The sequence below is a fragment of the Aliivibrio sp. SR45-2 genome, from assembly GCF_963890165.1.
In the GTDB taxonomy this organism is placed as follows: Bacteria; Pseudomonadota; Gammaproteobacteria; order Enterobacterales; family Vibrionaceae; genus Aliivibrio; species Aliivibrio salmonicida.
This window is the reverse complement of the sequence record NZ_CAWPRC010000150.1, coordinates 184741-242411: the sequence shown is the minus strand read 5'-3', so window position 1 is coordinate 242411 and position 57671 is coordinate 184741. Positions and strand designations below refer to the sequence as shown.

The 57671-nt window shown below is 40.9% G+C and carries 51 protein-coding genes and 6 tRNA genes (1 of these 57 running past the window's edge); 25 read left to right on the top strand and 32 right to left on the bottom strand.

The features are described from left to right. The 8 genes from dusB to AACV33_RS10005 all read right to left on the bottom strand — a co-directional run. Window positions 1-326 carry the 5' portion of a tRNA dihydrouridine synthase DusB gene (gene dusB / locus AACV33_RS10040; protein ID WP_012551269.1) on the bottom strand. It extends 643 nt beyond the left edge of the window, so only the first 326 of its 969 coding nucleotides appear in the window; its start codon is at window positions 324-326; the stop codon falls past the left edge of the window. Between the two features lie 195 nt (window positions 327-521). Continuing rightward, window positions 522-1406, bottom strand: a complete 885-nt coding sequence (gene prmA / locus AACV33_RS10035) for a 50S ribosomal protein L11 methyltransferase (protein WP_065609285.1) — start codon at window positions 1404-1406, stop codon at window positions 522-524. Window positions 1407-1522: 116 nt separating this feature from the next. Continuing rightward, on the bottom strand, window positions 1523-2866 hold the full coding sequence (gene accC / locus AACV33_RS10030) for an acetyl-CoA carboxylase biotin carboxylase subunit (RefSeq protein WP_017023492.1): 1344 nt from the start codon (window positions 2864-2866) through the stop codon (window positions 1523-1525). A gap of 12 nt (window positions 2867-2878) precedes the next feature. Next, complete coding sequence (gene accB, locus AACV33_RS10025; RefSeq protein WP_012551266.1) at window positions 2879-3334, bottom strand: acetyl-CoA carboxylase biotin carboxyl carrier protein; 456 nt, start codon at window positions 3332-3334, stop codon at window positions 2879-2881. Between the two features lie 30 nt (window positions 3335-3364). Further along, on the bottom strand, window positions 3365-3814 hold the full coding sequence (gene aroQ / locus AACV33_RS10020; RefSeq protein ID WP_012551265.1) for a type II 3-dehydroquinate dehydratase: 450 nt from the start codon (window positions 3812-3814) through the stop codon (window positions 3365-3367). A gap of 458 nt (window positions 3815-4272) precedes the next feature. Beyond that, entirely contained in the window at window positions 4273-6222 is a 1950-nt protein-coding gene (gene acs, locus AACV33_RS10015) for an acetate--CoA ligase (RefSeq protein ID WP_023604481.1), read from the bottom strand. 205 nt (window positions 6223-6427) lie between these two features. Further along, entirely contained in the window at window positions 6428-7060 is a 633-nt protein-coding gene (locus tag AACV33_RS10010; RefSeq protein WP_017022876.1) for a 3'-5' exonuclease, read from the bottom strand. 1 nt (window position 7061) lies between these two features. Continuing rightward, entirely contained in the window at window positions 7062-8894 is a 1833-nt protein-coding gene (locus AACV33_RS10005; RefSeq protein ID WP_065609287.1) for a DUF294 nucleotidyltransferase-like domain-containing protein, read from the bottom strand. A gap of 205 nt (window positions 8895-9099) precedes the next feature. Between AACV33_RS10005 and AACV33_RS10000 the strand changes: the two genes are divergently transcribed. Beyond that, a complete protein-coding gene (locus AACV33_RS10000) occupies window positions 9100-10245 on the top strand; it encodes a 3-phenylpropionate MFS transporter (protein WP_065609321.1) in 1146 nt (381 codons plus the stop codon). Window positions 10246-10378: 133 nt separating this feature from the next. Further along, window positions 10379-13825 (top strand): PAS domain-containing hybrid sensor histidine kinase/response regulator, encoded by a 3447-nt coding sequence (locus tag AACV33_RS09995; RefSeq protein ID WP_065609289.1) that lies wholly within the window; start codon window positions 10379-10381, stop codon window positions 13823-13825. 104 nt (window positions 13826-13929) lie between these two features. On the opposite strand, the gene AACV33_RS09990 is transcribed toward AACV33_RS09995, so the two are convergent. The 4 genes from AACV33_RS09990 to AACV33_RS09975 form a co-directional block, all read right to left on the bottom strand. Continuing rightward, window positions 13930-15633 (bottom strand): sodium:solute symporter family protein, encoded by a 1704-nt coding sequence (locus tag AACV33_RS09990; RefSeq protein WP_017022872.1) that lies wholly within the window; start codon window positions 15631-15633, stop codon window positions 13930-13932. Window positions 15634-15643: 10 nt separating this feature from the next. Continuing rightward, complete coding sequence (locus AACV33_RS09985) at window positions 15644-15910, bottom strand: DUF4212 domain-containing protein (protein ID WP_023604486.1); 267 nt, start codon at window positions 15908-15910, stop codon at window positions 15644-15646. Window positions 15911-16105: 195 nt separating this feature from the next. Next, window positions 16106-16729, bottom strand: coding sequence for a MarC family protein (locus AACV33_RS09980; protein WP_182699275.1), 624 nt, complete (start codon window positions 16727-16729; stop codon window positions 16106-16108). An 87-nt stretch (window positions 16730-16816) separates the two neighbouring features. Further along, window positions 16817-17446 (bottom strand): response regulator, encoded by a 630-nt coding sequence (locus tag AACV33_RS09975; RefSeq protein ID WP_017022870.1) that lies wholly within the window; start codon window positions 17444-17446, stop codon window positions 16817-16819. Between the two features lie 226 nt (window positions 17447-17672). Between AACV33_RS09975 and AACV33_RS09970 the strand changes: the two genes are divergently transcribed. Beyond that, entirely contained in the window at window positions 17673-18437 is a 765-nt protein-coding gene (locus tag AACV33_RS09970; protein WP_012551255.1) for a DeoR/GlpR family DNA-binding transcription regulator, read from the top strand. A 120-nt stretch (window positions 18438-18557) separates the two neighbouring features. After that, on the top strand, window positions 18558-20390 hold the full coding sequence (gene glmS, locus AACV33_RS09965) for a glutamine--fructose-6-phosphate transaminase (isomerizing) (protein WP_023604488.1): 1833 nt from the start codon (window positions 18558-18560) through the stop codon (window positions 20388-20390). A gap of 62 nt (window positions 20391-20452) precedes the next feature. Here the strand turns inward: glmS and AACV33_RS09960 are convergent, their stop codons facing one another. After that, window positions 20453-21439, bottom strand: coding sequence for a sensor domain-containing diguanylate cyclase (locus AACV33_RS09960; RefSeq protein ID WP_255458466.1), 987 nt, complete (start codon window positions 21437-21439; stop codon window positions 20453-20455). A gap of 256 nt (window positions 21440-21695) precedes the next feature. Between AACV33_RS09960 and AACV33_RS09955 the strand changes: the two genes are divergently transcribed. The 4 genes from AACV33_RS09955 (at window position 21696) to arsJ (ending at window position 24838) form a co-directional block, all read left to right on the top strand. Beyond that, window positions 21696-22025: a metalloregulator ArsR/SmtB family transcription factor gene (locus tag AACV33_RS09955; RefSeq protein ID WP_023604490.1), complete on the top strand. Its 330-nt coding sequence runs from the start codon at window positions 21696-21698 to the stop codon at window positions 22023-22025. Between the two features lie 16 nt (window positions 22026-22041). After that, a complete protein-coding gene (locus AACV33_RS09950) occupies window positions 22042-23043 on the top strand; it encodes an ArsJ-associated glyceraldehyde-3-phosphate dehydrogenase (RefSeq protein WP_023604491.1) in 1002 nt (333 codons plus the stop codon). A gap of 17 nt (window positions 23044-23060) precedes the next feature. Continuing rightward, the gene (locus AACV33_RS09945; RefSeq protein ID WP_023604492.1) at window positions 23061-23558 is read left to right on the top strand and encodes a phosphatase domain-containing putative toxin; all 498 of its coding nucleotides are present in this window, start codon (window positions 23061-23063) and stop codon (window positions 23556-23558) included. Window positions 23559-23629: 71 nt separating this feature from the next. Then, window positions 23630-24838, top strand: a complete 1209-nt coding sequence (arsJ, locus tag AACV33_RS09940) for an organoarsenical effux MFS transporter ArsJ (RefSeq protein WP_182699273.1) — start codon at window positions 23630-23632, stop codon at window positions 24836-24838. A gap of 20 nt (window positions 24839-24858) precedes the next feature. On the opposite strand, the gene AACV33_RS09935 is transcribed toward arsJ, so the two are convergent. The 7 genes from AACV33_RS09935 to aspA all read right to left on the bottom strand — a co-directional run bounded on the left by AACV33_RS09935 (window position 24859) and on the right by aspA (window position 35191). Beyond that, complete coding sequence (locus AACV33_RS09935) at window positions 24859-25389, bottom strand: MltR family transcriptional regulator (protein WP_017022862.1); 531 nt, start codon at window positions 25387-25389, stop codon at window positions 24859-24861. 49 nt (window positions 25390-25438) lie between these two features. Next, the gene (locus tag AACV33_RS09930) at window positions 25439-26587 is read right to left on the bottom strand and encodes a mannitol-1-phosphate 5-dehydrogenase (RefSeq protein WP_065609301.1); all 1149 of its coding nucleotides are present in this window, start codon (window positions 26585-26587) and stop codon (window positions 25439-25441) included. A 78-nt stretch (window positions 26588-26665) separates the two neighbouring features. After that, a complete protein-coding gene (locus AACV33_RS09925; RefSeq protein ID WP_065609303.1) occupies window positions 26666-28618 on the bottom strand; it encodes a PTS mannitol transporter subunit IICBA in 1953 nt (650 codons plus the stop codon). Window positions 28619-29307: 689 nt separating this feature from the next. After that, the gene (gene nagB, locus AACV33_RS09920; protein WP_012551244.1) at window positions 29308-30108 is read right to left on the bottom strand and encodes a glucosamine-6-phosphate deaminase; all 801 of its coding nucleotides are present in this window, start codon (window positions 30106-30108) and stop codon (window positions 29308-29310) included. A gap of 107 nt (window positions 30109-30215) precedes the next feature. Beyond that, window positions 30216-32084 (bottom strand): protein-disulfide reductase DsbD, encoded by a 1869-nt coding sequence (locus AACV33_RS09915; protein ID WP_017022859.1) that lies wholly within the window; start codon window positions 32082-32084, stop codon window positions 30216-30218. A gap of 191 nt (window positions 32085-32275) precedes the next feature. After that, window positions 32276-33577 carry an anaerobic C4-dicarboxylate transporter gene (locus AACV33_RS09910; protein ID WP_017022858.1) on the bottom strand — a complete coding sequence of 434 codons (1302 nt, stop codon included), beginning with the start codon at window positions 33575-33577 and terminating at the stop codon, window positions 32276-32278. Window positions 33578-33742: 165 nt separating this feature from the next. After that, entirely contained in the window at window positions 33743-35191 is a 1449-nt protein-coding gene (gene aspA / locus AACV33_RS09905; RefSeq protein WP_017022857.1) for an aspartate ammonia-lyase, read from the bottom strand. Window positions 35192-35605: 414 nt separating this feature from the next. Here aspA and AACV33_RS09900 point away from each other — a divergent pair, with 414 nt between their 5' ends. Beyond that, the gene (locus tag AACV33_RS09900) at window positions 35606-36109 is read left to right on the top strand and encodes an FxsA family protein (protein ID WP_017022856.1); all 504 of its coding nucleotides are present in this window, start codon (window positions 35606-35608) and stop codon (window positions 36107-36109) included. 88 nt (window positions 36110-36197) lie between these two features. Here AACV33_RS09900 and AACV33_RS09895 read toward each other — a convergent pair whose 3' ends face one another. Next, window positions 36198-37343: a murein hydrolase activator EnvC family protein gene (locus AACV33_RS09895; RefSeq protein ID WP_023604496.1), complete on the bottom strand. Its 1146-nt coding sequence runs from the start codon at window positions 37341-37343 to the stop codon at window positions 36198-36200. Between the two features lie 221 nt (window positions 37344-37564). Here AACV33_RS09895 and AACV33_RS09890 point away from each other — a divergent pair, with 221 nt between their 5' ends. The 4 genes from AACV33_RS09890 (at window position 37565) to cysE (ending at window position 40638) form a co-directional block, all read left to right on the top strand. After that, complete coding sequence (locus AACV33_RS09890) at window positions 37565-38002, top strand: rhodanese-like domain-containing protein (RefSeq protein WP_012551239.1); 438 nt, start codon at window positions 37565-37567, stop codon at window positions 38000-38002. A gap of 127 nt (window positions 38003-38129) precedes the next feature. Then, entirely contained in the window at window positions 38130-38600 is a 471-nt protein-coding gene (gene secB / locus AACV33_RS09885) for a protein-export chaperone SecB (protein WP_017022854.1), read from the top strand. A 166-nt stretch (window positions 38601-38766) separates the two neighbouring features. After that, on the top strand, window positions 38767-39798 hold the full coding sequence (gene gpsA, locus AACV33_RS09880) for an NAD(P)H-dependent glycerol-3-phosphate dehydrogenase (protein ID WP_065609326.1): 1032 nt from the start codon (window positions 38767-38769) through the stop codon (window positions 39796-39798). An 18-nt stretch (window positions 39799-39816) separates the two neighbouring features. Beyond that, a complete protein-coding gene (gene cysE, locus AACV33_RS09875) occupies window positions 39817-40638 on the top strand; it encodes a serine O-acetyltransferase (protein ID WP_012551236.1) in 822 nt (273 codons plus the stop codon). A gap of 100 nt (window positions 40639-40738) precedes the next feature. On the opposite strand, the gene AACV33_RS09870 is transcribed toward cysE, so the two are convergent. From AACV33_RS09870 to AACV33_RS09860, 3 genes are all read right to left on the bottom strand, one after another. Beyond that, entirely contained in the window at window positions 40739-41218 is a 480-nt protein-coding gene (locus tag AACV33_RS09870; protein ID WP_182699272.1) for a tRNA (cytidine(34)-2'-O)-methyltransferase, read from the bottom strand. Between the two features lie 95 nt (window positions 41219-41313). Continuing rightward, entirely contained in the window at window positions 41314-42702 is a 1389-nt protein-coding gene (gene cpxA, locus AACV33_RS09865) for an envelope stress sensor histidine kinase CpxA (RefSeq protein WP_065609311.1), read from the bottom strand. Between the two features lie 5 nt (window positions 42703-42707). After that, entirely contained in the window at window positions 42708-43391 is a 684-nt protein-coding gene (locus tag AACV33_RS09860) for a response regulator (protein ID WP_017022849.1), read from the bottom strand. Window positions 43392-43585: 194 nt separating this feature from the next. Between AACV33_RS09860 and AACV33_RS09855 the strand changes: the two genes are divergently transcribed. The 3 genes from AACV33_RS09855 (at window position 43586) to pfkA (ending at window position 46338) form a co-directional block, all read left to right on the top strand. After that, window positions 43586-44092, top strand: coding sequence for a CpxP family protein (locus tag AACV33_RS09855; RefSeq protein ID WP_017022848.1), 507 nt, complete (start codon window positions 43586-43588; stop codon window positions 44090-44092). A gap of 159 nt (window positions 44093-44251) precedes the next feature. Further along, window positions 44252-45157, top strand: coding sequence for a CDF family cation-efflux transporter FieF (fieF, locus tag AACV33_RS09850; RefSeq protein WP_182699271.1), 906 nt, complete (start codon window positions 44252-44254; stop codon window positions 45155-45157). Window positions 45158-45375: 218 nt separating this feature from the next. Beyond that, on the top strand, window positions 45376-46338 hold the full coding sequence (pfkA, locus tag AACV33_RS09845) for a 6-phosphofructokinase (protein ID WP_012551230.1): 963 nt from the start codon (window positions 45376-45378) through the stop codon (window positions 46336-46338). 87 nt (window positions 46339-46425) lie between these two features. On the opposite strand, the gene epmB is transcribed toward pfkA, so the two are convergent. Continuing rightward, complete coding sequence (gene epmB / locus AACV33_RS09840) at window positions 46426-47448, bottom strand: EF-P beta-lysylation protein EpmB (protein ID WP_182699270.1); 1023 nt, start codon at window positions 47446-47448, stop codon at window positions 46426-46428. Between the two features lie 32 nt (window positions 47449-47480). On the opposite strand from epmB, the gene efp reads away from it, so the two are divergent. Beyond that, window positions 47481-48047 (top strand): elongation factor P, encoded by a 567-nt coding sequence (gene efp / locus AACV33_RS09835; protein ID WP_012551228.1) that lies wholly within the window; start codon window positions 47481-47483, stop codon window positions 48045-48047. A 191-nt stretch (window positions 48048-48238) separates the two neighbouring features. On the opposite strand, the gene frdD is transcribed toward efp, so the two are convergent. From frdD to frdA, 4 genes are read right to left on the bottom strand one after another with little or no spacing between them, the layout of a single operon-like run. After that, window positions 48239-48601: a fumarate reductase subunit FrdD gene (gene frdD / locus AACV33_RS09830; protein ID WP_017022845.1), complete on the bottom strand. Its 363-nt coding sequence runs from the start codon at window positions 48599-48601 to the stop codon at window positions 48239-48241. A gap of 11 nt (window positions 48602-48612) precedes the next feature. Further along, window positions 48613-48996, bottom strand: a complete 384-nt coding sequence (gene frdC, locus AACV33_RS09825) for a fumarate reductase subunit FrdC (RefSeq protein WP_012551226.1) — start codon at window positions 48994-48996, stop codon at window positions 48613-48615. 2 nt (window positions 48997-48998) lie between these two features. Further along, window positions 48999-49742 carry a succinate dehydrogenase/fumarate reductase iron-sulfur subunit gene (locus tag AACV33_RS09820; RefSeq protein ID WP_012551225.1) on the bottom strand — a complete coding sequence of 248 codons (744 nt, stop codon included), beginning with the start codon at window positions 49740-49742 and terminating at the stop codon, window positions 48999-49001. Further along, window positions 49742-51553, bottom strand: a complete 1812-nt coding sequence (gene frdA, locus AACV33_RS09815) for a fumarate reductase (quinol) flavoprotein subunit (RefSeq protein WP_023604500.1) — start codon at window positions 51551-51553, stop codon at window positions 49742-49744. The genes AACV33_RS09820 and frdA overlap by 1 nt, the downstream gene beginning before the upstream one ends. Before the next feature lie 407 nt (window positions 51554-51960). Here frdA and epmA point away from each other — a divergent pair, with 407 nt between their 5' ends. After that, window positions 51961-52935 (top strand): elongation factor P--(R)-beta-lysine ligase, encoded by a 975-nt coding sequence (gene epmA / locus AACV33_RS09810; RefSeq protein ID WP_182699269.1) that lies wholly within the window; start codon window positions 51961-51963, stop codon window positions 52933-52935. A 72-nt stretch (window positions 52936-53007) separates the two neighbouring features. Here epmA and AACV33_RS09805 read toward each other — a convergent pair whose 3' ends face one another. From AACV33_RS09805 to rsgA, 3 genes are all read right to left on the bottom strand, one after another. After that, window positions 53008-53895 (bottom strand): DMT family transporter, encoded by an 888-nt coding sequence (locus AACV33_RS09805; protein ID WP_182699268.1) that lies wholly within the window; start codon window positions 53893-53895, stop codon window positions 53008-53010. A gap of 187 nt (window positions 53896-54082) precedes the next feature. After that, window positions 54083-54946: an archaetidylserine decarboxylase gene (gene asd, locus AACV33_RS09800; RefSeq protein ID WP_017022842.1), complete on the bottom strand. Its 864-nt coding sequence runs from the start codon at window positions 54944-54946 to the stop codon at window positions 54083-54085. A gap of 58 nt (window positions 54947-55004) precedes the next feature. Then, entirely contained in the window at window positions 55005-56060 is a 1056-nt protein-coding gene (rsgA, locus tag AACV33_RS09795) for a small ribosomal subunit biogenesis GTPase RsgA (protein WP_023604503.1), read from the bottom strand. 98 nt (window positions 56061-56158) lie between these two features. On the opposite strand from rsgA, the gene orn reads away from it, so the two are divergent. The 7 genes from orn (at window position 56159) to AACV33_RS09760 (ending at window position 57671) form a co-directional block, all read left to right on the top strand. Next, entirely contained in the window at window positions 56159-56704 is a 546-nt protein-coding gene (gene orn / locus AACV33_RS09790) for an oligoribonuclease (RefSeq protein ID WP_017022840.1), read from the top strand. A gap of 144 nt (window positions 56705-56848) precedes the next feature. Beyond that, window positions 56849-56924, top strand: a tRNA-Gly gene (locus AACV33_RS09785). Window positions 56925-56977: 53 nt separating this feature from the next. Continuing rightward, window positions 56978-57054, top strand: a tRNA-Met gene (locus tag AACV33_RS09780). A 157-nt stretch (window positions 57055-57211) separates the two neighbouring features. Further along, window positions 57212-57288, top strand: a tRNA-Met gene (locus AACV33_RS09775). A gap of 34 nt (window positions 57289-57322) precedes the next feature. Then, a tRNA-Gly gene (locus AACV33_RS09770) sits at window positions 57323-57398 on the top strand. Window positions 57399-57484: 86 nt separating this feature from the next. Continuing rightward, a tRNA-Met gene (locus AACV33_RS09765) sits at window positions 57485-57561 on the top strand. A gap of 34 nt (window positions 57562-57595) precedes the next feature. Beyond that, a tRNA-Gly gene (locus AACV33_RS09760) sits at window positions 57596-57671 on the top strand.

Genomic DNA, 57671 nt, shown 5'->3' with positions numbered 1-57671 from the left:
AGCTTCTTATTCACTTTCTTAGCAGGGCATCCCATATTGATATCGATGATTTGCGCACCAGTCTCAACACAGTATCGCGCTGCTTCCGCCATTAACTTAGGATCTGCCCCTGCAATTTGTACCGAGCGAATACCAGATTCACCTTCATGTACCATGCGATTTTGGGACTTAGATGTTTTCCACAGTTTTGGATTAGAAGACATCATCTCGCTCACAGCCATGCCTGCGCCGTAACGCATACATAACTCACGAAAAGGTTTATCAGTCACACCAGCCATAGGAGCAACGATAAGATTGTTCTTTAATGTATATTTACCTATCTGCAAAACATCCACGCACGTTTGTGTCAGCAAGGGCGCGCATTTTACGCATTTTTTCCTCGCCTGAAAAGACCAAATTTTGAGCATTTACAAATTGTTTGTGTAATTTGTTTATATTTCAGTCAATTAGATGGTTTTATGCCTCAAATTTAGTATTGAGGCATTGAAGTTTTTTCTATGAAGAGTAGGTCTTAGAGGCCGTTACTTCTTAATTCCTGAGATTCTGCACCATTCTTGTTGCTCTGCAATCGCATCAAGAGTGAAGTTGTCTGAGTAGTATGAAGCGACATTATTTGCCTGAGTATCGAGTACACCAGACATAGCTAGTGCGCCTCCAGGCTTCACATGAGCCGTAATAATACTTGAAAGTTCACGTAAAGGAGCGGCAAGAATATTAGCAACAACAACGTCAGCGACAAGGTTTTCTGGTTGGTCTTGAGGAAGGAAAAGCTCTAGTTGATCAGCAACACCATTGCGAGTTGCATTGTCTTTTGATGCTGTGATCGCTTGAGGATCTATATCGATCCCAACCACTTTCGCTGCACCTAGTTTGATAGCGGCGATCGCTAAGATGCCAGAACCACAACCGAAATCGATAACTGTTTTACCAGTAAGATCGATGCTTTCTAGCCATTCAAGACAAAGTGCGGTTGTTGCATGCGTTCCTGTGCCAAATGCAAGACCAGGATCAAGCATGACGTTAATCGCGTCTGGCTCTGGAATTTCACGCCAGCTTGGGCAAATCCACAAGCGCTCACCAAATTTCATTGGGTGGAAGTTATCCATCCATTCGCGTTCCCAGTCTTTATCTTCAAGTTGCTCTACTTTGTAGGCAAAATTGTCATCAAGTACGGTGCTTGCTTTCAATTGTGTAATGACTAAATCCATGTCGGTTTCTGCATCATAAAGAGCTACAATGTCCGTTTCACCCCATAAGCGAGTCTCTCCAGGAAGAGGTTCAAAGATAGGGGTATCTTTAGCATCTAAAAATGTAACAGAAAGAGCACCGGTCTCTTCTACTAGCATGTCGCTGATTAGTTCAGCATTTTCAGATGTTGCATTTAGTTTTACTTGAATCCAAGGCATGGGGATCACTTTATTTAGTTGAAAATATCGACGAATTTTATCATAGAAAAAGGCCATGAGTATAATCACTCATGGCCTTTATTTATGTCTTTAACTTAAAGAATGAAATTGGTGTCTTATTGAAGACCCAGTTTTTTCTCAAGATAGTGGATATTAGCGCCACCATGTTGGAAGTTTTCATCATTCATAATATCTAAGTGTAGAGTGATATTTGTATTGATGCCTTCAATGATCATTTCACTTAATGCATTTTTCATACGTGCGATAGCTACGTCACGGTTTTCACCGTAAGTAATTAGCTTACCAATCATTGAATCGTAGTGTGGCGGTACTGTGTAGCCAGTGTAAATGTGAGATTCCCAACGAACTCCCATACCACCTGGTGCATGAAAACGTTCAATCTTACCTGGAGAAGGTAGGAAACGAACAGGATCTTCAGCATTAATACGACACTCAATTGAGTGACCACGCAATTTGATATCATCTTGAGTGAATGAAAGAGGTTGACCTGCAGCAATGCGCAGTTGCTCTTTGATTAAGTCGATACCCGTTACCATTTCGGTAATTGTGTGTTCAACTTGAATACGAGTATTCATCTCAATGAAGTAGAATTCACCATTTTCATATAGGAATTCAAACGTACCGGCACCACGATAAGCGATATCAACACAAGCACGCGTACAACGCTCACCAATGTATTTACGCATTTCTTCGGTGATACCAGGAGCCGGAGCTTCTTCAACCACTTTTTGATGACGACGTTGCATAGAACAATCACGTTCGCCAAGATGAATCGCGTTACCTTGACCATCAGCAATGATTTGAACTTCAATGTGACGAGGGTTTTCAAGGAATTTTTCCATGTAAACCGTACCATCACCAAAACACGCTGTTGCTTCTGCACGTGTCATTGCAATCGCTTCAATAAGGTCTTTTTCTGCACGAACAACACGCATACCACGACCACCGCCACCGCTAGAGGCTTTGATGATAATTGGATAGCCGATACGTTTAGCAAATGATTTGTTTTTTGCTTCATCGTTATCTAACGGGCCGTCAGAACCCGGAACACAAGGTACACCGGCTTTTTTCATTGAACTGATCGCAGACACTTTGTCACCCATCATGCGAATAGTTTCCGCTTTAGGACCAACAAAAATAAAGCCTGAACGTTCAACTTGCTCTGCAAAGTCAGCATTTTCAGCTAAGAAACCGTAACCAGGGTGAACAGCAACTGCACCTGTTACTTCCGCCGCACTAATAATACGTGGGATGTTTAAGTAGCTGTCAGTACTGCGAGCAGGACCGATACAAATGGTTTCATCAGCAAGTAATACGTGTTTTAAATCACGGTCAGCAGTAGAGTGCACAGCAACCGTTTTGATGCCAAGCTCTTTACATGCTCGCAAGATACGCAGTGCAATTTCACCACGGTTTGCGATAACTAATTTATCTAACATAGTGACCTCTATTTATTCGATCACAACAAGTGGCTGGTCGAATTCAACCGGTTGGCCGTCTTCAGCTAGGATAGCAGTCACTACACCAGACTTATCTGCTTCGATTTGGTTCATCATTTTCATTGCTTCAACGATACATAATGTATCGCCAGCAGTAACTTGTTGGCCAACTTTAACAAATGGTTTTGCATCAGGGCTTGAAGCACCGTAGAAAGTACCAACCATTGGAGAACACACCTTATGACCAGCGGCTACGGCTACTGGAGCTTCAACTGCAGCTACCGGAGCGGCTACTGGTGCAGCCATAGGAGCAACTGGCGCTGGGTATGGTTGCATTGGTGTTAGTTGAGCCATAGGAGCTACAGCGCGACTGATACGTACAGATTCTTCACCTTCAGAAATCTCAAGTTCAGCAATGCCAGACTCTTCAACTAGTTCAATCAGTTTCTTAATTTTACGGATATCCATTGTGTAATCTCTTCTGTTTATATTCAGTGATCAATTTGAACGCAGACGTTTTACTGCCGCCTTCAAAGCAAATTCGTAGCCATCTGCGCCTAAACCGCAAATCACACCAACGGCCTTATCTGAAAGATAAGAGTGGTGGCGGAAAGGTTCGCGTGCATGGACATTAGATAAATGTACTTCAATAAAAGGAATATCAACCCCAAGCAGAGCATCACGTAAAGCGACACTGGTATGTGTAAACGCTGCTGGATTGATAATAATGAAATCAATACGTTGATAAGCATTATGGATCGCTTCAATCAACTCATATTCACGGTTAGATTGTAAATGCTCAAGTTCGACATTCAATGCAGTTGCTTGAATGGTCAGAGCGTTAACGATCTGTTCTAAATTTTGACTGCCGTAATGTGCCGGCTCTCGAAGTCCTAATAAATTAAGATTAGGGCCATTTAGTATTAAAATTCGCGATTGAGTAGACATTGTGATGCTAAATTCCTTGTTTTTACGGTTAAAGTAAAAAAAGCACACCTTTTATATTCGATTTGATGAGCTTTTGCAATTTTTGCCTTGCGAATGCTCATAAAAAGCAATTATAGACAATATCACAGCAAATCGCAGCAAAATACTGGTCTTATCAGCTCTAAGTTCTTATTTTATGTATCGAAGCTTGGGTGAATGTCATCTCTATTTATGAGATTAGAGCTTAGGTTAATGAGTTGGTTCAACCATTTTATGATTAGTTAACAAATACTTTCAATGTGTTGAACAATTATACAGTTTTGTATTTTGTTTATTTGGTTGAGTTAAATATCTCTCGTTATCAATATGTAAATTTGAGCTTGAAATCACAAGAAAAAAGTCGCTATTACGAATAATAGCGACTTTTTCATTCGGTTTGAGTTTTTGCTCTAGCCCGTTATGTTCTTAAATCTATTCAGTTAAGCAATTTTTCTTTGTTCTTCAATTAGTTTATCAACCACGCTAGGGTCGGCAAGTGTGGATGTATCGCCTAGATTTGAAGTATCCCCCGTCGCAATTTTACGAAGAATTCGACGCATTATTTTCCCTGAACGTGTTTTTGGTAATGAGTCGGTCCAATGCAAGAAATCAGGTGTTGCGATAGGGCCTATTTCTTTTCTTACCCAATCTTTGACTTCTTTATGGAGCTCAGCACTTGGGTATTCGCCCGAATTTAAGGTGATGTATGCGTAAATCGCTTGGCCTTTAATATCATGAGGAACACCGACAATGGCAGCCTCTGCAATTTTACTGAAAGAAACCAAGGCGGATTCAACTTCAGCGGTACCCATTCGGTGACCAGACACATTGAGCACATCATCGACACGGCCTGTTATCCAGTAATAACCATCTTCATCACGTCGAGCACCATCACTGGTAAAGTACATGCCTTTAAACGTTGAAAAATAAGTTTGTTCGAAACGGTCGTGATCGCCATAAATGGTGCGCATTTGACCCGGCCATGAATCGGTAATCACGAGGTTTCCATCGGCAGCACCTTCAATAAGGTTACCCATGTTATCAACCAAAGCAGGTTGAACACCAAAGAAAGGACGCGTTGCCGAGCCCGGTTTTAAAGCTGTTGCACCAGGAAGAGGAGAGATTAAAATCCCGCCCGTTTCGGTTTGCCACCACGTATCAACGATTGGACAGCGAGCGTCACCAATGGTGTTGTAATACCACTCCCATGCTTCAGGGTTGATCGGTTCGCCGACGGATCCCATCACGCGTAATGAGGATCTTGAGGTTCCTTCTACAGCATCATTACCGTGAGCCATGAGTGCTCGAATGGCTGTTGGCGCAGTATAAAGAATATTTACGTTGTGCTTATCTACCACTTCACTCATGCGGCTAGTGCTTGGGTAGTTTGGTACACCTTCAAACAGAATGGTTTTTGCGCCATTAGCGAGAGGTCCGTAGATTAAATAAGTATGGCCAGTGATCCAACCTACATCAGCGGTACACCAGAACACCTCACCTTCTTGGTAATCAAAGATGTATTTGAAGGTCATTGCTGCATAAACAAGGTAGCCGCCAGTGGTGTGTAATACGCCTTTGGGTTTACCTGTTGAGCCAGAGGTATAAAGAATAAAAAGAGGATCTTCAGCATTCATGGCTTCTGGTTCGCAATGTGCAGAAGCTACAGCGGTTGCTTCATGCCACCATACATCGCGTTCTTCATTCCAATCAATATCATTACCGGTACGTTGGAATACAACGACTTTTTCAATGGTTGTTACTTCAGGGTTATTTAATGCATCGTCGACGTTTTTCTTTAAAGGTACGGTACGACCGCCACGAACGCCTTCATCGGCGGTAATCACGACTTTCGCATCGGAATCAACGATTCGACCCGCCAATGCTTCTGGTGAGAACCCACCAAAAACAACAGTATGAACCGCACCAATGCGAGTACAAGCAAGCATTGCAACGGCTGCTTCTGCAACCATTGGCATGTAAATACACACGACATCGCCTTTGCGAACGCCTTGACTCTTAAGTGCGTTTGAGAATTTACACACTTGTTCGTGCAGCTCATTGAAGGTAATTGATGCATCATCTTGTGGATCGTCACCTTCCCAGATGATCGCGACTTCATCACCGCGAGCAGCAAGATGGCGATCGATACAGTTTGCAGAGACATTCAATTCACCATCTTCAAACCATTTGATGTCTACGTGACCAGTATCGAACGAGGTGTTTTTCACTTTAGTGTAAGGAGTCATCCAGTCGACTATTTGTCCGTGCTCACGCCAAAACCCTTCGGGATTGATGACGGATTGCTGATACATTTCACGGTATTTATCTTCATCGGCATGTGCATTTTTTGCGATGTCTTGATTGACTGGGTATACGTGAATGTCACTCATGTTGATTCTCCTTGTGAATACAGCAAATATCCAATTTATGACTGGATTTTATGGCAGCCCCTTCATTGGTTCTGCGCTTCGTTGATATTACTTTCTGCTAGAAATCGATTTTCAACAATTAGACTTTAGTCAGAGAAAGAGGAAATGACTGAGTTTGAGAGGAAAAGAGAAGAGCGTTTTGAGACTCAGATCAGTAAGTTGTGAATTAAAGCGCTCTTGGGGTAGGCAGTTCAGGGAAATCACCATAATGAAGGCGAACATAAATCAATGCTGCGGCAATGGCATCTTGCAAAGCATCATGGCGTTCGGCTTGTGGTAGATCTAAATGGGTAGAGATGGCCTCAATACTTAAATCGTAATACGCATTAGGTAATAGGCGCTCTAATTTATGGTGATAAATATGGCAGACTTCGATTAGCCTATTAGGAAAAGGGTGACCACAGTGACGTAAGCAACTGCGGTCTAAAATCTTTTTGTCGTAGTGAATGTGGTAACCGACAATCGGTCGATTACCAATAAATTGAAGTAATTGAATGATAGCGTCTTTTTCGGACAGTCCATGAGAGAGATCGTGATGCCTTAGTTGATGTATTTTGACTGATTCTGACGTTAGGTTGTGTGGTGGTCTTAATTTGAGGTGAATCGTTTGGCTTGTTAATACTCTGTTCTGTTTTATTTTTATGGCCGCGATCGACACTAATTCCGCATGATTAGGGTCAAGACTTGTTGTTTCGCAATCAATAGAAACCAATTCTTCGCCGTTGTAGCGTTCAAAAAGAAAGTGATTCGAGTGGTTTTGTAGTTTATAGCGCCACCACAGGCGTTGAAGTTGATTCATGTTAATCCCTAATTTGGTAATGATAACCAAGCCATTCTTTGAATTTTTTAACGATGTGTAAACTGTGACGAAGTAAATCACGTTCACTTCTATCTAATCGTTGAATGTGAATTTGATTACTGGGCATTGGGTTTACTTCTTCTAACTGGTGGCGTAAGCGTAATTTAAAAAATAGCTTTAGAGCTTCACTCAAATTTTCTGCTGTTGTGGATTCAAGGATGTTCTGTTGGCAAAGAAGTTCAATACGAGTAAATGTGTTTGTGTCGGTAATACCATGTTCTAAGCTGAGAGTTCGAATTCCGTGAACGATAGGGAAAATGCCGCCTTGTTTAATATCAATGCCTTCTTTTTTGTTTTTTACTTTTCCGAATAGAGTTAATGGCACAATAAATTGCAATGCAGGGCGAGCAAAGATACTGAGTGCGAGCTCATTTTCTTGCATCTTCTGAGTTAATAAATGTTTTAAAGGAGAAAGTAATTGATGATTTCCCGCAACGGCATGAGCATCCGATAAAATAGCAAGGTGCATCATGTTTTCACCGTTATATTCGGTGCTTAATTTGGTGATGTAATGTTGCCATTCACATTCAGTTTTTACCCAATGTGCATTGCTGACCATGATATTCCCTTTGCATAATGGATAGCCTAGCTGCAACAGGGTGTGAGTGAACTTCTTCATCAGTTCATGGCATTGATGCCACTCCAATCCTTCTTTAATGATTAAGGCATTGTCTTGATCGGTTTTAAGAATTTGTTCGCCTCTTCCTTCCGATCCCATCACGATCAAGCAGCAATGATCATGCAGAGCTTTAGGCACGGTGAGATTAAATGCTTTTTCTATAATTTGTTCATTAATGGTAGAAATCAATTCCATAATAAAACGGGTACGAATTCCATTGTTAAGAAGCGTTTCAACTAACTGTGCTTGGCTGTTGGCCGCCAAAGCGAGTTCATCAATGGTTTGTGCTCGAGCAATTCTCAATGTGAGTACATGGGAGTGGGTGGAAAATAAACTCAATATTTGAGTCATATCTAACATACCGATCAACTTATTTTCTTCAACAACTGCCACTCGTTTCACGTGGTGGCGGGTCATTAGTGTCATGGCATTAAACAGATAATCGTATTTTTTGATACTTACTATCGGGTAAGTGGTTATTGGACCTACCGGATGATTAGGAGAATAGCCTTCGAGCATAAGAGCGTGCAGTAAATCTGTTCGAGTAATTATCCCAATCGGTAAATGCGCAGTATTCGATTTATGGCGAGTATCGTATTGGTTTAGTTCAACAAATAATGCATCCACTGCATTGTCTTTTAATAATTGAGTGACTTGCTGTAATGAGGTATTCCAATCAACAACTAAACTGGGTTGAATGGTTTCGTTATCTATTTTGGTGAGAATAAACTCCGCTAAGTTTTGCTGTTGATGAGCTTGTGTCATTAACGCTTTTCGTGTGGCCAAACTGCTATTGAAATAAGCGGCGAACTCTGTGTTTTCATGATAAAGAGTAAGGAAAATGGCGGTAGGCAGCAGGTGGCACAAGGTATCTTCAATGGCTTGATAGGTATGTTTTACGGGTTGTTCGAGTTGAGATCGTACGTCAAAAATATCGTCATTCGTATAATGAGCGTAAATTTCTCCATTACTGCTGGATCGTTCTTCAACAATGCCCTTAATGATAATGAAAAGATGCTCAGAAGGCTGACCTTGATAAAGTAACGTGTCGCCATGCCGAAAATACGCAATATCAAGATGATTAATTAACGTCTTTTTCTGTCTGTCGTTTAATTTATTGAAGGGTGCAATGGTGAGATCAATATCGTTTGGCATAACCCATCCTCTGTGCGTTCCTTTTTACTATTTTGGCTAAAAAAAGGCACAGTATGAAGAGGACTTTAGTCTACCCATAAAGTTCTAAAATCTCGGGTTTATCACATTTTAAAAGGTGCATTTTTCTTCTGTTCTGTTTTCCCTTTTTATAAATCAATAGGATGCCATAATGACGGCCTCTTTTTTATTCCCTTTGGACATTGTCATGGTACGCGTTTCTCCCTTTGCTTGGATCTCTCAATATTTTGGTGGGTTCTTTTTTGCCTATGGTGTGTATTTGCCTTTTTGGGCGCTGTGGTTTGCCGACCAAGGGGTATCAGCTGGAGATATTGGTGTTTTAATTGGTTTGGGATTTGCGACACGTTGTGTGGCGAACTTAGTGATCACTCCTCGCTTGCATAAAGTTGAATATTTAATTCCAGCCCTGCGCGCATTAACGTTTGCCTCCTTGATTGCACTTGGGTTGTTTCTTATTAATGGCGGCAACTTCTGGTGGATGGCATTTGTCACCGTGTTGTTTAATTTGTCCTGTGGTCCAGCTATACCGCTCTCCGATGCAATGACGAATTATTATGCGAAAAATAAGTTATTAGATTATGGTCGAACTCGTTTATGGGGTTCAGTCAGCTTTATTGCCGGCTCAACGGTCGTGGGTTACCTAGTGTCAGGCTTTGGCACCGACATGATTGTGTACACTGCGATTGCTGGTATTTTAGCGGCGTTATTCTTAGTGATGCGTAATCCAAATCCAATGCCAGTGTCAGTCTCGGAAGAAGACCAAACTCGCCCTAAACTATTGGCCTTACTTCGTGAAGTTCCGGTATTAAAATTTATTATTTTAGTGTCGTTAATTCAAGGTAGCCATGCCGCGTATTACAGTTTCAGCTCTATTTATTGGAAAGCGTCAGGCTATGAAGAAAGTACCATTGGTTATTTGTGGAGCCTAGGTGTTGTCGCTGAAGTGTTGGTGTTTGCCTTTAGTAAGCAATTGTTCGCGGGATGGAAGGTATCAACTTTATTTAAAGTGGCGGCTGTCGGTGTAATGATCCGCTGGGGATTAACGGCGGCAACGACAGAGTTATCGGCACTAATATTGGTTCAAGCACTGCATGGTGTTACCTTTGCGATGGCACATTTGGCCGCCATTCAATACATTCAAAAATTCCCTCAAAACAAAATGATCCCACTACAAGCCTTATATAATGCGATTCCGCTTGGTGCCTTTATTGCCTTAATGACAACATTAAGTGGTTGGGGTTATGAAGTGTGGGGAGCGCATATTTTCTGGGGTATGGCAGTGATGGGTGCCTTTGCCTTAATGATTAAGCTGGATAAAGTAAAAGATAAATAGGTCCTAATCACATTTGTTGGCTTGGATAAAAGCGAAGTAATAATAAAACGTTAGACTGGTGCGACAGAATATTCGTACCACTCTGGCGTTTTTTTATGATCAGAACTGAGAGTGGTATCACCAAGGATGAGTGATGACACAAGGATGGATCGTCGTGCCAGTTTCGCTGGCTTATTTAGGATTGCTATTTTTAATTGCCTGGTATGGTGATCGTCAAAAAGGGTGGTTATCGCATTATCGCCCGTGGATTTACAGTCTTTCTATTGCGGTTTACTGCACCTCTTGGACCTTTTATGGCACGGTAGGCCAAGCCACTAGCAACCCGTGGTCTTTTCTTCCTATTTATCTTGCCCCCATTCTTGTGTTTGTTTTTGCATGGCGTTTTTTAGCCCGAATTATTCTGATTGCAAAGCGAGAGCACATTACGTCCATTGCTGATTTTATTGCGGCTCGTTACGGTAAATCTCAAGGTTTAGCTGGTGTGATTACGGTCATTGCGGTGATTGGTATTCTTCCTTATATTGCGTTGCAATTACGAGGGATCACCATGGGGCTCGATCTTGTTGCTCCTAATTTAGCTCAGGATTTAGGCTATCAAGATGGCCACATTTCTTGGTTTGTCAGTGGTGCATTAGCGATTTTTACTATTCTATTTGGTACTCGACATATAGATACCACTGAACATCATCGTGGATTGATGATGGCAGTGGCCTTTGAATCCATTGTTAAGCTTGTTGCCTTTCTTTCGGTTGGTGGATTCATTTTATATTTGGCGTATTCAGAGCCAACGGTCGATCTGATTACTGTCGCAAAAGACACCTATCAATCGCCTAATCTAATTACCTTATTGTTTCATACGTTATTAACGATGGCGGCGATAATTTGTTTGCCTCGTCAGTTCCACACAACAGTGGTAGAGAATGAACAAGCACAAGACTTAAGGACTGCACGCTGGGTCTTTCCTCTTTATTTATTATTGATGGGATTATTTGTCTTACCTATCTCATGGGCAGGACAGGCATTGCTCTCTGGTGGCGTTAGTGACTCTTTTGTCATTAGTGTGCCATTGTCTATTGGTGCTGAACACATGGCATTACTTGCTTTTGTTGGAGGGACTTCAGCGGCAAGTGGGATGGTGATCGTCTCGACCATTGCACTTGCGATTATGGTTTCGAATGATTTAGTCTTGCCTTTACTCTTACGTAGAGTAAGAACCACGTCTCGAACCTTTGGGCATTTTTCTAAATTATTAGTGACGATTCGTCGGTTGTTGATAATTCTATTATTAGTTGGCGCATGGGGTTTTTATCAAGCGTTAGATTCAATCGATTCTCTTTCTGTTATTGGGTTATTAGCGTTTGCTGCAATTGCGCAATTTGCACCGGCACTTATTGGTGGTTTGTATTGGCGACAAGGAAATAAAAAAGGAGTCTATGCGGGTTTGGCGATTGGCTTTGTGGTGTGGTTAATCACGCTGATGAGTCAGACGCAAATGTTAGCGGGCAGTGCTGAGAATAATTTTTTATTGTGGATTATTACTCCGCCTAATTGGCTGCAAAATCTGGAGGTTAAAACGTCCGATTGGGGAATGATGTTGAGCTTAAGTTTGAATGCCATGTTGTTCATTTTTGTTTCTTCTGTTACTCGAGCGTCGTTAAGTGAGCGTTTACAAGCCGCGGCTTTTGTTGGTGCTCCCTTGCCTGAAAGTGAGGATGTAAGCGTATACCAAACTCGCGTGACAGTGGCTGAACTTGAAATGTTAGCGTCCCGTTTTGTCGGGCGAAAAAGAGCAAGAAAAGCATTTCGTCAGTTTGCTCAGCAGCATGGTGATGCGTTACTTCCACAGCAACAAGCTAGCTCTCAATTGATTCGTCATACAGAGAGAGTGCTCGCCGGAGTATTTGGTGCCTCTTCTTCTCGCTTGGTACTGACGTCTGCTTTGCAGGGACGAAATATGCAACTTGAAGAGGTCGCAACCATTGTTGATGAGGCTTCTGAACTTTATGATTTTAGTCGTGGGTTATTGCAAGGAGCGATCGAACACATAAGCCAAGGCATTGCTGTGGTTGATAAGCAGATGAAGCTAGTGGCATGGAATCAACGCTATTTAGAGTTATTTACGTTTCCGGCAGGACTTATTCAAGTCGGGCGTCCGATAGCGGATGTTATCCGACATAATGCAGAGCAAGGGCTTTGTGGGCCGGGTGATCCTGAAGTGCACGTTAAGCGACGAGTTGAGCATTTAGAGCGAGGCACTCGACACGTTTCTTCTCGAATTCGAGCCGATGGACAGGTTATTGAAGTGCAAGGTAACCCGATGCCAAACGGTGGTTTTGTGATGAGCTTTACCGACATCACGGTATTTAGACAGGCAGAAAAAGCCCTAAAAGAAACCAATGAAAGCCTAGAATTTCGAGTGCATGAACGAACCAAAGAATTAGAAAAATTGAATCAGAGATTGGTGGGCGCTACCCAAAGTGCAGAAAAAGCCTCGCACTCAAAAACACGATTATTAGCGGCGGTGAGTCATGATTTAATGCAGCCCTTGAATGCCGCCCGCTTGTTTGCGTCTTCATTAAGCGAAGTCGCTAAAGACGGTGAGACAAAGAAAATATCAGGGCATATTGAAAGTGCATTAGGGGCGGCAGAAGAGTTAATCGGCGATTTATTGGATATTTCTCGTTTAGAAGCGGGTAAGTTAGAAACTAATGTTCACGGCTTTTCACTCCACCATATGCTCTCTAATTTAGAAGCCGAATTTGGTGCGTTAGCAAAACAACAAGGCATTGATTTTTCAGTGATTCATTCTGATGTGGTGGTGGAATCCGATCCGAAATTATTACGTCGAGTATTACAGAACTTCTTAACCAACGCCTTTCGATATAACCCAGAAGGCAAAGTGGTACTGGGTGCCAGAAGAATCGAAGGTAAAATTCGTCTGGATGTATGGGACAGTGGTATTGGTATTCCAGAAGAAAAACAACAAGCCATTTTTGAAGAGTTTACTCGTGTCGATCAAAGCAGAGCTGATCAAGGGTTAGGGTTAGGGTTAGCGATTGCGAGAGGGATCTCTCATGTGCTCGGGCATACTATTTCTCTGCGTTCATGGGTAAATAACGGCTCTGTATTTTCTGTCACATTGGAGCGTGGTGTGGTGCTTGAAAGCGATGCGCCTACCATAACCCAAAAGCCTGAATTGCCATTAAGTTCGGTTCGTGTGTTGTGTGTGGATAATGAACCCGATATTTTGATTGGTATGGAATCGTTACTTGAACGTTGGGGTTGTGAAGTCAAAACGGCGACGGATTTGATGGGCAGTTTACGTTGCTTAGAAGAGGATTGGGTACCCGATGTCATCTTCTCAGATTACCGATTGGATAACGACAGAACGGGCTTAGAAGTATTACAACAATGCCGCTTACGTTTAGGAAATAATTTTGAAGGGGTGATGATCAGTGCAGATAAAACTGAGGATTTACTAGAAAGTATTAAAAGTAATGGTTTTGGTTTTATTGCAAAGCCAGTCAAACCGTTAAAATTAAGATCTGTGTTAAATCGCCACACTACCTCAGAGGTTTAGGGCTAATCATAAAAGAAGGGAGCTAGCACACTAACTCCCTTTTCATATCAGCCAAATTATTTTTCTGACGTTATTCTGGTTCTATTAAACTGAACATTATCAGATTAATGATCGTGAGCTTCACCGGCACCTTTAGGATAACGAATCGATTCAACCAGATCTTGAACATCTTGTGGTACTTCTGCGGTGACTTTGTTTACTGCAATCGAAACAATAAAGTTTAGACACATACCTAGGGTACCGATCCCTTCAGGGCTGATACCAAACCACCAGTTGTCTGGTGTGCTTGCTGCTGGGTTAATGAATTTAAAGTAAACGATGTAAGCGGTAGTAAAGGTAACACCAGAAATCATGCCTGCAATTGCGCCTTCCTTATTCATCTTCTTATAGAAAATACCTAAGATGATGGCTGGGAAGAAAGAAGCTGCTGCTAAACCGAACGAGAAGGCAACCACCTGTGCGACAAAGCCCGGCGGATTGATCCCTAAATACCCTGCACCAATGATAGCAACGATGGCGGCAAGGCGGGCTGCGAGTAGCTCTTGTTTATCGGTCATGTTTGGCTTAAAGCCTTTTTTCAGTAAGTCATGAGAGATAGAGGTCGAGATTACCAGTAATAGACCAGCAGCCGTTGATAATGCTGCCGCTAAACCACCGGCTGCTAGCAATGCAACAACCCAGTTTGGTAAGTTTGCCAGTTCAGGTGATGCTAGAACGATAATATCTCGGTTGATGTCCATTTCATTACGCTCATCACCAGAGTAGAACATCTTGCCATCGCCATTTTTATCTTCCCAAGCAACAAGACCCGTATCTTCCCAGTTTTTATACCAGCTCGGTGCATCCGCAGCGGCAACTCCTTGGCTGTCTGGACCATTGATGGTTTCAATCATATTCACACGAGCAAACGCGGCAACCGCAGGTGCAGTGGTGTATAAGAATGAAATAAACAGTAAAGCCCAACCTGCAGAGATACGTGCATCTTTAACACGAGGAACCGTGAAGAAACGAATAATTACGTGAGGAAGCCCTGCTGTACCAACCATTAGTGCAGCACAGATAAAGAAGACATCGACCATGCTCTTAGATCCATCGGTATAAGGTGTAAATCCTAATTCAGTGGTTAATCCATCCAATTTATCCAATAAGTAGACTTCGGAACCGGTAACAGTAGACCCCATACCAATTTGAGGAAATACATTACCCGTCATCATGATTGAAGTAAAAACAGCGGGAACAAGGAAGGCGAAAATGAGAACACAGAATTGAGCAACCTGCGTATAAGTGATGCCTTTCATGCCGCCTAATACCGCATAGAAAAATACGATACCCATACCAATGATGATGCCGACGTTGATATCAACTTCTAGGAACCGAGAGAACACCACACCAACACCACGCATTTGTCCTGCCACATACGTGAAAGAGACAAAGATGGCACAGAACACCGCAACCATACGAGCGGTTCGTGAGTAATAACGCTCGCCAATAAAATCTGGTACCGTAAACTTACCAAATTTACGTAAATAAGGCGCAAGACATAAAGCTAATAAAACATAGCCGCCAGTCCAACCCATTAAATAAACAGTCCCATCATAACCAACAAAAGAAATGATACCTGCCATTGAGATAAATGATGCAGCCGACATCCAGTCAGCGGCGGTTGCCATGCCATTAGCAATAGGGTGAACCCCTCCGCCTGCCACATAGAATTCACTGGTTGATCCTGCTCTTGCCCATATCGCAATACCGATATAAAGGGTGAAAGTGATACCTACTAATATAAACGTCCAAGTTTGGATATCCATGCTAATTCCTCTAGTCTTCTTGTACGTTGTATTTTTTATCCAGTGAGTTCATGCGAACCACATAGATAAAGATCAGGGCAACAAAGGTATAAATTGAACCTTGTTGTGCAAACCAGAAGCCCAATTTAAAGCCCCCAATTTGAATCGTATCCAGAGCATCGACAAATAAAATGCCTGCACCAAATGAGACGGCAAACCAGACGAAGAGTAGTCCACCCATTATCCTTAGATTTTCCTTCCAATAGGCTTGTGCTTGTTCTTTTGTTTCGAACGCCATAGCCGGCTCCTTTTTAATGTTAATAATATGTAACCAAAAAGAGATTAGCAGCGAGAAGAAAAGAAAACAGTGCAACTTTAGTCGAGCAGATAAAGAAAAACGCCCAATATATGAGCGTTTTATGTGAGGTGGGCTGTGATTTTTCTATGTTTAACTTATGTTAATCAATACCAAGGTCTAAGGCATCGGTATTCATTAAAAGTAGAAATTTTTAATCCCCATAAGAAGATTATTGACCGCCACTGCCGCTAAGATTAACCCCATTACACGGCTAATTATTGCAGCACCAACATTGCCAATAATTTTATGGATAAAGGTCGCACCAAGTAATAAACATAAGGTAATGATCAGCACAACAATCATTACCGCGGCAGTAATTGACTGATCTATAAAAGAATAACGAGAATTGTCAGTTAACATTACGATGGCCATCATGGCGCCAGGAGAGGCGATCGATGGAATGGCTAATGGGTACACCGCCAAATTAGCTAAGTCAGAATGACTGATGTCTTCACTCAATTTTTGTTCTTGTTCTGGTTTGCTTTCACCAAAAATCATCGTTAAGGCAAAGATAAGAAGAACCAATCCACCAGCAACTTGGAACGCGGGTAAGGGGATTTGCATTGCTTCTAATAATAATTGACCAATAACGAGGAAAAATAACAGCACAGAGGTTGCAATCGCAACGGCTTTTAGTGCGACAGCTTTTCTTTGTTTTGTTGATAAATGTTGGGTTTGTGAAAGGTAGACAGGTACTGAACCGATAGGATCGATAACAGCCCAAAGAACAACGAATTGAGTAACGAGGATGCTTATCATGAACTCTCCCAGAGTTAGGTTAAACAGAGGGATATAAAAGAGACCTATAGATTACCTTAATTTATAGGCTAGAGTGTTATATCGAGGTTAACTTTCTGTCTGTTGTAGAAAAATAACCGCTTGAGTACGATTTTTTACGCCTAATTTTCGAAAAATTGCGGTCATGTGGGCTTTGATCGTCGCTTCTGATACGTCTAAATCATACGCAATTTGTTTGTTGAGTAGGCCATCTGACAGCATACCAAGCACTTTATATTGCTGAGGAGTAAGGCTGCTTATTCTTGTCGTGAGATCATCACACGCTTGGCTGTTTTTAATAGAGCCTTCTGGAAAATAAGAGTCCCCTGCCAAAATTTGGTTCAACGCTGAAATTAATGATCGCATGTCACTTGATTTTGGAATAAAGCCAAAAGCCCCATGGCTCTTTGCTTGAGAGACAATGCTGCTTTCTTCGCTAGCAGAGACAACCACAATAGGCAGGTCTGGATATTGAGAGCGAAGGTGAATTAAACCAGACATTCCGTTACTGCCCGGCATTTTAAGATCGAGTAATAATAAGTCGGGATCGGGCTCTTTTTCTAATACGGTTAAGAGTGCATCTAGAGAATCGGCTTCGAGTAGATTGGCTCCGCTGATCGCCATATGAATGGATTGAAAAAGCGCATTGCGAAATAAGGGATGATCGTCCGCGATAATGATGGTGTAGTTGTCGTCCATGGCTACAAAATTCCTCATGAGTAATCTAATAAAATTAACATCTAACCCATTTTCGAGCAATTTTTAGACGCTAAAGTCTGCGCTGCCTCTCTAATCTTATTTCTATTTTTAAAAATGAAATGAAATTCGTGGGATCTTAATATTTAAAACGAATTAATTCTCAACACTAGACAATCGAATGAAACGAAACTAAACTTCTTTCAAATCGAAACTTATTGAGTTTGTCATGTCAAAAAGAAACACTAAACAACGTCGACATATGATCCTTTCTTTATTAATTGAGAAAGGGGAAATTACGGTTGAAGAACTTTCGGAGCTCTTTGATATATCAGAAGTAACCATTCGTAAGGATCTAACGGAGTTAGAGAAGAATGGTTTGCTGATGCGTAAGTATGGCGGGGCGGTGTTAATGCCTTCAAATATCATTCAAGAAGATACGTGCGAAGAAGTTTCGAATCGAAAGTTATCTTTGGCTATTTCAGCGGTAGAACTGATTAAAGATCATAATCGAATCATTATTGATAGTGGCAGTACGACGGCGGCGTTGATTAACCAATTATCAACGAAAAATGGTTTGGTTGTTATGACCAATTCATTACCGGTGGCGAATGCATTGCAAGAAATCGAGAATGAACCCACGTTATTAATGACAGGTGGAACATGGGACAGTCATTCTGATTCATTTCAGGGTCAAGTGGCAGAGTCGGTATTAAGATCCTATGATTTTGATCAGTTGTTCATTGGTGCAGATGGCATTGACTTAGAGCGTGGAACCACGACCTTCAATGAACTGGTAGGTTTAAGTCGAGTGATGTCTGAAGTCGCTCGTGAAGTAATTTTAATGGTTGAATCAGAAAAAATTGGTCGAAAAATTCCGAATGTGGAATTGCCATGGGACAGTATTGATGTGCTGATCACCAATAATGATTTAAGCGAAGAACATCAGAAAAAAATTGAGTCACATAACGTACGAGTCATTAGAGCTCAGTGATTTAATTCCTCAATAAAGAATATCAATAGTGAGCTTTTTGTTGCCAGCTCATTATCTAGACCAATCGCATTACCAGGATTGGGCCCACTAAATTTAAAAATAGAATAATGGAGTATTGCCATGTGTGGAATCGTAGGTGCTGTTGCACAAAGAGACGTTGCGGAAATATTAGTTGAAGGATTACGCCGTTTAGAGTATCGCGGTTATGATTCGGCTGGTGTTGCCGTTGTTGATGCGGACAGTAATTACACTCGACTGCGTCGCTTAGGTAAAGTTAAAGAATTAGCGGATGCAGTCAATGAATCACATGTGGTCGGCGGTACTGGTATCGCTCATACTCGTTGGGCAACGCATGGCGAGCCGTCTGAAGTGAACGCTCACCCACACGTTTCCGGTGATATTACGATTGTTCACAATGGCATTATTGAAAATCACGAATCATTACGTACGCTATTAAAAGAACGCGGTTATGTATTTGAATCTCAAACGGATACCGAGGTTATTGCACACTTAGTTGAGTGGGAATTACGAACGTCGGATTCTTTGATTGAGGCGGTACAAAAAACAGCGACTCAACTTGATGGTGCGTACGGTACTGTTGCAATGGATCGTCGTGACCCTGAACGTTTAGTTGTCGCTCGCTCTGGTAGCCCAATCGTTATTGGTCGTGGTGTGGGTGAAAACTTTTTAGCGTCAGATCAACTGGCGTTATTAAACGTAACTCGTCGCTTTATGTACCTTGAAGAAGGAGATGTTGCTGAAATTACTCGTCGTGATGTTCGAGTGTTTGATGCGCGTGGCGAACAAGTTGAGCGTGAAGTGACAGAATCGAACGCCGAGCATGATGCGGGAGACAAAGGTCAATATCGTCATTTTATGCAAAAAGAAGTGTTCGAGCAGCCAAAAGCCTTAATCAATACCATGGAAGGGCGAATCACCCATGATTCAGTGGTTACTGAGAGTATTGGTGTTAATGCCGTTGAGATACTAAACAAAGTAGAACACGTACAAATCATCGCATGTGGTACTTCTTACAACGCGGGAATGACGGCTCGTTACTGGTTTGAGTCACTGGCGGGTGTCAGCTGTGATGTCGAAATTGCGTCTGAGTTCCGTTACCGTAAATTTGTAACGCGTCCAAATAGCTTGTTAATTACCTTATCTCAATCGGGTGAAACGGCTGATACGTTAGCGGCCCTTCGTCTAGCAAAAGAGCGTGGTTACATGGGCGCAATGACGGTGTGTAATGTTGCTGGTTCATCTCTTGTTCGTGAATCTGATTTTGCCTTTATGACGCGTGCAGGAACAGAGATTGGTGTGGCATCGACGAAAGCCTTTACCACTCAACTTGCGGCGTTATTGATGTTAGTGACGGCGTTAGGTAAACAACAAAATCGTATCTCAAAAGAGAAAGAGAAAGAGATTGTTGAAGCCTTGCACGCTTTGCCCGCTCAAATAGAAAAAGCACTGTCATTTGATAAAGAAATCGAAGCGTTAGCCCCTGACTTTGCTGACAAGCAACACACGCTATTTTTAGGGCGTGGAGAGTTTTATCCAATCGCAATGGAAGCGTCGTTGAAATTAAAAGAGATTTCGTACATTCATGCGGAAGCGTATGCCGCCGGTGAATTAAAGCACGGTCCTTTAGCGTTGATTGATGCGGATATGCCAGTGGTAGTGGTTGCCCCAACCAATGATTTATTAGAAAAATTAAAATCAAACGTAGAAGAAGTGCGTGCTCGTGGTGGGTTGCTGTATGTTTTCGCGGACGAGCAAGCGGGCTTTGAAGGCGATGAAAACATGAAGATCATTACGATGCCTCATGTTAGCGATATAACTGCACCAATCTATTATACGGTTCCAATGCAGTTACTTTCGTATCATGTTGCCCTGATTAAAGGGACGGATGTTGATCAGCCACGTAACTTAGCAAAAGCGGTAACGGTTGAATAAGTTTGACTTATTGATAACGAAATAAAAACGGCAGCCTCAGATAGGCTGCCGTTTTTATTTGATTAATTATTGATGGATTTTTTTTGATCTTTTTCTTTATACATAGCGGTATCTGCATTAATGAACATGTCTTTAAGTGATAGTACTGAATCATAAGGTTCAAGATGACGACCAATACTAATATTGGTGAGGTTTAAGCCTGGTTGATGCATCGTTTTTTCTTGGTAACGTTGGCGGATTTGTTCTGCGAGTAAGGCAAGTTCATTGTCGTTTTCCTTATTCAGCAAGGCTAAAACAATAAACTCATCCCCGCCAGTACGAGCAGTTAAATCCGATTCTCTGATTGTACTTTTTAAAATATCGGCCAATAGTTGAATGCATTGATCTCCGAATTCGTGGCCATGGTTGTCATTTACTTGTTTTAAATTATCAATATCAAAATATAGGATGCCAATATTATCTTGGTATCTTTTTGAATCTTTTAATTTCTGCTTACCTAGAATGTCTAATCCACGACGATTAAGTAACCCTGTCATTGAATCGGTAAGTGCCATTTGTCGATGTTGCTCAGCTTCTTCTGCCATTTTCAAATCAGCCGTAATGAGCTTTGACAGGTGATGCAGTAGCTTAACTAATGCACTTTTATAATTAGTATGCTTTGTATCTATCGCACAAATAGTGCCATAAATAGAGCCATCAGGGTGAAAGACAGGAACACCACAATAAGATCTTACTGGGCCATCTTCAACTGCTGGGGCATTAATCCAATATTCGGTCTTTAACGCATCAGGTACATATAACTCTTTGCCTGTTTCTACAATGGCACGACAAAAGCTTTTGCTGTCACTAGGCCATTCAGAACCTTGGCGAAGAAAATTTGTTTTATTATTACTGCTTATAAGGGTATGGAAAGAATGACCTGTAAATTCGATAACGGCACCACAGTCGGCCCCAAAAATATCAACAATTAAATCTGCAAGTTCTTGCCATTTTGATAGGTCAATAATGTTGTCTTGTGAATCAAAATGAGAAGTGAAAAACGCTGTCATACGCACATCCATGTAAGGCGATTATTATTTGAATTTTGTATAGTTATAAAACTATCATTATTAAATGTTAATTTCATTGTCATTAGGTTCAAAATCAAACCATTTACCTTTTAGTTTAGAGAAGTGATTACTGAACCACTATTTAGGTTTTATTTTCTTATATGAACCTTTTGTGACTCCGTGGTTTTTTTATTGTTTTTTACACTATAATATATATCATATATGGAAATGCGTATATCCATATTTAAGGTTTACTATGTTACCTCATCAATTTTTTAAACTGCTTTCAGATGAAACTCGAATGCGTTGCTTATTGCTTATCGCGCGTGAAGGCCGTTTATGTGTAAATCAGTTAACCGAAGCGTTAGAAGAAAGCCAACCGAAAGTTTCTCGGCATTTAGCTCAACTACGTCAATCTGGTGTATTGGTCGATACCCGTGAAGGGCAGTGGGTTTATTATCAAGTTAGTACTCAATTACCTGGTTGGCTAAACAAAATTATTGAGGGTTTGAAGCAATCGAATTGCTTACAGACTGAATATCAAAAAGACACCGATAAATTAAACGCAATAAAATCATGTTGTTAAATTAAGGATTAAAACGATGACAATTAAAGTAGGTATTAACGGGTTTGGTCGCATTGGACGTTTGGCTTTAAGAGCCGCATTTGATTGGCCAGAGCTTGAATTTGTACAAATTAATGATGTGGCGGGTGATGCCCATACTTTAGCGCATTTACTTGAGTTCGATTCAATTCAAGGACGTTGGAATCATGCTGTGACTACCGATGGCAACACTATGATCATTGGTGACCAAAAGCTAATGGCCACACAAGAAAAAGACATTGATGCTGTTGACTGGTCTGGTTGTGATGTTGTTATTGAAGCGACAGGGGTTCATCGCTCTCGCTCATTTCTCGATAAATATTTAGCGCAAGGTGTAAAGCGTGTCGTTGTGTCTGCGCCAGTAAAAGAAGACGGTGTTGCGAATATCGTTGTTGGCGTGAATGACGATATTTTTGATCCTGTAATTCATCAGATTGTAACTGCGGCTTCTTGTACTACCAATTGCCTCGCACCAATTGTTAAAGTTATCAATAAGGAGTTTGGTATCGCAAACGCGGCATTTACGACTATTCATGATTTAACTAATACACAAACTATTTTAGATGCACCCCATAAAGATTTACGTCGTGCTCGTGCATGTGGAATGAGTTTGATCCCAACGACGACAGGATCGGCAAAAGCAATTGTTGAAATCTTCCCTGAATTAGAAAACAAAATTAATGGTCATGCAGTTCGAGTTCCTTTAGCGAATGCGTCCTTGACGGACATTGTTTTTGAAGTGAAAAGAGACACAACGGCTGAAGAAGTAAATCAGTTATTGAAGGAAGCGGCTTATGGTGATCTAAAAGGTATTTTAGGTTACGAAGATCGCCCATTAGTATCGATTGACTATAAAGGTGACCAACGTTCAACCATTGTTGATGCGTTATCTACCATGCTTGTAGGTAAGCGAATGGTAAAAATCTATGCATGGTATGACAATGAAATGGGGTATGCGACGCGTACTGCTGAACTCGTTCGTACTGTTGGCTTAGCTTAACTTTAAGAGGTTTTATAATGACGCATCCAACTTGGGAATTACCGGTTTCTGGCACTCATGGCGCGTTGATTTTAACGCCTTGTCCGGGAACTAAGGGCGTTGAATTAATCGAATCTCTAACGCAATTAAAAGCACAAGGTGTAGAAGCCATTGCCACGGCGTTAAACCAAGATGAACTTACCGAAAAAGGCGTAGGCTCTCTTGGTGAAGAGGTACAACGTCTAGGGATGAAATGGTTTTATCTTCCCATTGAAGATGATTGTGCACCGGGGGATGAATTTGCAAAACAATGGAAATTAGCAACGCCTGAGCTGCAACAAGTGGTAGAAAGCAATGGCAAAGTAGCAATGCATTGCATGGGGGGATCTGGTCGTACAGGATTACTTGCTGGGCATTTACTGTTGGATTTAGGCTGGGATTTGGATGTAATTAAACAGCAAGTTCAAGCGTTACGTCCGGGGGCTTTCACTAAGCCTGTGCAAATTGAATACATTGATTTTATTGCTCACAAATAATCTGTATTAACAAAGACCTTAATATTGTTTTTTTCGTTTTAAGGTCTTTTCATTTTATTAGGTTTTCTATTATGTTTTCTCAATTTAGTCATAACGTTCGACAGTATATGTTGGTGACGTTTAATTATTGGAATTTCACCATTACTGATGGCGCATTGCGTATGTTGGTGGTGCTGTATTTTCATGATTTAGGTTACGGCACCTTAGCCATTGCTTCTCTCTTTTTATTTTATGAATTTTTTGGTGTCGTAACGAATTTACTCGGAGGGTGGTTAGGGGCTCGGCTAGGGCTAAATAAAACCATGAATGTGGGTTTGATAATGCAAGTTTTTGCATTATTGATGCTGGCATTACCGAGTGTTTGGTTAACTATCCCATGGGTGATGGCAGCACAGGCATTATCTGGTATTGCTAAAGATCTGAATAAGATGAGTGCAAAAAGTGCGATTAAAACATTAGTGCCTAGCGATCAAGAAGGGGCGCTTTATAAGTGGATAGCGATTCTTACGGGTTCTAAAAATGCGCTTAAAGGGGCCGGGTTCTTTTTAGGTGGATTACTATTAACGACGGTTGGATTTCAGCTTGCCGTTATTGGGATGGCAGCGGTTCTTTTTGCTGTTTTTCTTGGTAGCGTAATGTTGCTTGATGGTGACATGGGAAAAGCAAAGTCCAAACCTAAATTTACGCAGTTATTTTCAAAATCAGAACAGATTAATCGGTTATCAGCGGCACGTTTATTTTTGTTTGGTGCAAGAGATGTTTGGTTTGTCGTCGCTTTACCGATTTATTTAGGCAGTGTGTTTGGTTGGGATCACTCTTTAGTGGGTGGTTTTTTAGCATTGTGGGTTAGTGCTTATGGGGTTGTTCAAGGATTTGCTCCTAAGATAACAGGTAAAAAAGAAGGTCAAACCCCTGATGGCAGAGTGGCATTACATTGGGTTGCGCTGTTAACGATAATCACGGGGATTATTGCGTATTTAGTCCAAATTGAATGGCAGGCTGAATATACTATCGTGATTGGTTTGTTGATTTTTGGCGCTGTCTTTGCGATTAACTCATCACTGCATTCGTATTTAATTGTGAGTTACGCCAAAGGCGATGGTGTTTCTATGGACGTTGGCTTTTACTATATGGCGAATGCGATGGGGCGTTTGATCGGAACGATTTTATCTGGACTAGTCTTTCAAGTGGCAGGTTTTGCCGCGTGTCTGTGGGTATCTTTCGGTTTCTTGCTTCTATCTACGCTGATATCAATTAAATTACCTAAAAATACAGAATGACGTTAATAGAGATTAAATCATTAAAATGGACTTTCTTTCTGTAATTCTGCACAAATATCGACAATTGCTAATGACAGACCAGAACGGATCATTTGTTTTTGTCGATCTATTTGCATTTGATAGAACATCAGGTCGGTGTCGTCATTCATTGGGGTGATTTCTAGTTGAATCATTCCCATTCTTTTAACTAAATGAAGTGAGTTTATCGGTGTGATTACTTGTGGATCGGTAAATTGAAATTCATTCATTTCAGCGTTTAATTTATTACGAAGTTGAATTAAGCCTTCAATATCATGATAGGTATTATTGGGTAATACACCTAAGCCAAAAAGAAGCTTTAACCTTACGTTTAAATCGCCGAGTGGACCTGAATCTTGAAGTAATGGGCCGATCACGGATTGAACTGCGAAGTCATCTTTACGAAAAATACGTTGGATTAACCCGTCGATAGATTCATTAAGAATATCGACAGCAATGATGAAAAAACCACGCACAGAAGGTGCATCGTCTAGTCGTTCAATGATGTTAGATTCGTTTATTACTTCTGTCATAAAATAGCCATAAAAGAGAGAGGCATTACGCCTCTCTAACTGTTTCTTATTAGTTTAATGTCGTAAAGATTGCTTCAATCTTTTTCGCTTCTGCACTGTTTTCATTTAATCCGGTGTAATGCGCTAGTGTCGCTTTTAAGCCAGATTCCTGTAAGCGAGTTTGTAGCTCTACTGCTTGTGGATCTGTGTCATTTACGTATTTAAATGCGGCAGCGATGCCTTTTAATAGTGTTTTATTTTCAATTCCGTATTCGATTGTACCTAATAACGGTTTGATTAGGCGATCATTTTCACCTAATTTACGAATTGGCTGACGGGCAACGCGATCAATCTCATCTCGTAAATACGGATTCGCAAATCGGCCTAAGATTTTTTCGATATAGGCAGCATGTAATTCTTTATCAAAACCGTAGCGACGAATGAGCACTTCCCCACTTTCTTCCATTGCGGCTTTTACTTCGGTTCTAATTTCAGGGTCTTGAATCGCGTCACGTACGGTCTCATGGCCTTTTAATGCACCAAGATAAGCCGTAATGCAATGACCGGTATTTAAAGTGAAGAGTTTGCGCTCAACAAACGCCATTAGATTGTCTGTTTTTTCCATTCCAGCAATATTAGGTACGCCACCTTTGAATTGTTTTTCATCAACAATCCATTCGCTAAAACTTTCAACGGTGACTTCAAGTAAATCGTCATTGGCCGCTTCTGATGGTGGAACAATACGGTCAACCGCAGAATCAACAAAACCAACTAATTCGTCACAACGTGCATGAAAAGAGTCGTCAAGATGAGAGTACACTTCATTTTTAAGGTGAGTAGTACCTCGAACCATATTTTCGCAAGCAATGATATTAAGTGGTGATTCATTGTTGGCTTCAAAACGTTTGGTTAGACCTTTTGCGATGGTTTTTGCAATAATATTTAATACGTTAGGGCCAACCGCGGTTGTCACTAAATCGGTGTGTACAATACGCTCAATAACGTCGTCACTGGTTGAGTTTACGGCAGTTACATGAGTAACTGTGTCGATTTGGCATTTAGACCCAACGACTTTTACTTTGTATGATTGGTCATGACAAAGTTGATCAACTAACGGTGCATCAACATCTGCGAATGTAACAGCGACGTTTGAATCAGAAAGAACTTTACCAATAAAACCACGACCGATATTACCTGCGCCAAAATGTACTGCTTTCATAATAATTACCTTCAATTTTATATTAGGAGGAAGCCAGCCCTATAGGGGTAAAGCTGACTTCTTATTGGTACTAAATACTTATGCTGCTTGTTCGCCTGAAAGAATCTCTAAAACCTCACTAACGCTGTTAGTCGATGTTAGTTTTTCGATGGCACCAGGTTCGTCAAGTGCATTCGTAATTGCAGTAATTACTTGAATGTGTTCATCATTTTTTGCAGCAATACCAATAACCAATTTAGCGATATCATCACCGTCTTCAGTGAATTGAACACCTGATGGGTACTGACAGATAACAATGCCTGTTTTGATTATTCGGTCTTTGGCCTCTATTGTTCCATGTGGTACGGCAATAGATTCGCCAAGGTAAGTGGAGACCAGTTTTTCACGATCAAACATCGCCGATACATATTCTGGTTCAGCATAACCCAGAGAAACGAGTTGCTCTCCTGCGTATTGAATGGCTTCTTCTTTCGTTTTACATGTTAATCCAAGATGGATGTTTTTTGACTCGATTTGGAAAGGGTGTGCATTTTGTGGTTCAAAGAAATCGTCATTTGCTGCCACTGGAGAAACTTGAGGCATCTCATCATCATTTGCCGCTTCTGGATAAGTAGAAGCCATGATACGAGCGATTAAATCGTTATAGATATGGCTATCTAAGAAATTCGTTAATGAAATATGCTCTGCGTTTTCTGCGTGCTTACGTGCACGGTCCGTTAAATCTTTATGAGTAATCACAATATCGACATCCGTAGGTAAGTTATTGATAGCACAGTTTGTTACGCTGATTTTTAAGCCTGCTGCTTGTACTTTTTTGCGAAGCAGACCTGCACCCATTGCACTTGACCCCATGCCAGCGTCACACGCTACGATGATTTTTTGGATGTTATTGAATTTTGTTGAGTTACTTTTTTCAGCAGTCATACCAGAAGGTTGACCTTTTGAATCAGATTTCATATTACGCATTTTTGATGTCGCATCATCGAGTGATGTTCCGTCATCTTCATCTGATGTCGCTTGAGTTTTCATTAGGATTGCGGCAACAGTAAATGAAACGGCAGTAGCAGATAAAATTGAACAGATAACGCCAAGCGCAGAGGCTTTAGGTGTCAATAGTAAGATGGCAAAGATAGAGCCTGGAGATGCTGGAGCAACCATACCTGCATTAAACAGAGTTAGAACGAATACCCCTGTCATGCCACCTGCAATCGCTGCAAGAATTAAGCGCGGGTTCATAAGAATGTATGGGAAGTAAATTTCGTGAATACCACCAAAGAAGTGAATGATAGATGCACCACCAGCGGTTTGTTTTGCTGTGCCTTTACCAAAGAACATATAAGCAAGAAGAATACCTAAGCCAGGTCCTGGATTTGCTTCAATTAAGAAGAAGATAGATTGGCCAGTTTCGTTTGCCTGTTGGATACCTAGAGGAGAAAAGATACCGTGGTTAATGGCGTTGTTCAGGAATAGAATTTTTGCTGGTTCAACAAAAATAGAAGTTAAAGGCAGAAGACCTGCATCGACTAAGAAGTTAACCCCCCCAGCAAGACCCGCAGATAAGACCTTAACAAAAGGACCAATGAAGAAGAAAGCAACAATTGCACACAACATACCAATGATGCCGGCAGAAAAGTTGTTAACTAGCATTTCAAAGCCGCTTTTGATTTTACCATCGACTTTTTGGTCGAACAGTTTAATCGCTAGGCCGCCCATAGGACCCACCATCATTGCGCCCATGAACATTGGAATATCAGTACCAGCAATCACACCCATAGTGGTAATTGCACCAACAATGGCACCACGTTCGCCTCCCACTAATTTACCCCCGGTATAACCGATAAGCAGTGGAAGTAAATAAGTAATCATTGGGCCAACTAGTTTCGCTAACTCTTCGTTAGGGATCCAACCAGTAGGAATAAATAAAGCTGTGATAAAGCCCCATGCGATAAACGCACCAATGTTAGGCATTACCATATTTGATAAAAAACGACCAAAATTTTGTATCTTGATCTTTGCATCTGGTGATATCATGAGTGATTCCCCGTTTGAGGTTTTTATTAAACTGTCTAAAAATGACTCGCCAAAGTCATTGGTTAATTTCTAAGTACAGACATAATTTACCATAGATTTTTTAATTGAACCGATAACGGGAAATTCGTGAATCAAGTCACGTTTTCACTCCATCTGCAATAAATAAAGTAGATCTTCGTTGCATTAACGTATTGAAAATTTACTACAAAAAATAAAATCCAACCTTGTCAATTACTATTTGCCGATCAAGATCTCGTTTGTAGAGATTCTCTCAAGTAAGAAATAGTGACCCTTGTCACGAATGTTGAATTTGAATTTAAATAATTAAACATCAAAGTGATTTGCTTCACGTTTTCATCTTTTATTTACGCTTCGAATTAAATCGTTTAATTTCGTTGCTTGTAAACTGAAATTTTATTACGAATAAAACTGCCTCTTAAGTATTATCCTTCATTTGCTTTATTTCCATTTTACGACTCTGTTTTTTGTTTGTGGGTGCTTTCAATTAGAAGGTGTTTTTTGTATGCGTGGAATTTGAAGCGTATTTTGGAGGTAAAAGATCGTGAGAATAAAAAAAGAATATGATGTGAGTGGTTAAATGTGGAGTGGTGTTGAAATGATAATCCAAAAAATAGACATAAAAAAAGGAGAACATAAGTTCTCCTTTTTGCGATGTATAAAGCAGAAGATTAAACGTGCTTAATGTTTTCAGCTTCTAGTTCTTTAAAGTATTTAACTGTTTTCACTTTCAATTCTTGTTGTGATGCTTCATCACAAACGATCACTGATTTAGGGTGAATTTGAAGTGCTGATACTGTCCACATGTGGTTTACAGAACCTTCAACAGCAGCTTGTAGAGCAAGTGCTTTGTTGTGGCCAGTAATTAGGATCATGATTTCAGCAGAATCAAGCAGAGTACCAACACCGATAGTTAATGCGTACTTAGGTACTTGAGCAATATCGCCGTCGAAGAAACGAGAGTTAGCAATACGAGTATCTTCAGTTAGTGTTTTGATACGAGTACGAGATGCTAGAGATGAAGCTGGTTCGTTAAATGCGATATGACCGTCGTTACCAACACCACCCATGAACAAGTTAATGCGGCCGTAAGACTTAATTTTGTCTTCGTAACGCTGGCATTCTTCTTCGTGGTTGTCAGTGTTACCGTTTAGAAGGTTAATGTTTTCTTCTTGGATATCAACATGGTTGAAAAAGTTTTCAAACATGAAAGTACGGTAAGATTCTGGGTGATTTGTATCAAGACCGATGTACTCATCCATGTTGAATGTTACTACGTTCTTAAAGCTTACTTTGTCTGCTTTGTACAGTTCAATTAGCTTTTTGTAAGTATTAAGAGGAGTTCCACCAGTAGGAAGACCAAGAACAAATGGACGATCTGCTGTTGGGTTAAACTCATTGATGCGGTTAACAATGTGTTGTGCTGACCATGCGCCTACTTGTTCTGCTTGGTTTAATGGAATAAGTCTCATCATATACCTCAAAAAATTAATGTAATTGTTCGCTTAATTGCGTTAATTCGCATTGTAAAATAAGTGTCTTCGTAATGCTAATGATTTTGGTCAATAAAGGAGCAAAATTATTCAACCAAGCTCACATTTTGTTGCAAATGCTGAATAAACGGCTCTGCTTTCATGAATCCCGTAAGGCGAGAGTCTGATAAATAATCGCCATTTGCATTCCAAAAATCGATGGTAGGTAAACCTAACACTTTAAGTTGTTTTAATAATTCAATATCAACTGGGCTGTTTTTGGTGACATCGGCTTGCAACAAAATAAAGTTGGATAGTAACGGTTCGACGTTTTCATCATGAAAGGTGTATTTTTCAAATTCTTTACAAGCGACACACCAATCTGCATAGAAATCGAGCATCACAGGCTTTCCTTGAATTTTTGCTACCTCAAGTTCTTTGTTTAATTCATCAATAGTAGAGATGCGCTTAAAGGTCACTGTTTGAGTAGTGGCAACTTGGCTCGATGTTTTCCCTGATATAGCATCGATGACAGGAATCGCTGAGCCGACAATACCCAAGATAGCGATGATACCAGCAACACTTGTTTTCCATGATTGGGGCATCGTTGCTTTGACATGATATAACCAACCAAATGCTACGATCCCAAGAGCAGACCAAATAAATGGCGTGATGTTATGAGGAAGAATTCGCTCTAATAAGAAGACTGGAACCGCGAGAAGAATAAAACCAAATAGGGTTTTCACATACGTCATCCATACGCCTGCTTTTGGTAGCAGCTTATTACCAAATACTGCGGCTAAAATTAATGGGATCCCCATACCAATCGCTAAGGCATACAACGCAACAGCGCCTGTTAGTAAGTCCCCACTTTTTGCGACATAAAGTAACGCACCAGACAATGGTGCAGTTGTACATGGTGAGCACACTAAACCAGAGATTGCACCCATCGCAAATACGCCACCTAAGTTACCGCCTTTTTGTTGGTTACTGATGTCGTTTAATTTGGTTTGTAAGCTGCTTGGTAATTGAATGGTGTAAACACCAAACATGGACAGTGCCAACAGCACAAACATCACACTCAAACCAATAAGAACGTAAGGATGTTGTAATGCTGCTTGGAATTGTAGACCGGCAGAAGCAACCACTAACCCAAGTAAAGTGTAGGTAAGAGCCATGCCTTGAACATAGACAAAAGACAGTTTGAAGGCTTTACCGTGAGAAAGTTTACCGCCACCTAAAACAATGCCCGTTAAAATAGGGTACATAGGTAACACACAAGGAGTAAACGCAAGACCAATACCTAACGCTAAGAATAAAAACGGAGTCCACCAAGCATCACCTAGATCGCTTGCAAGCGCTTGCTGCTGAGTTTGATTTTTTGGTTGTTGAATACCAGCGGTATTTAGAGTATTTACCGATGGTGATGTCGCTTTTTCTACGCTCACTGGTGCGGTTTCGCTTTTGGCTACCACATGAGTATTCGCCGTTTCGTTTTGGTATGAGCTTGAGGCTGTGAGCATGGATAATGGGATTTTACGGATTTCTGGTGGATAACAGAATCCTGCTTTTGCACACCCTTGATAACGAACGGTTAGCTCTGCATCTTTATCGACTGAGATGAGTGGCACAGTGATGGTCAATGGCTTGGTGTAGATATTAACATCACCAAAAAATTCATCGTTATGAGGGGTGCCTTGTTCCATGACTAAGTCGGCAATTTTAGCATCATGCGCTGAGACTGAAATACGCTGCTGATATAAGTAATAATCAGGTTTTACTTGCCAATCTAAATAGACGCGATCCCCTTGTTGCATGAAATTGAATGGGAAGGCTTCATTTACGGTCACAAAAGAAGAGTCTTGTTGATTTTGTAGTTTAGTTAAATCAAAAGCTGCAACCGCTTGGGGTGCAAAGGACGTAAATAAAATGAAAAATGATAAAAGGGCGGCTCTAAATCGGAGTAAATTCGTCATGTGGGAGTCTTTATAAAAATAGATACGGATATGACTATCGAAATGGTCAAGAGTTCAGCAAGTATAATATCAATTCGCACTAACATCTATGATCCGTTTTTTGAGATTTTTCCTCTTTAAATCGATTATTGAGATATAAAAAATGGCAGCTAAATTAGCTGCCATTGAAGGGGATGTTTGAGTCTTCTTAATTAAAGAATAATTCCACCAAATAAGAAACCTAGAGCAACAGAAGTAGAAATCGTTGCAACACCTGGGATGAAGAATGGGTGGTTGAATACAAGGTTACCAATACGTGTTGAGCCGGTGTCATCCATTTCAACCGCCGCCAGAAGCGTTGGATAAGTAGGAAGAACGAACAATGCACTTACCGCAGCAAAAGAAGCAACGGCAGTGATAGGTGCAACACCGATTGCCAATGCAGCAGGCATTAATGCCGTTGTTGTCGCGCCTTGAGAGTAAAGCAACATTGAAGCAAAGAATAAAACAACCGCTAGCATCCACGGGTATTGTGCAAGGATCTCAGCAGAGAATTCTTTGATCTCACCAATGTGAGAAGACACAAATGTATCACCAAGCCATGCTACACCAAGAACACACACACACGCGCTCATGCCTGATTTGAATGTAGCGGCGTTTGCAATTTGAGAGGCATCAATCTTTGTGAAAGTAACAATAGCGGCCGCTGCTGTTAGCATTAGCGCCATAATTGCTTCATTTCGGCCAATGGTTGGGTGCTCAATAAGACCCACACTGCCACTGATCATCGTTGCATAAGCAACAACGGCTACGATGGCAACACAGAAAATATAAACCGAGATTTTTGCTGTCGGTAAAATTTCACGTTTACCAGAGCCATTCATTTTGACGAGGCCTTTTGCAAGGCGCTCTTGATAAACAGGATCATCTTTTAATTCACAGCCTAGGAAGTTAGCAACAAATGCACCAACCATACACGCTAAGAATGTTGATGGAATACATACTGCTAATAGCGTTAAGTAATCCACACCTAGTGGCTCAAGAATACCCGAGAAAAAGACAACCGCCGCTGAGATTGGAGAGGCAGTGATTGCTATTTGAGAAGCAACAACAGCAATAGAAAGTGGGCGAGATGGACGGACACCTTGTTCTTTCGCCACTTCTGCAATAACAGGAAGGGTTGAGAATGCCGTGTGACCGGTACCTGCTAGCATGGTCATGAAATAAGTCACTATCGGTGCATAGAAAGTAATGCGTTTTGGATTTTTACGTAAAAATTGTTCTGCTAAATCAACCAACCAATCCATACCACCAGCCACTTGCATTGCTGCAATAGCCGTGATTACAGACATGATGATTAAAATCACATCGATAGGAATAGAACCTGCGTCTAAACCCAATATCATGGTTAAGACAAGAACGCCCGCACCACCCGCAAATCCGATACCAATACCACCGATACGCGCACCTAAATAGATGAACAGCAGTACGACAAGAAGCTGTACAGCAATCATATGTAACTCCAGTTTTAAAATTAAAATAGTTATTCAGATTTTTATTGGGTGTGTATATACCAATTCAATAAAAAGATGAATGATTACTTGAGTGTTTTATTAATAAAATATTAAGAAGATAAAAAAAGCGAGCTTCAGAGAGCTCGCTATTTGAGGTGTTATGAATTAATCGTAACGTTTTGCTTTGTATTGAGGGTGCATTAGATTTTCAACTGAGAAGATGTCATCTAATTGCTCTTCTGTTAGTAGGCCACGCTCAAGAACTACATCACGAACGTTTTTGCCTGTTTCTGCACAAATTTTACCAACAATGTCACCTTCGTGGTGGCCAATGAATGGGTTTAGGTATGTAACGATACCGATAGAGTTAAATACGTGAGCTTCACATACTTCTTTGTTTACCGTGATACCGTCGATACATTTGTCACGTAGGTTTACACATGCATTTTTCAAGATTTCGATAGATTCGAATAGGGCTTGACCAATAACAGGTTCCATTACGTTTAATTGCAGTTGGCCTGCTTCAGCAGCGAAAGTCACTGTTGTATCGTTACCAATTACTTTGAAGCATACTTGGTTTACAACTTCTGGAATTACTGGGTTTACTTTTGCAGGCATGATTGAAGAACCAGCTTGAAGCTCAGGTAAGTTCAATTCATTGAAACCAGCACGAGGGCCAGAAGAAAGAAGACGTAAATCATTACAGATTTTAGATAATTTAACCGCAGTACGTTTTAGTGAACCGTGGATCATTACGTAAGCACCACAGTCAGAAGTCGCTTCGATTAAATCTTCAGCAGCAACACATTCTAGACCCGTTACTTCAGCTAGATGACGAACTGCCGCTTCTTGGTAACCAGTCGCCGCGTTTAAGCCAGTACCGATAGCAGTTGCACCGATGTTTACTTCTAAAAGAAGTTGCGCTGTGTAATTAAGGTTTTTCACTTCTTCTTTAAGCAATACGCCCCAAGCGTGGAATTCTTGACCTACTGTCATTGGAACTGCATCTTGAAGTTGAGTACGACCCATTTTTAGAACGTTACGGAATTCTTGATCTTTAAGATCGAATGCACCTTTTAGGTATTCTATCGCTTCAATCAATTTCATCATGCTGTTGTATACAGCAACACGGAAACCCGTTGGGTATGCACAGTTAGTTGATTGAGAGCGGTTAACGTGATCGTTAGGGTTAATGATGTCGTATTCGCCTTTCTCTTTGCCCATAAGTTCAAGAGCAACGTTTGCGATAACTTCATTTGCGTTCATGTTTACAGAGGTACCAGCGCCACCTTGATATACATCTGATGGGAACTGATCCATGCATTTGCCAGTTTCAAGAATTAAGTCACATGCTTTGATGATGTACTCACCAACTTGTGAAGGAATAGCACCTAATTCTTTGTTTGCTAAAGCGGCTGCTTTTTTCGTGTAGATCATGCCACGAACTAATTCTGGAACATCAGAGATAGTGACGTTTGAAATGTTAAAGTTTTCCATCGCACGAAGAGTATGAATGCCGTAATAAGCTTCAGCGGGAACGTGGCGTTCACCTAGTAAATCTTCTTCAATACGAGTTGCGGTATTTGTTTTTTCTAAATCAAGCATCTGAGTCATAGTAAGCCTTTAAGGTTCTATATTTTAATTATTGGATTCTTTCCAAGTGACCATGCCTGCGAGTAGAGTCCGTTCGTCAGAAGTGATCAATATCGTACCTGATGCCTTGTTTTGAAGTTATCATACACCTCTTTAGGGGTAAAAGTGTTAAGTTGATCACTTTTATAGTCTAGTTTTTGCAAAATATTTCAAATTGAGATAATGCTCTCATTAGTTGTTAATATCTTTACTTTATAGGTTATATAACTGCTACTTGAGTTAATGAAATTGATGGCTGTTTACATTCTTTTACAGTCTTTTTTCTTGAAAAGAGAGTTGATGTGCCGCATCTATTATAATAGAGAAAGAAAAAGTGAATAGGTCATAAGGCCTGCTACACTACGACTACTATATTGAACCCTATTGAGGTGAACCGTGTTTCCTATTTTATTAGTGATGTTTATTTTTGTTCCTATCATTGAAATTGCCTTATTTGTGCAAGTAGGAGGCATGATCGGAATGTGGCCGACGATTGCGTTAGTGCTAATCACTGCCTTTGTTGGGGCATCTCTGGTTCGTAGCCAAGGCATTCAAACGTTAATGTCTGTTCAATCAAAAATGCAGCAAGGTGAATTGCCAGCACAACAAATTGTTGAAGGCGTTATGCTTGCCGTATCTGGTGTTTTATTACTGACTCCCGGCTTTATGACGGATGCGTTAGGAATGTTGATTTTATTACCAGCCCCACGTGCAATGCTTGCAAAACAAATCATGAGTCGTGTAAAAGTGAATGGCCTTGGTGGTTCGCAAGGTGGCTTCCATGCTGGTTTTGGTCAACATGACCCATTTGGTCAAGCGAATCAGCAGGATCAACAGGGCGATGTGTTTGAAGGTGAGTTTCAACGTAAAGAAGACGATCCGAATAAAACATTGAAATAATGAAATAATGAAATAAAAAAAGCCGCGTTATCACTCTCTATAAATAGACGTCGATAACGCGGCTTTTTTAATGGATAAATTTTTTCTATTAGCGTCTTAACCAAGAACGAGGGTTTTGTGCTTTACTGTTACGACGGATTTCAAAGTACAATGAAGGTCTGTCTTGACCACCACTATCACCAACCACCGCAATGGTTTCTCCTGCTTTCACTTTATCGCCTTCTTTCTTCATTAAACTTTGGTTGTAACCATATAGCGTCATGTCACCTTTACCGTGATCAATCAATACCATCAAGCCATAGCCACGTAACCAATCAGCAAAGACCACTTTACCAGAGTAGACCGCTTTTACGGGTTGGCCGTAATCACTCGCAAGAACCATTCCTTTCCAGGTTAATTGTCCGGTTTGTTTAGTACCAAAGCTGTGCAATGTTTTTGCACCACTCACAGGCCAAGGTAGACGACCTTTTTGACGGGCTAATCCATCCATCGGTACATTGTTTTGAGCTTTTGCTTTTGCGATGGCAACTTTTAAACGTTTTTCATTTTGTTGAAGCTCATTTAAGTATCCGTTTTCGTTTGAAATACGTTTTTTGATACTTGAAACGGTTTGTTGACGTTTATTCTGAGAACCTTGTAGGGTCGATTTCTCTTTTTTATATTGAGCGACTAACTCACTTTGACGCTGCTGCTGCTTAATGAGGGCAGCTTCTTTTTCCTCAAGTTGTACGGTTGTAAATTCAAGTTGAGAAATAGCGCCGACACGAGCTTCTGATAATCGTTGTGCATATTGAGTCATGCGGTCAACTTTTGTCACGTCATCACCACTGAGAACGTTAGACAGTTGATTATTTCGACTGATGAGATAATAGTTAACGAGCAGGTCTTTGAGTACTTCTGTCTGTCCAATCTGTTGTTGAGTCAATTCAGATTGTTGTTGCTTAAGTGTCGTTATCGATTGTTTTAGGCTTGATAATTCACTTTCTGCGTTACGGATTTTAGTCGAGGCACTCGCAATAGAGACTTCGTGTTTTTTAAGACTTCTTTGAAGGCTAGATAACTCTTTTTTCTGTTTGTTTAATACTGTGCTTTGACGAGATATTTCTTGTTTCATTCCTTTTAACTCTGCGTCATTTGCATGGGCAGTCGCAGGGATTGAAATCATCAGGCACAGTAAAGCTGTCGTACAGAATTGACGACAAGAAAAAGGCTTAGTTAAAGAGTATATGTTCATCGTTGCATTATTTCAGATAGAGGGGACTCTGACTAGGCAGAGTTGGTGTTTGGTCTCAATTGTAAAACCAATATCACAGCATTTTCTTTGTATAACGCTGTTTCTTTATCCTTACTAGTCTATGAAGATACGCTAAGGTATACTTTCGCCTTAATTTTAGAGCCCATGGTAATGATGATATCTTATGATACGGAGTTGCCTTAAAAATCAGAGAATAGAATATGGAAACGTCAATCATCGATTTTGTAACCAACAACATGATTTTAGCTGTTGTATGGATTGGTATTGTTGTTGCGTTACTTCAGAACGTAGTTAAACAAAAAACAGCGGGCTACCAAGAAGTTGATTCAGCACAAACAACAACGTTAATGAACCGTGAAAACGCGATCGTTGTTGATGTTCGTTCTAAAGACGAATTCAAATCAGGCCACATTACGGATGCACGTCACATTTTACCAAGCGACATCAAAGCGGGTAACTTAGCAGGTCTTGAAAACTCAAAAACTACCCCAATTATTGTTGTATGTAAGACGGGTCAAACAGCTCAAGCTGCTGCAAATGATTTGCATAAAGCAGGTTTTGAGCAAGTTAAACTGCTTAAAAACGGTTTGATCTCTTGGAATGAAGCTAACTTACCGTTAGTTAAAGGCAAAAAGTAATTGTCGAATTCCTAGACAACTAATTCATTTTGATGTGATATCTGGCTCATTTTTTGGATATTACGAATGCAGAGTGGCATGACATCGTTATTCTGCGTTCATACTTATTGATATAAAGGACTTTCCCATGGCTGAAGCAGCACAACAAGAACAACAAAACTTTGCAATTCAACGTATCTTCTTAAAAGATGTTTCTTTTGAAGCGCCTAACTCTCCAAACATGTTCCAAAAAGAGTGGAATCCAGACGTTAAACTGGATCTTGATACTCAAAGTCGTGAACTTGGTGAAGGTGTTTACGAAGTAATCTTACGTTTAACTGTAACGGTTAAAAACGAAGAAGAAACTGCATTCTTATGTGAAGTTCAACAAGGTGGTATCTTTACTGCTGGTCAAATGGAAGAAGCTCAGCTAGCACATTGTCTAGGTGCATTCTGCCCGAACATTCTTTTCCCATACGCTCGTGAAACGATCTCTAGCCTAGTGGTTAAAGGTACGTTCCCACAACTTAACCTTGCGCCTGTTAACTTTGACGCATTGTTTATGAATTACCTACAAAACCAAGCTTCAGAAACCGCAGAAGCACCCGCTGAAGCGTAATTTTTGAAGAAAACCAGTTAATGATTTTTTCACTATTGACTGATTTGTAGAGAATAAATGCACTTTTTTATCTAATATGGTTTCTATATCTTCTATAGCTCCTATATTTTGATAACAAGTGCATTTTGTTTTTATTACCCTAGTATCTTTTGATACCAGTTTTTGGATGGTCACAATGACAACACAAAACGATTACTCTGATATTTCTATGACCGTACTTGGTGCCGGTTCTTATGGTACATCGCTGGCAATTTCGTTAGCTCGTAATGGCGCAAAAGTCATTTTATGGGGACACGAGAAAGCGCATATGGATCGTTTAGACGCTGATCGTGCGAATGAAGAATTTCTGCCTGGTGTTGTTTTTCCACCGTCATTATTTATGGAAACTGATTTAGAAAAAGCCGTTCAAGCAAGTCGTGATTTATTGGTGGTTGTGCCAAGTCATGTGTTTGGATTAGTGCTAGGTAATGTGAAACCGTTTCTACGTGAAGATTCTCGTGTGTGTTGGGCGACAAAAGGGCTTGAGCCTGAAACAGGTCGTTTATTAAAAGAAGTGGCAGTAGAAGCATTGGGTGAATCACACTCTCTGGCTGTCTTATCTGGACCTACTTTTGCTAAAGAACTTGCTTCTGGTATGCCAACCGCGATTGCTGTGGCGTCTCCTGATAAGCAATTTGTGAAAGATCTTCAAGAGAAAATTCACTGTTCAAAAACGTTCCGTGTGTATGCGAATAATGACTTCACTGGAATGCAACTTGGCGGTGCTGTGAAAAACGTGATCGCGATTGGGGCAGGTATGTCTGATGGCATTGGTTTTGGTGCAAATGCACGTACGGCATTAATTACTCGTGGCTTGGCAGAAATGACCCGTTTAGGTGTGGCATTAGGCGCTGAAGCGGAAACCTTTATGGGGATGGCTGGTCTTGGTGATCTTGTTCTTACTTGTACCGATAATCAATCACGTAACCGTCGCTTTGGTTTAGCGTTAGGTAAAGGTGGTGATGTTGATAGTGCACAAGAAGAGATAGGCCAAGTAGTCGAAGGCTATAGAAATACCAAAGAAGTATTTTTACTTGCAGAACGAATGGGTGTTGAAATGCCTATAGTTGAGCAAATTTATCAAGTATTGTATCAAGGGAAAGATGCAAGAGTTGCTGCGCAGGATTTATTAGCACGCGACAAAAAATCAGAATCGTAATTCAAGGATGGTATGAAGATGAATGAATGTAAGAAACACAAAGTATGGGAAAAAATTGTTCAGGAAGCGCGCGAGCAATCTGAGCAAGAACCCATACTTGCAAGCTTTTATCATGCCACCATCATTAAACATGAAAATTTAGCGGCGTCGTTAAGTTACATTCTTGCGAATAAATTAGCCACGGCTTCAATGCCTGCAATGGCGGTTCGTGAAGTGGTGGAAGAGGCGTTCGCCTCCGACCCAAGTATTACGGATGCGGCCGCGTGCGATATTTGTGCGACGGTAACTCGAGATCCTGCGGTTTCAATGTACTCAATGCCTTTATTGTACCTAAAAGGTTATCACGCGCTGCAAGGTTATCGTGTTTCAAACTGGCTATGGAAACAAGGACGAATAGCGTTAGCAACCTACTTACAGAATGAAATTTCTGTTGCATGCCAAGTGGATGTTCACCCTGCGGCTACCATTGGTAAAGGGATCATGTTTGACCATGCTACGGGCATTGTTATCGGCGAAACGGCTGTGGTTGAGAACGATGTTTCTATCCTTCAAGACGTAACGCTAGGTGGTACTGGCAAAGAGTGTGGTGATCGTCATCCTAAGATCCGTCAAGGGGTTATGATTGGTGCAGGCGCTAAGATTTTAGGTAATATTGAAGTTGGTGTCGGTGCGAAGATTGGTTCGTGTTCTGTTGTGCTTCAAGCGGTTCCACCTCATACGACAGTGGCAGGGGTTCCGGCCAAAATCGTGGGTCGCCCTAGTTCAGAGATGCCGTCTCTAGATATGGATCAACAATTTAATGGTAAGTCTCAGACGTTTATGTCTGGTGATGGTATTTAATCTCTGATTAAGTTAATTCATTTTATTACTTGTTTATATCGACAAAAAATAGCCACTTAATCGTGGCTATTTTTGTATTTGAACCGTGGGAAACGAAAAGCTATAGTCCGCCTTCAAAGCCCATTTGACGCCATGCTTCAAACACGATGATGGCCACTGAGTTTGATAAGTTCAAACTGCGACTGTCTGCCATCATCGGTATACGAACACGTTGCTCTATTGGTAAGCCATCAATTAAGTCTGCGGGTAAACCACGCGTTTCAGGACCAAACAATAGAACGTCCCCTTTTTGATAGCTTGGTGTCGTATGGTGACCTGTTGTTTTGGTGGTACAAGCAAAAATACGGTGCTCGCCTTCACTTTCATTTTCTAAGTAATCAAGAAACGCCGCATAATCTTTATGGCGTTTTACATGAGCTAAATCGTGGTAGTCCAATCCTGCTCGGCGTAATTTTTTTTCTTCTAGATCAAAACCTAATGGTTCAATTAAGTGCAAGTTGGCACCGCAGTTCGCAGACAAACGAATAATGTTACCTGTATTTGGTGCAATTTCAGGTTCGTATAGTGCAATTTCAAACATAATGTTGTCTTAATAAAATAGAAAGTGGTGTCAGTATATCCATGGTGTGTTTATCTTTCATCCACTTTTGAGAGAGATAGGCATCTACCTCTAAATTAATGAGATATTGGTAAAGATATTGTCATTCGCAATCCACCTAGAGGACTTTTACTCGCGAGTATTGTCCCGTTGTGCTGGCGAATCGCACTTTCTGTTATTGCGAGTCCCAAACCAGTACCGCCGCTACTTCTATCACGGGCGGTAGATACTCTGTAGAAAGGCTTGAAAATGTCTTGTAGCTCATCATCGGGAACCCCTTCGCCATTATCATCCACGTGAATGGTGATGGTTTTTTGGTTTTCCGTTAAATTAATAGTGATGATGTCATTGCCATACTTAATGGCATTTCGAATCACGTTTTCTACCGCACTCATTAACAGGTTTGGATTACCAAAAACGGCGATTTCTTCAAGGCCTGAATAAGTAAGATTTTTGTTTAAGTGTTCCGCTTCAAATTTTGCGTCTTCTAAAATATCAAACCACAGTGAGTACGCGTCTGTTTCTTCTCGTTCTTGATGGCTATTTACTTGAATTCGAGACAACTCTAATAGTTCCGATATCATTTGCTCAAGACGTTCTGCTTCCATATCGATACGTGATAATTCTGAGCTTTCCCCTTGTTTTCGAGTGGCAAGCGCGGTTGCCATTCGTAGTCGAGTCAGTGGGGATCTCAGTTCGTGAGAAATATCAGATAATAAGCGCTGTTGCCCAGAGATCATGGTATTTAATGAGCCGACCATTTGATTGAAGCTTTGTCCTGTTTTTCTGAATTCTTTAGGCCCTTTTTCTAAGCGTTTATCCTGTTCAAATTGACCTTTAGCAACGCGTTCAGCGGCTTTTTGTAATCGTCTTGCTGGTTGGCTTAATGCCCATGCAAGCCAAAGCAGAAAGGGGGTACTAATTAGCATGGTGACAAGCAGTAATTGTATTGGTCTATCAAGAATTCGAAGAATAAAAGGGGGAGGCTTTTTCCAATAGCGTCCGACGTACATATAAACCGTTTCTTTTGCGATAACGATATCAAATGGGCCTGCCATCATGGTTCTTGCATACAATTTCTGTTGTGGAAGCTTGGGATCATCCGATAAAGTTAAGAAATTCAATAAGGCTTTTTTTCTGCCTCGTAATTCTTTGGGTTTATCTAATATTTCGCCTGTTGGGGTAGTAAAAAACAGAGAGAGGCTCTCGTCGTGATTGTGTGCTTTGTGGCTGATCTCTTTTAATGTGGCTTTAAGATCATCACTCTCTGAGTATTTCCCTGTAATATAAGCCGCAATTTGGGTCATTTTACTGAGGTGATCGGCGGCAATATCATGGCGAGCACGAGGATCAAAATTGGGTCCAATGACTACGCCGATCAGAACAAGTAACAGTGTCAGCCAAAAAATGGCAAAAATACGGCCATAAAGACTAGAGAGTAGGGGAAAGGTTAGGTACTTTTTCACCTTATTTATTCCTCAACAAATAAGTAGCCACGACCACGCAGTGTTTTAATTCGTGGTTTTCCTTCAGCTAATGGAGGCAGTTTTTTTCTGAGATTAGAGACGTGCATATCAATTGCGCGATCAAAAGGTGCAAGGCGTTTTCCTAAGACTTCTAAGCTTAATTCTTCTTTTGAAATAATGGAACCTGGGTTTTGTATAAATTGAGCCAGTAACCCAAATTCAGTGCCTGTCAGATCAAGTAATTCCCCATGGCTGTAAGCTTCTTGCTTGCCTATAAATATCTCAATACCTTGATATTTAATGCCATTAGTGTGATTTTCTTTTGCTTTACCTTGAGTGCGACGCAAGATTGCTCTAATTCGAGCAAGTAGCTCTCTATCACTGAACGGCTTTGGTAGGTAATCATCTGCGCCTAACTCGAGGCCGATCACTCGATCAATTTCTTCGCCCTTAGCGGTCAGCATCAATACGGGAGTTTCGTTGGTTTCTCTCAGTTTACGTAACATGTCCATGCCGTTCATTTTAGGCATCATGATATCAAGTAAAATAAGGTCAAGATCATCGGTAATGGCGTTTAATCCCTCAATACCATTATTGGCTTCGACAACGGTGTAGCCTTCTAAGTTTAAAATATCTTTTAATAATGCGGTTAGCTCTACATCATCATCAACCAATAAAATCTTTGCCATTATTATTCACCTGAGTTATCTCTTATGGTCTTAGTATCGCCAAATATGGCGATGAATACCAATGTTGAAAATCACCTTTACGTTGATTTACGCATCAAGCACACAGCTTTACTTTACGTAAGCTATTATTACTCCATACCAAGCAGCAAGGCGCTGCCATTGACCGTAATACTATCTATCGTGGAGATAACATAATGAATATGATTAAAAAATTAGTTTTAGGTGCTGTTGTTCTGCCTCTTTCTTTAGCGTCGGCTTCTGCATTCGCTGCTGGTGGTAGCCACCATGAAGGCGGAATGAAAGGTAAAGGCATGCATGGCGAAGGTATGCACGGTGGCAAGTGTATGATGAAAGCCAATAAAAAAGCGTTTAAAGAATTAGATTTAACCGATGCACAAGAAGATAAATTAGATAAAATGCGTGATGATCGTAAAGCAGAACATAAAGCAAAAAAAGGGGAGAAACGTCAACCTACTGCTGAGATGAAAGCTGACCATGAAGCAATGCAAAATCTTATTTTAGCGGACAACTTTGATGAAGCGGCTGTTCGTAATCTAGCCGAGAAAATGTCAGAAAAACAAATTGATCGTCGTGTTAATATGATGAAAAAACGCCATGATATGATGAATATTTTAACACCAGAACAAAAAACAGAATTCAAAGCGAACCAAGATAAATACACGGCAGATTGCGCTAAATAATTACGCGAAATCTTAAGTAAATTAAAGCGAGTCTTTATGAATAATAAAGGCTCGCTTTTTTATTGCTTTCATTTTGTTAGGTATTTATTAACAAATGGAATAACGGTCAGCGAATTAAATCTTTATACTAGAGGATGATTTGTAAGTAATGGAAGAAACATGACTAAAAAATACGCCTCCTTAGTAACCATGGCCGCTTGGCTTGCAACGATTGTTGCGACTATCTTAATGTTAGTAAAGTTAGGAACATGGTGGGTTACCGGCTCAGTAAGTTTATTGGCGTCTTTGGTTGATTCATTACTTGATATGGCAGCATCTATCACCAATTTATTGGTTGTGCGTTACGCGCTTCAGCCACCAGATGAAGAACACAGCTTTGGGCACGGTAAAGCGGAATCACTGGCGGCATTAGCACAAGCGATGTTTATTTCGGGCTCGGCGTGTTTTTTATTGTTGAATGGCGTAGAGCGTTTCTTCCGCCCTCAAGACGTAATAAACCCTGAATTAGGTGTTTATGTGAGTGGTTTTGCCATCATATTGACCTTTGGGCTTGTCATGGTTCAGCAATGGGTCGTTAAGCAAACAGGCAGCCAAGCGATTGCTGCGGATTCATTGCATTATAAAACCGATCTTTTTATGAACGCGGCCATTATGTTGGCGCTTGCGTTAAGCTGGTATGGTTGGCATGAAGCGGATGCTATTTTTGCTTTGATTATCGGCATTTATATATTGATCAGTGCGTTTAAAATGGCGTATGAAGCGATTCAATCATTGCTTGATAGACAATTGCCGATTGAAGAATTAGAGCAGATAAGAGAAGCGTGTTGTCGTGTTGACGGGGTAAAAGGTATTCATGATTTGCGTACGCGTTTAGCCGGACCAACTCGATTTATTCAATTGCATTTAGAGTTGCCAGATCAAATGCCATTAGTCGAAGCACATATTATTGCAGATAAAGTGGAAGACGAACTTTTAACAGTATTTCCACATTCTGACATTATAATTCATCAAGACCCACTTTCAGTTGTGCTAGACTCAGGAAAAGATCAAACACAGATCCAGTAAGAATTAGTAGTATTATTAGCAATTATTGTTTTTTCGTAACAGAAAAATGAAATAGTCGTGATTGATTCTGATGTGAATCAACGAACTTTTTCAGTAAAATGGTAATACTCTTACATAAGAAAAAAAATTACAGATTATTAATGGCGAGTTGGTTAGGGAGTCGACTTGCTGTATTAAAAATTGAAATTGTCATTCCCAACCATATTTAGAGGGTAACCATGGTCAAGAAGATTGGTGTTTTAACAAGTGGTGGCGATGCGCCGGGTATGAATGCTGCAGTTCGTGGTGTTGTTCGTACAGCCTTAACGCAAGGTTTAGAAGTATTCGGTATTCATGATGGCTACTTAGGTCTTGTTGAAGATCGTATCGAGAAATTAGAGCGCCATAGCGTATCTGATATGATCAACCGCGGCGGTACATTTTTAGGTTCAGCACGTTTTCCTGAATTTAAAGAAGTGGCTGTTCGTGAAAAAGCGATCGCAAATCTTAAGAAACACGATATTGATGCCTTAATTGTTATCGGTGGTGATGGTTCTTACATGGGCGCTAAGAAGTTAACTGAGATGGGTTACCCATGTATCGGTCTTCCTGGCACTATCGATAATGATATTGCGGGTACTGACTACACAATTGGTTACTTAACGGCATTAAACACCGTTATTGATGCGATTGACCGTTTACGTGATACATCGTCTTCTCACCAACGTATTTCTATTGTAGAAGTTATGGGTCGTCACTGTGGTGATTTGACTTTAATGGCTGCAATTGCTGGTGGTTGTGAATATGTAATTACACCTGAAACGGGGTTAAACAAAGAAGCATTAATTCAAAATATCCAAGACGGTATTGCGAAAGGTAAGAAACACGCAATCATTGCGATTACTGAATTGATGACTGATGTAAACGCATTAGCAAAAGAAATCGAAGCAGAAACAGGTCGTGAGACTCGTGCTACGGTTCTTGGTCACATTCAACGTGGCGGTCAGCCTGGTGCATTCGACCGTATCTTAGCGTCTCGTATGGGTAATTACGGTGTTAAGTTGCTTGTTGAAGGTCATGGCGGTCGCTGTGTTGGTATCCAAAATGAACAACTTGTTCATCACGATATTATCGATGCGATTGAAAACATGCGTCGCCCTGAGAAGCTAGAACTTTATAAAGTAGCGGAAGAGTTATTCTAATTTAGAATACTGTTAAGTTATAAAAGAAAAACCGAAGTATAAGCTTCGGTTTTTTTATATCTGGAAAATAGGTCGATTTATATCGCTCTATTCTAAATATAAGTCGAGTGGTGTTTTGCTTTTTCGGCCACCAATCTCTCTTGCTAGTGTTGGTACAAGATAACCTGACACGTTTTCTATTAGCTCTGTCATTAATTCTTTCGCTTTTTCATCAGAGACAAAGAAATGTGCAGCACCTTGCACTTTGTCTAACACATGAAGATAGTAAGGTAAGATCCCTGCATCAAATAGCGCTTCACTTAAATTAGTTAAAGCCTCCGATGTGTCGTTAATGTCTTTTAGTAATACGCTTTGGTTTAATAACGTGACGTTTGCTTGTTTTAGTTGCGTCATTTTATCTGTGAAATAGGGACTAATTTCATTGGCATGGTTGATGTGCGTAACCAAAATAACTTGAAGTCGAGTCTCTGCACATAGGCGACACAATGTATCCGTAATTCGATTCGGAATGACAACAGGCAAACGGCTGTGAATACGAAGGCGTTTAATATGCGGTACTTTGTCGAGATGTTGAATTAACCATTCAAGTTCATGGTCTTTTGCCATCAAAGGATCGCCACCAGAAAGAATCACTTCATTGAGCTCAGGGTGCGCTGCAATATAGTTGATGGAATTTTGCCAGACTGATTTTCCGCCTTTATTATCTTCATAAGGAAAATGGCGACGGAAACAATAACGACAATTTACCGCGCAGCCCCCTTTCAATATTAGTAATACGCGATTTTTGTATTTATGAAGAAGACCGGGTTGTTCGTTGTCTTGTTCGTCAAGAGGATCGGTGGAATATCCGTCATGTACTTCGAATTCTTGATCTAAAGGCAATACTTGGCGTAATAAAGGATCAAAAGGGTTGCCAAACTCCATTCGATCGACAAAACTTGTCGGCACACGTAACGCAAATAACTTTTTCGCTTCTAATCCTTTCTCCCAAGGCGAGCTATCAATCCCTAGAGTTGAAAGCAGTTGATGAGGATCTGAGATAGCATTTGAGGTCTCTTTGAGCCAGTTTTGCTCAACAGGAGCGTCATTTCGGGTTATTATGTGTGACATTATTTATAACTCAACGATGTTAAGAGGAAATCATGGCGTCAGTAAGTACCAATGAATTCAAAGGCGGTTTGAAATTTATGTTTGATAACGAGCCATGCTCAATTATCGACAATGAATATGTTAAACCTGGTAAAGGCCAAGCATTCAACCGTGTAAAACTTCGCAAATTGCTTTCTGGTAAAACACTAGAAAAAACATTTAAATCAGGTGAAAGCTTTGAGCTTGCTGATGTTGTCGACGTAGAACTTGACTACTTGTACAGCGATGGCGAATTCTTCCATTTCATGAACAGCGTAAGCTTTGAGCAAATCGCTGCTGATGTTAAATCGGTTGGTGACACGGCTAAATGGTTAGTAGAAAACAACACTTGTACTGTGACTCTTTGGAATGATAATCCAATTACAGTGACACCGCCAAACTTTGTTGAGATTGAAGTGACTGAAACAGATCCAGGTCTGAAAGGTGATACTCAAGGTACTGGTGGTAAACCAGCTACATTAGCAACAGGCGCTGTTGTTCGTGTTCCGCTATTCATCGCTATCGGTGAAGTAGTTAAAGTTGATACCCGTACGGGTGAATACGTAGGTCGTGTGAAGTAATATCAAGTAGTCTTGGTATTTATACCAACCTAAATAGGTATGTGATTAACTACTTATCCAGATTGGTACTACACGTCAGAAAAAGGTCGCTTCGGTGGCCTTTTTTATTATCTAGTCGATATCATTTGGTATTACAGATACAAAAAAGGTTGGCATGATAGCCAACCTTTTTTTATTTATCTAAATTCAGATTAGATCATAAAGATAAACACAACAGAAAGAACGGTTGCTAGTGCTGCCGTAGCATAACAAGCGATTTTGCCTGCTGTTCCTGTGTGGAATTTAAGATCGTGCATACCATGGTGTACACGGTGCATTGCATGCCACATTGGCATTGAGATTGAACCAATCACAAATAATGCACCAATGATGCTTGTTACAAAACCAGCAACACGTAGGTAGTTCATTGATTCAGGACCGATCACGCCAAGTGGTACTAAAATACCAAGAACAAGGATTGTTACTGGTGTTAGCATTGCAAACCAAGTGCCGCCAGCACCGAATAAGCCCCACCATACAGGTTCGTCAGAACGCTTTGGATTAAGATTTACCACGATAACTCTCCTTAAACGATAACCAATACAAGTAATGTAATTGCTGCAACAGCAGCCCATTGTGCAAGCACAACCACTTTTTTATCTAGTGTTTTACCACCCAGACGAATCGGCATTACTTGCGGCATCATGCTAAAGAAAGTTTGAGCATGGAATAAGCTACCCGCTAAAGCAACAATGTTCAAAGCAACCACAATAGGGTTTGCCATGAAATCTAACCATGAAGCCCAAGCCAGTGGACCTTTTACTAAACTACCTAAACCAACAAGCAGACAGATAGTAAAGAAAATCAATGGAAGAATGGTTGCTTCACGCACCATGTAAAAACGGTAGAAAGGGTGATCTTTCCACCACGTACGTGTCATTTCGCGAACGTAAGGTTTACGGTTGCTCATCCTTATGCCTCCTGAGGTTTAAGCATTGCGATAAGAAAGTCTTGAGATGATGCGATCTTACCTTGGTTTACTGCCGCAGCAGGGTCAACGTGTTTTGGACATACTTCAGAACAGTAACCCACAAACGTACAACCCCATGCGCCATTGTCGCCATTAATTAATTTCATTCGTTCCGCAGAACCATGGTCACGGCTATCAAGATTATAACGATGCGCCATTGTTAACGCAGCAGGGCCAATGAATTCTGGATTAAGACCAAATTGAGGACAAGCAGCGTAACATAGACCACAGTTGATACAACCAGCGAATTGTTTGTATTTCGCCATTTGCTCTGGAGTCTGGTTATTTGGTCCTTGCTCTGGTGTTAAGTCATTACCAATGATGTAAGGTTTGATTGCTTCTAAACGCTCAATGAATGGCGTCATATCAACAATTAGGTCTTTCTCAATAGCAAAGTTTGCTAATGGCTCGATAGTTAACCCATCTGGGTAATCACGTAAGAACGCTTTACATGCAAGCTTAGGTACATTGTTTACCATCATGCCGCAAGAACCACAGATCGCCATACGACAAGACCAACGGTAAGACAGGTCTTTATCTAGGTTATCTTTGATGTAGCCTAATGCGTCTAATACTGATGTTGTATCATCACAAGGCACATCAAATGTTTGTAGATGTGGTTCTGAATCTGTCATCGGGTTATAACGCAGAATGTGTACTTTTTGGACTCTCTTGCCAGCTGTCATTATGCTTGCTCCTCTGCGTTTTTCGCCGCGGCAGCTTCTTCTGCTGCTGCTTTTTCTGCTGCTTCACCATATAGGCGAGCTTTTGGTTGAGATTTTGTGATGGTTACGCCACTGTACTTGATTGTTGGCGCTGCATCTTCGTTGTAATACGCTAATGAGTGTTTTAAGTAATTCACATCATCACGTTCTGTACAACCTTCATCTAAACGTTGGTGTGCACCACGAGACTCTTTACGTTGAATGGCAGAGTGAGCCATTGCTTCAGCAACTTCAAGGCCGTAACCCACTTCGATAGCGTATAAAAGGTCAGTATTGAATACTTTTCCTTTGTCTTTGATGCTGATGTTTTTGTAACGTTTTTTCAGCTCAGCCAGTTTATCAACCGTATCTTGCATTTCGTGCTCTTTACGGTAGATACCACAGCCCGCTTCCATTGAGTGACCCATTTCAGTACGGATATCAGCCCAGTTTTCATCGCCTTTTTGTGCTAGTAAAACATCAATGCGAGCTTCAACAGCTTCGATTTGAGTTTGGATAGAAGCATCGTTCCAAGTTGTGAATTCAGCGGCACGTTCAGCGGCTTTTTCACCAGCAAGACGACCAAATACAACAAGCTCAGCTAGAGAGTTTGAACCTAAGCGGTTTGCACCGTGAAGACCAACAGATGAACATTCACCAACCGCGAATAGGCCTTTGATGTTTGTTTCGTTGTTCTTATCCGTTTCAATACCACCCATGGTGTAGTGAACAGTAGGGCGAATTGGGATTGGTTCTTTAGCTGGATCAACGTTAACGTAAGCTTTTGATAGCTCACAGATAAACGGAAGACGCTCATTTAGGTATTCTTCACCTAGGTGACGAAGATCCAAATGCACTACATCACCCAGTGGGTGTTTAATAGTGTTGCCTTTTTGAAGTTCATGCCAAAATGCTTGTGAAACTTTGTCACGAGGACCCAATTCCATGTATTTGTTCTTTGGCTCACCGATAGGTGTTTCTGGACCCATACCGTAATCTTGTAGGTAACGGTAACCATTTTTATTGATCATGATACCGCCTTCACCACGACAACCTTCAGTCATCAAGATGCCAGTACCTGGTAAACCTGTTGGGTGATATTGTACGAATTCCATATCACGTAGAGGTACACCATGACGGAATGCCATAGCCATACCATCGCCAGTTACGATACCGCCGTTAGTATTACAGTGGTAAACACGACCTGCGCCACCCGTTGCTAATACAACAGATTTTGCTTTAATACAGATAAGTTCGCCTTCAGCCATGTGAATAGCAATCAAACCTTGAACTTGACCATCTTCAACAAGAAGGTCAACAACAAAATATTCGTCAAAACGATTGATTTGAGGGTATTTCATTGAAGTTTGGAACAGAGTATGAAGCATGTGGAAACCGGTTTTATCGGCAGCAAACCACGTACGTTCAACTTTCATACCACCAAAACGACGAACGTTAACTTCGCCATTTTCTTTACGGCTCCAAGGACAACCCCATTGTTCTAATTGAGTCATCTCGCGGTATGCATTTTTTACAAAGTATTCAACAACATCCTGTTCACACAGCCAATCACCACCACCAACGGTATCGTTGAAGTGATTGTCTAGTGTATCTTCTTCCTTGGTCACGGCTGCGGATCCACCTTCAGCGGCAACAGTGTGCGAACGCATTGGGTAAACTTTTGAGATTAGAGCAATGTTTAGCTCTGGGTTCGCTTCTGCTGCTGCTATAGCGGTACGTAGACCTGCACCGCCCGCGCCGATCACTGCAATATCTGTGGTTATAGTTTTCACAGTTATTCTCCGGGATAAAAGATAAAAAATTAAATTAATCATGCAAATATGATCAATTATGTGAATCTAGCCTGCTCATGTGACAAAAAAGAGCAAATAATAACTTAAAAATTCTGATGCCTATTCTAAGTGAGCTTTTAGAATAAAAATTGATATGGATAAAGTTTTGTAGTGCAAGTACCACTAATGGGGTGGTTTCTTGCGAATAATGTGATCTCCGTCAACTAGTTACAGCTGTTAATTTTGGCGTTAAATTGTAGGTAAGTTGTTGCTTTGTAAGTGATAGTGATTCTTATCGGACGTGTATCCCCTTGAAGATTAAGGGTATTTATAAAGTTAAAAAATAGGTAACCTTGAAATCGGTTATCAGGTATCATTTTGGATAAGTTTTTCTAATGTATAAAGTTATGACTAGTCAAAACTGGATGCCTAGCGCATCAATTGAACAATTACAGCAACGTGCTGATATCCTTGCTTTAATCCGATCATTCTTCTATGAGCGAAAAGTGATGGAAGTGGATACGCCGGCAATGAGTCATGCAACCGTGACGGATGTGCATCTTCATACGTTTCAAACTGACTTTGTTGGTCCGGGTTACGCTGATGGCGTACATCTGTATTTTATGACCAGCCCAGAGTTTCATATGAAGCGATTACTGGCGGCGGGCAGTGGTGCTATTTATCAAATTAATAAAGCCTTTCGTAACGAAGAAGCAGGGCGTTTTCATAACCCTGAATTTACGATGTTGGAATGGTATCGCCCAGCGTTTGATCATCACCAATTGATGGATGAGATGAACGAATTGCTTAAACTTGTTTTAAAATGTGATGATGCTGAGCGAATGACGTATCAGCAAGCTTTCATTAACGTGCTTGGTGTTTGCCCATTAGAAGCGTCGATGGATGAACTTAGAGTTGTTGCAGCATGTTTAGGCTTGTCTGACATCGCTGATGTCGAAGAAGATCGAGATACATTATTACAATTGCTATTTAGCATGGAAGTTGAGGAGAAAATAGGGCAAACGGTGCCTGTTTGTGTTTATGATTTTCCGGCTTCTCAAGCAGCACTTGCTAAAATCAATCCGGAAGATCCTAGAGTTGCAGAACGATTTGAGGTGTATTTTAAAGGGATTGAGTTAGCGAATGGGTTTCATGAGCTCGATAATGCAAAAGAACAACTCGCTCGTTTTGAAGATGACAATGCGAAACGAAAATCAATGGGCTTAATTGAACAACCGATTGATTATCATTTGATTGCGGCATTAGAAGCAGGCTTTCCTGATTGTGCGGGTGTGGCGTTAGGCATTGATCGTTTGATCATGTTAGCGATGGGAGAAAAGCACATCGATCAAGTGATGGCTTTCCCTTTTGATAGAGCGTAATACCAATAAACAGAAGTGCTTGAGCATTAATTACATGGATTGGTATAACAACTGATACGGGTAATTAATGGATTAGCTAACGATAAGTCCAGTGCCAATTACCGCCAAACAAGCACCCAACCACGCAAAGCGGTTCGGTGCTTTTTTTGTGTATAGCCACAATAAAGGCAAAATGATAATCGGTGTGGTGGAAGAAAGTAAGGCAACCATGCCTACATTTCCTTCTTGTAAGGCATATAAGATTAATGTCATGCCGACGGTCATCGCCAGAAAGCCATTTAAGGCAACAATACCTAATATACGTAGATTAATCGGAGTAATAGGGCGTGAGATAGGTAAGTTAGTCATTCTTAATAGACTGTGGGCGCCAAAAGCTGAGGCCATTCGAATCGCTGAAGCAGCAATAGGGTCAGCACTGGTTAGCATCACAGGCTTTGCGATCACGCCACCAAGCGCTTGGCAAAAAGCGGCCAGTAAACCCAGTGCGATTGCGATCCAAATATTTCCTTTTACTTCCTCCCATGTATCTTGGTTATTTGTTTTTTTCCCAAAGAAAATAGCAATGGAGACGCCAGAAAATACAGAGATGGCACCGATAAGTTCCCACCCTTGTAAGGTTTCATTGAATAACCAATAGCCGAGAATAGCGGAAAATAAGGCATGGCAAGAAAAGAGTAATCCGGCTTGTCGAGGTCCCATACGATTAAAGCAGGCAAATAAGGCGGTATCGCCGATAAAAATACCGATTAATCCTGAGAGTATCATTGGGTATAGGTGTTCAGATTCAATTGATAGCCACCCCCCGGTAAACCACGCAAGGCTCGATAACATTATCGTGACACAACCCATGCGCCAGCGACTATAAGCGAATGCGCCAAGGTGGCGAGCGGGTGCAACGGAGATCATGCTCGATAGTGCCCATAGACAAGCTGCTCCGAGTGCTAGCCATTCATATCCCATTTCCATTCCATCGTGTGGTTTATCCCAATCTTTAGCTTATCTGAAGTTTGGTTTTGTTCAATAAAAGAATGAATCACTTATTTTCGACATATATTGCCATGAGAGAGGTTACTAGGAAGGGAGATGAATAGATAAAAAAATAGCGAACACAAGGTTCGCTATTTACTGCTTATTTTACAGAAGCTGATTATTTTGCAATGTGAGCAAATGGAGTACCTAAACGAGTTGGGACGCCATTTTTCATTGATTCATCAAAGGTAATTGAATTAGGAGCAAATAAGTTAATAACCGTAGAGCCTAATTTAAAGCGACCCATTTCCTCACCTTTCTTAAAGCAAATTACATCATCGCCAGAAAGTGGGTAGTGCCATGTTTTAACTGCGGGGCCAGTCGGTGGTGTAACCGTATCTGCCCATGTCGTTTCAATACTACCAACGATAGTTGCACCGACTAAGACTTGCGCCATCGGACCAAATTCAGTATCAAAAATACAGACAACACGTTCATTACGAGCAAATAAATTAGGAACGTTTTCTGCTGTTAATGGATTCACTGAGAATAAATCGCCAGGAACATAAACCATTTTGCGTAATGTCGCATCGCATGGCATGTGAACACGATGATAATCGCGCGGAGATAAATACAGAGTTGCGAATTCGCCACCCATAAATTCTTCCGCTAATTCCGCGTCGCCACCCAGTAACTCTTGAGCTGAGTAAACGTGACCTTTTGCTTGAACTAATTGGCCATCGGTAATTGGGCCAAATTGACTTACGCAAGCATCTGCAGGGTGAGAGATAACATTCTCATCGTCATTAATTGGGCGTGCGCCATCTTCTAATTCACGAACAAAAAAGTTATTGAATGTAGAATATGCTTCAGGATCCGGGTTTTTAGCTTCGCTCATTTCAACGTTGTATTGTTTAATGAACCACTTAATTACCGCAGTTGTTAACCACCCCATTTTTGCTGATGCTAATTTGCCAGCCAAACGAGTAAGTGCATGTTTTGGAGTTAAATATTGTAACCCGATTTTTAAATTATCTGACACGTTGTTTGCCTACTAGTTATCAATTAAGGTAAATGTTACCACATCTTTACTTAGTTTATTAATCGGCTTTTCTGCTGCGAGAAAATTGGCGGTTCGCTTTATTTTCAGACATGCTTTCAATGATTCGGTGATAGCTATCAAAACGAAGTTTCGCAATTTTACCATTAGAGACGGCTTCTTGAAGAAGACAGCCGGGGTCATCTTTATGCGTACAGTCTCTAAACTTACAGCCACCAATAAAGTCTTTAAACTCGACAAACGAGGCGGTAACTTCTTCTTTCTCTAAATGCCATAAGCCAAATTCACGAACTCCTGGGGAATCGATAAGATCGCCACCATGTGGGAAGTGATACAGACGAGCGGCAGTCGTAGTATGTTGACCAAGACCTGAGTTTTCAGAGACAGCGCCTTCCATAATTTCAAGTTCAGGCATTAATGCATTTACAACACTTGATTTACCAACACCAGATTGACCAACAAAAATATTAATATGATCTTTTAATTCGGCTTCAAGTTCTTGAATACCATAGCCCGATTCTTTACTGACAAATTTTACTTTATAGCCAATATCTTCATATAAACTCAGAATTTGTCTCACATCAATAAACTCTTTTTCAGAAAGTAAATCAACTTTGTTGAGGACAATTAATGGCTTTATTTTAAGTGTTTCAGAAGCGATTAAGTAGCGATCAATAATGTTAAGTGACAATTCAGGAAGAATAGAAGAAACAATCACCATTTGATCAACGTTGGCCGCCACGGGTTTAATACCATCGTAATAATCTGGGCGAGTTAGCATAGAGGTTCGTGGTTTTACCGCTTCAACAACACCTGAAATACCAGCAAGAACCTCAGTACCTGGACGCCAAATAACACGATCGCCAGAAACTAAGCTTTCGATACCTCGACGTAAATTACAACGATGTATTTCTTTGCTGTCTGGATCTTCGATATCCGCATGTTGACCAAAGCGAGTAATAACTAACCCTTCTTTAGCCGCTTCTAATGAAGATTCATCCCACTCGACAGTGGTTTTTATTTTTTCAATACGTTTGCTTTGATTTGAACGTACTCGGCGTACTTGGCCTTTAGTTAGTTTTTTCTTCTTTGCCACGAAATGATTTCACTTGTAGGTTGGCTTTCAGTTTTATGTTGAAAGATAAATCGGCCCGCGTATCATACCCTTTTTAGTTACAAAATAGGCAACTCTCTATGGCAATTAATGATCAAAACCTGATTTGGGTAGATTTGGAGATGACAGGCTTAGATCCTGAAACTCATAAAATCATCGAAATCGCATCCATTGTAACTGATGCTCAGCTAAATATTTTAGCAGAAGGGCCTGTTATTGCTATTCATCAATCAGAAGGTGAGTTGGCTAAGATGGATGACTGGTGTACCAATACACATACTAATAGTGGTTTGGTAGCGAGAGTAAATGCAAGCGAACATGATGAAGCGTCAGCCATTGAAGAAACAATTGCGTTTCTTGAAAAGTGGGTACCAAAAGGTGTATCGCCAATTTGTGGTAACAGCATTGGCCAAGATCGTCGTTTTCTTTATAAGCACATGCCAAAATTGGAAGAATATTTCCATTATCGTTATGTTGATGTGAGCACAATTAAAGAGCTTACTCGCCGTTGGAAACCTGAAGTACTTGATGGCTTTGAAAAAACAGGGACACATTTAGCATTAGATGATATCCGTGAATCTATCGCTGAATTGAAGTATTACCGTAAAAATATCTTCACAATTTAACGAACTAGATCAATTTGATGGTTTGTTGAGCGAATTTTGCGGGTTTTAAAGAAATTTCGTTTTTTTTTCAAAATCCGCTTGCATCATCACGTTTTACTCGTATAATTCGCAGCCTCTGAACGAGGAGCTACTCCTTATCAGAATGCGACACTAGCTCAGCTGGTAGAGCGCAACCTTGCCAAGGTTGAGGTCACGAGTTCGAGCCTCGTGTGTCGCTCCAATTTCTTTTTGAAATTGGCTTAAAGTCTCATTGTACTTAACAATGCATCCGGACGCGGGATGGAGCAGTTTGGTAGCTCGTCGGGCTCATAACCCGAAGGTCGTAGGTTCAAATCCTGCTCCCGCAACCATATTTTGATTTAATGCTTTTATGGCGTTAATCATGTAATATTCGGTTCGATTGAAAGCTTCGCATTAGTTGAGGTTTCCAGAATCTGGTATTACGATATTTTTACTTACTAAGTAAAAATGGCATATAGTTTCATTGTACTTAACAATGCATTCGGACGCGGGATGGAGCAGTTTGGTAGCTCGTCGGGCTCATAACCCGAAGGTCGTAGGTTCAAATCCTGCTCCCGCAACCACATTTAGATTGAATGCTTTTATAGCGTTGATCATGCGACACTAGCTCAGCTGGTAGAGCGCAACCTTGCCAAGGTTGAGGTCACGAGTTCGAGCCTCGTGTGTCGCTCCATTTTCTTCTTAAGAAACGTAAGTTTCTTCTCGAAAGTTGAATTTGGAAATAAAGTTCCCATTGTACTTTGAACAATGGCATCCGGACGCGGGATGGAGCAGTTTGGTAGCTCGTCGGGCTCATAACCCGAAGGTCGTAGGTTCAAATCCTGCTCCCGCAACCACATTTAGATTGAATGCTTTATAGCGTTAGATCATGCGACACTAGCTCAGCTGGTAGAGCGCAACCTTGCCAAGGTTGAGGTCACGAGTTCGAGCCTCGTGTGTCGCTCCA

Excerpts from the sequence above, each read along its gene's own strand:
- AACV33_RS09950 (WP_023604491.1), top strand. The coding sequence starts at position 22,042 with ATGACAATTAAAGTAGGTATTAACGGGTTTGGTCGCATTGGACGTTTG.
- aroQ (WP_012551265.1), bottom strand. The coding sequence starts at position 3,814 with ATGTCTACTCAATCGCGAATTTTAATACTAAATGGCCCTAATCTTAAT.
- pfkA (WP_012551230.1), top strand. The coding sequence starts at position 45,376 with ATGGTCAAGAAGATTGGTGTTTTAACAAGTGGTGGCGATGCGCCGGGT.
- AACV33_RS09960 (WP_255458466.1), bottom strand. The coding sequence starts at position 21,439 with ATGACAGCGTTTTTCACTTCTCATTTTGATTCACAAGACAACATTATT.
- aspA (WP_017022857.1), bottom strand. The coding sequence starts at position 35,191 with ATGACTCAGATGCTTGATTTAGAAAAAACAAATACCGCAACTCGTATT.
- gpsA (WP_065609326.1), top strand. The coding sequence starts at position 38,767 with ATGGTCACAATGACAACACAAAACGATTACTCTGATATTTCTATGACC.
- AACV33_RS10000 (WP_065609321.1), top strand. The coding sequence starts at position 9,100 with ATGGTACGCGTTTCTCCCTTTGCTTGGATCTCTCAATATTTTGGTGGG.
- AACV33_RS09860 (WP_017022849.1), bottom strand. The coding sequence starts at position 43,391 with ATGGCAAAGATTTTATTGGTTGATGATGATGTAGAGCTAACCGCATTA.
- AACV33_RS09935 (WP_017022862.1), bottom strand. The coding sequence starts at position 25,389 with ATGACAGAAGTAATAAACGAATCTAACATCATTGAACGACTAGACGAT.
- efp (WP_012551228.1), top strand. The coding sequence starts at position 47,481 with ATGGCGTCAGTAAGTACCAATGAATTCAAAGGCGGTTTGAAATTTATG.
- accB (WP_012551266.1), bottom strand. The coding sequence starts at position 3,334 with ATGGATATCCGTAAAATTAAGAAACTGATTGAACTAGTTGAAGAGTCT.
- acs (WP_023604481.1), bottom strand. The coding sequence starts at position 6,222 with ATGAGTGACATTCACGTATACCCAGTCAATCAAGACATCGCAAAAAAT.
- AACV33_RS09985 (WP_023604486.1), bottom strand. The coding sequence starts at position 15,910 with ATGGCGTTCGAAACAAAAGAACAAGCACAAGCCTATTGGAAGGAAAAT.
- epmA (WP_182699269.1), top strand. The coding sequence starts at position 51,961 with ATGACTAGTCAAAACTGGATGCCTAGCGCATCAATTGAACAATTACAG.
- AACV33_RS09990 (WP_017022872.1), bottom strand. The coding sequence starts at position 15,633 with ATGGATATCCAAACTTGGACGTTTATATTAGTAGGTATCACTTTCACC.
- AACV33_RS09955 (WP_023604490.1), top strand. The coding sequence starts at position 21,696 with ATGTTACCTCATCAATTTTTTAAACTGCTTTCAGATGAAACTCGAATG.
- AACV33_RS09870 (WP_182699272.1), bottom strand. The coding sequence starts at position 41,218 with ATGTTTGAAATTGCACTATACGAACCTGAAATTGCACCAAATACAGGT.
- arsJ (WP_182699273.1), top strand. The coding sequence starts at position 23,630 with ATGTTTTCTCAATTTAGTCATAACGTTCGACAGTATATGTTGGTGACG.
- AACV33_RS10005 (WP_065609287.1), bottom strand. The coding sequence starts at position 8,894 with ATGCCAAACGATATTGATCTCACCATTGCACCCTTCAATAAATTAAAC.
- prmA (WP_065609285.1), bottom strand. The coding sequence starts at position 1,406 with ATGCCTTGGATTCAAGTAAAACTAAATGCAACATCTGAAAATGCTGAA.
- secB (WP_017022854.1), top strand. The coding sequence starts at position 38,130 with ATGGCTGAAGCAGCACAACAAGAACAACAAAACTTTGCAATTCAACGT.
- accC (WP_017023492.1), bottom strand. The coding sequence starts at position 2,866 with ATGTTAGATAAATTAGTTATCGCAAACCGTGGTGAAATTGCACTGCGT.
- nagB (WP_012551244.1), bottom strand. The coding sequence starts at position 30,108 with ATGAGACTTATTCCATTAAACCAAGCAGAACAAGTAGGCGCATGGTCA.
- AACV33_RS09820 (WP_012551225.1), bottom strand. The coding sequence starts at position 49,742 with ATGACAGCTGGCAAGAGAGTCCAAAAAGTACACATTCTGCGTTATAAC.
- AACV33_RS09915 (WP_017022859.1), bottom strand. The coding sequence starts at position 32,084 with ATGACGAATTTACTCCGATTTAGAGCCGCCCTTTTATCATTTTTCATT.
- AACV33_RS09910 (WP_017022858.1), bottom strand. The coding sequence starts at position 33,577 with ATGATTGCTGTACAGCTTCTTGTCGTACTGCTGTTCATCTATTTAGGT.
- AACV33_RS09995 (WP_065609289.1), top strand. The coding sequence starts at position 10,379 with ATGACACAAGGATGGATCGTCGTGCCAGTTTCGCTGGCTTATTTAGGA.
- fieF (WP_182699271.1), top strand. The coding sequence starts at position 44,252 with ATGACTAAAAAATACGCCTCCTTAGTAACCATGGCCGCTTGGCTTGCA.
- epmB (WP_182699270.1), bottom strand. The coding sequence starts at position 47,448 with ATGTCACACATAATAACCCGAAATGACGCTCCTGTTGAGCAAAACTGG.
- AACV33_RS09930 (WP_065609301.1), bottom strand. The coding sequence starts at position 26,587 with ATGAAAGCAGTACATTTTGGCGCAGGTAATATCGGTCGTGGTTTTATT.
- frdC (WP_012551226.1), bottom strand. The coding sequence starts at position 48,996 with ATGAGCAACCGTAAACCTTACGTTCGCGAAATGACACGTACGTGGTGG.
- AACV33_RS10010 (WP_017022876.1), bottom strand. The coding sequence starts at position 7,060 with ATGAATCAACTTCAACGCCTGTGGTGGCGCTATAAACTACAAAACCAC.
- AACV33_RS09970 (WP_012551255.1), top strand. The coding sequence starts at position 17,673 with ATGTCAAAAAGAAACACTAAACAACGTCGACATATGATCCTTTCTTTA.
- glmS (WP_023604488.1), top strand. The coding sequence starts at position 18,558 with ATGTGTGGAATCGTAGGTGCTGTTGCACAAAGAGACGTTGCGGAAATA.
- orn (WP_017022840.1), top strand. The coding sequence starts at position 56,159 with ATGGCAATTAATGATCAAAACCTGATTTGGGTAGATTTGGAGATGACA.
- AACV33_RS09855 (WP_017022848.1), top strand. The coding sequence starts at position 43,586 with ATGAATATGATTAAAAAATTAGTTTTAGGTGCTGTTGTTCTGCCTCTT.
- AACV33_RS09980 (WP_182699275.1), bottom strand. The coding sequence starts at position 16,729 with ATGATAAGCATCCTCGTTACTCAATTCGTTGTTCTTTGGGCTGTTATC.
- AACV33_RS09945 (WP_023604492.1), top strand. The coding sequence starts at position 23,061 with ATGACGCATCCAACTTGGGAATTACCGGTTTCTGGCACTCATGGCGCG.
- AACV33_RS09890 (WP_012551239.1), top strand. The coding sequence starts at position 37,565 with ATGGAAACGTCAATCATCGATTTTGTAACCAACAACATGATTTTAGCT.
- cysE (WP_012551236.1), top strand. The coding sequence starts at position 39,817 with ATGAATGAATGTAAGAAACACAAAGTATGGGAAAAAATTGTTCAGGAA.
- AACV33_RS09895 (WP_023604496.1), bottom strand. The coding sequence starts at position 37,343 with ATGAACATATACTCTTTAACTAAGCCTTTTTCTTGTCGTCAATTCTGT.
- AACV33_RS09975 (WP_017022870.1), bottom strand. The coding sequence starts at position 17,446 with ATGGACGACAACTACACCATCATTATCGCGGACGATCATCCCTTATTT.
- AACV33_RS09925 (WP_065609303.1), bottom strand. The coding sequence starts at position 28,618 with ATGATATCACCAGATGCAAAGATCAAGATACAAAATTTTGGTCGTTTT.
- AACV33_RS09805 (WP_182699268.1), bottom strand. The coding sequence starts at position 53,895 with ATGGGATATGAATGGCTAGCACTCGGAGCAGCTTGTCTATGGGCACTA.